This is a genomic window from Allofournierella sp. CML151 (assembly GCF_027853465.1).
Classification (GTDB): Bacteria; Bacillota; Clostridia; order Oscillospirales; family Ruminococcaceae; genus Allofournierella.
The window spans coordinates 1-56688 of sequence record NZ_JAPNNW010000006.1 but is presented as its reverse complement, the minus strand read 5'-3'; the positions used below and the strand labels follow the sequence as shown (position 1 = coordinate 56688).

Genomic DNA, 56688 nt, shown 5'->3' with positions numbered 1-56688 from the left:
CACCACCCGCCCCGCGGCGTTTTTCACGGTGAACAGCACCGAATACAGCACCGGATGCTCATGGTCCCAGGCCTGCACGCCGGGCAGGCGGATGTCCGTAGCTCCGCTGGGGTCCACCGGGCCCTCGAACAGCACCCGGCCCGCCGGGTCGGATACCCGGCATTCCACCGCCGCGCCCTCGCTCGCGCCGGAAAGGCGCAGCCGGGGGGCCAGGGTGCCGGTGGTGTTGTCCCCGGCAAGGCCCGCTCGCAGCCACAGGTCCTCCACGTGGACCTCCGGCTTTGCGTACAGGTACACCGGCCGGAAGATGCCGCTGAACCGGAAGAAATCCTGGTCCTCCAGCCAGCCCGCGCTGCTGCGCTTGTGCACCTCCACGCAGAGCAGGTTATCCTTCGGGCGGATGGCCTCGGTCAGATCAAAATGGGCCGGGGTGAAGGAGTCCTCGCTGTAGCCGATGAACTGGCCGTTCAGCCACAGGTAGAACGCCTGCTCCACCCCCTCCAGGCAGATACAGACCCGCTTGCCCGCCAGCGCCGGGTCCAGGTCAAACCGGCGCACATAGCTGCTCACCGGCGCGTCGTTCCAGTCGATCTGGGGCGGACGCAGACCGCTGCGGCCATCCCAGGGGTACATGGTGTTGATGTACTGGATCTGGCCGTAGCCCTGCAGCTCCACATGACCGGGCACCTGGATGCGGCCGAAGGCGGACCGGTCGGCCTCCTCCCGCCAGAAATCCGCAGGCCGGGCGTCGGGATTCGGGCTGTAGGCGAACTGCCATTCCCCGTCAAGGCTCTGGCGCAGGGTCATGGTCTTTTGGGCCAGCTCGGCCTCGGTCTGGTACCAGCGGTGGTCCGAGTGGGCGGGCAAGCGCCCCACCGCAAAGACCTCCGGGTCCACGAGCCAATTCAAATCAGGCTGCATCAATCTGCTCCTCTCCTTTTTCCTTGTTATTCCGCCACCTGGTTTTCCGCCCGGATGGCCGCGCACTCGCTGGCGGCCAGGTCCGCCCAGCTGCCGTTGTGGAACAAAAAGTCGTAGCGGTAAAGCACATAGCCGTCCGCTCCAACCTCCCGGCCGGTGGCGATCATATCCGCCAGGTTGCGTCCGCTCTGCCACTGGGTCACCGCGTTGTCGTAGTTGCCGCCGTCTCCGTCGCCGATGCGGTAGGCCCCCAGCCCGAAGTAGAGGGCAACGCCCTCGGCCCGCTCCAGCGCGGCCCACTCCTTGGTGATATTCTCGAAGGCAAAGCGGGTCTGCCCGCCGGAGGTGGTGTAGCCGTAGCCCCAGTACAGCTGAGGCAGTATGTAATCCACATAGCCCGGTGTACTCAGCCAGAGAGCCACGTCGCTATACTGTCCGTTATAATTGTTATCCATATTCCCTTGAGGACTGATCCCAAACCGAACCTCCGGTTTTACCGCCTTAATAGCGTCGTACACCGCCTTCACCAGCTGGTTCACGTTGTCCCGCCGCCAGTCCTCCAGGCTGAGGCTGGTGCCGGAGGCGGCGTATTCCGCCTCGTCGAAGGAGGCCTCGGTGGTGGGATAGAAATAGTCGTCAAAGTGGATGCCGTCCACATCGTAATTCGTTACGATCTCGGTCACGCCATCCACAATCAGCTGACGCACTGTTTCGCTGGAGGGGTCGAAGTACAGCCCTTCCCCCGCCTGCTTGACCAGCTCGGAACTGGTGACGGCGGGGTTATTTTCGGCCAGCTGGCCGGGCAGGCTGGCGTTCAGTTGTACCCGGTAGGGATTGAGCCAGCCCTCCAGCTCCAGGCCCTGGGCGTGGGCAGTTTCGATCAGAATGGCCAGCGGGTCAAAGCCCGGGTCCTGACCCTGGGTACCGGTGCACAGGTGGCTCCAGGGGAAATACTGGCTGGGGTACAGCGCGTCCGCGAAGGGGCGCACCTGGGCAATCACGGTGTTCAGGCCCAGGTCCGCGCAGTTGGCCATCATCTCCTCGGCCCCGGCCCGGAAGGCCTCGGCGCTGGAGAAGTCGAACTGCTGCCACTCCAGATAGCTCACCCACATGGCCCGGTATTCCCGCCCGGGCTGGGCAGGCTTTTCGGCCTCATCGCCAGTGTCGTTTGCAATGGGGCTGCCGGTCTGGCTCTGGCTGCCCGACTGGGACGCGGCAGGCGTGCCGCCGCAGGCCGCCAGACTCACAGCCAGGCAGGCGGCAGTGAGCAGGGCGAACATCTTCTTCCACATCATGGGTCAACTCCTTTTTCGAGGGGCGGTTTTTGCTCCCGCAGACGGGCGGCCCGCGCCCTGTTTCATTCCTATGCGGGGCGATTCGTGCTTATTATAGCACACAGCTCCCCGGCACGCAAAACGCCCCGCTGCAAAGCAGCGAGGCGCTTGTGGTGGGCCATCCAGGACTTGAACCCGGGACCAATCGGTTATGAGCCGACAGCTCTGACCAGCTGAGCTAATGGCCCTTACGGGCGGCGGACCGCTCGAATATTTTTATTATACCAGAACCGGACGCCATTGCAAAGCATTTTTTGCGGCGGTTCAGATCTTGCCGTAAACCTTGCACACCAGGCGCATACTCAGATCGCCGAAATGCCCGGCGTTACGGCGCACCACATCCACGGTGCTCAGCGGGCGGAAGTATTCCCCCTGCCGCTGCACCGCGGCCCGGGTGTATTCCAGATAGCTGCCCTCGTAGATGGCGAACCGTTCCAGCCGGTGCAGCAGCGACTGCACCTGGATAACCCGCAGCCCCAGGCAGCGGCTGACAAATTCCACGCAGGTGAAGGCCCCGGGCAGCGCCAGGTGAAAGCCCACCACGCTGGCCATGGCCCCGTATGTATTGTAGATGGTACGGCCCGGCTGTGCCCGGCAGACCATGAGCATGTTGCGGGCGGCGTCGAACTGGCGCTGAGTCACCGGCACCCGGCAGACCCGCACCCGGATATCGCCCTCGTCGCACAGGCGGCCCGCATCCTCGGCCACAAAGCCGCCCGCCAGAGCGTTGTGCTTGTTGCGGCGGGCAAAGGAATAGCAAACCGCCAGATCCGGCCGCAGGCTGATGGACACATGGTTATAGCTGCTTTTGGTCACCGCCCGGATCATCCGGCCCATCCCGGTGTTGGTGTGGGAAAACATCACATATAAATCCGGCAAATTCCTTCGCCTCCTTTTTTGATTATAACGCGCATTGTCATTCCAGCCCGGCCTGCCGGTTTGCCAGGTACCCCGCGCCCATCAGGCCCGCCTGGTTGCCCAGCTGCGCCGGAATCAGGCGGCAGCCCCGGAAGCTGGGCTTCAGCAAAGCCTGAAGCCGTCCGTTCAGCTGCTGCTGGATGTATTCCTGTTTCATCACGCCGCCGCCCAGCACCACCGCTTCGGGATCGAAGGCATGAATGAGCGACACCAGACCATAGCTGATTTCGCTGATCCAGCCGTCCACCTCGGCCCGCACATCCTGGTCCTCCAGCCGGGCGAAGATGGCGCGGCCGTCGGTAAGCTCCGGGAACCGGGCACTCACCCGTTTCACCAGGGCGGTTGTGCTGGCGTAGCGCTCATAGCTGCCCGTTCCCTGGCTGGCCGGGTCCACCGCTTCCGGGTGGGTAATAAGGCCGCCGAACTCTCCGGCGCTGCCCAAACCGCCCCGGTAGAGCTGGCCATTCAAAAAGGCCGCTCCGCCAATGCCGGTGCCAAAGGTGAGCATCAGAAAGTCCTTCATTCCTCTGGCCGCACCAAAGGCATATTCCCCCACAGCGGCGGCGTTCACGTCGTTTTCCACCACGGCAGGAAGGCCCAGCTGCTGCTCCAGCAACTGTTTCGGGTTCATGCCGGTATAACCGGGAATGTTGCAGGCAAACCGGATGCGGCCGGTCTGCGGCTCTACCTCACCGGCGGTGGAAATGCCCATACACTGCACGCCGGGCATTCCGCGCACAAGCCCCGCCACGGTTTCCAGCATTTTCTGCGCTCCGGCGGGCGCATTGGTGGGCGTTTCCTGCAAAGCGCTCAGCTGCCCGTTTTCCAGAACCGCCGTTTTAATATAAGTACCGCCGATGTCCACACACGCTGTTTTCATGGAAAAAGCCTCCATTCATGCTCGGGTGCAAAAAGGTCTGTTTGAGGGCTATTATAGCAAACTCGCACGGAATTTGGAAGAGAAACGCGGCCTGATATAAAAAATGCGCCGCAAGCATTTGCAGCATGCGGCACACCTTACTTTTTCACTATTCACTCTTCCCTTCCAAAAATCGACTCTGTCGGTTCAGTGAAGAGTGAATAAGGAAAAATCGACAAGCCTCTGTCGAAGCTTTCTGCCGGGGCCCCCGTGAAAGTTTGCAAAGCAAAGTTTCATGGGGAAGTGAGGAGCGACGCAGGGATGAAGAAAGCCCCGGTCCTTCGACCGGGGCTTTTGCACGGACCAAAGTCCATCGGGCAGGGCGCCACACCCTGCCGGGGCCCCCGCGAAAATTTGCAAAGCAAAGTTTCGTGGGGAGAAGGAGGAATGACACAGCGATATGAGAAAAGCCCGGTCTTTCGACCGGGCTTTTTGAATGGAGCGGAGTCCATTCCGACGTGGAGCTGGTGGACGGATTCGAACCCCCGACCTGCTGATTACAAATTGCACATTTTAGCTTTTGCGCTTTTGGGTGCCGTTCAATATATCGCTGTATAGAGCCATTCTTCTTGTTCTGCCGTTCCGTGCTGTACTGCATTGCTTTGCAGAATAGTTGACCAAAAGTTGACCATCGCCAACAAAAACCCCGGCGGGGCACACATATTCCCGCCGGGGCATTTTAGCCTATTTCTGCGTCTAGAATTCGGGTAAACGCTTCCCCCAGGGCATCCGCCGCCTTTGCATCAGAGGAGCGGATAAACCCGGCATATATGTTCGTGGTGGTGCTTACCTGTGCATGACCCAACCGCCCGGCCACAGTCGTGACCGGCACATGGGCCGCGATCAGCAAGGCAGCGTTTGAGTGGCGCAGGCTGTGAAAGCGCACCGGCTGCAAATCATGATCCCGCAGGAAGCGCGGGAACCAGCTTGTCACGCTGTTGGGGTCTATAGGCTGCCCGTCCCATTTGGTAAACAACAGGTCATTGTCCACCGTCTCACCCAAAATGCACACCTTTCGCGCCCACTTGGAGCCTATGCGCAACCGCTCCGACAACTGCCATTTTCTATAATCCCGCAAGAGCTGAACCGCGTTATCGTCTAGTTTTATAACGCGGCAGCTCTTTTTTGTTTTAGGCGTGGAGAACAATAGCCCTTTGCCGTCCACCGGCTCCAGCGTCCGATTCACGGCCAGCAATCCGGCGGATAGGTCAATATCAGACCACCGCAGGCCGCACAGTTCGCCCCGGCGGCAACCGGTAAACAAGGCAAGCTGCACAATCACGCTATACTGCGTGGGAGCATCGGGCAGAGCTGCCAACAGCTTTGCAATGCCGGATTCATCCAGATATTGCACATCTGGGGTCTCCACTTTGGGCGAATCTACGCGGGCGCAGGGGTTTTCTTGCATCAATTGCCACCGCACCGCCGTATTAAACACACTGGACAACAACCGGTGATAATGCCGCGCGCTGTTGCCTGACAGTTTTTCATCTTTCGAAACGTTTGTGAATGCTTTGGAGAACGGCACCCCGGCGGCCTGTGCAAGTTTTTGGGCCGTTTGCAGGTTGGTGCGCTCCCCTGCCCATATCCGCGTTGCGGTGCTTTCTGCGATGCCCGCAGCCTGCACAAGGGCCTTGCGCTTTCCCTTTGGATATAAGGCAATAAAGGCAGGATTCGCCTTGTATTTGCCATCCAATCGGATACCAGACTTTTGCAGCTGGGCGTAAAACTGCATAATATGGCCGGGCCGCAGTTTGTTTAGCTTGATATGTCCCAAAGCGGCAGAAATGCGCGGCACTAATTTTCGGTAGTCGCTGACCGTGTGGGGCTTTAGCTGCGGTTCCGCATACTCCTTGAACCACTTTTCAAACAGTTCGTCAACCGTCATCGAATCAGCCACAAGCCCGCCCTGCTGCACTTGGCGTTCAAATTCCATTGCCGCCTTCTGCACAGCCTTTTCAATCTGTCGGGCCGTCATGCCGTCCGCCGGGCAATAGGTCATGCTCTTCAGGATCTTTTTGCCGTCCTGAGCCTCTCCGGCATATACGCGGATTCTGTAAGTGGTCTTGCCATCTTTGGTTGTCCGTTTCTGAATGTTTGCCATTTAAAGCACCTTCTTTTGCTTATTTAAGCTACAAGAGCGCCTTTCGGCCTCGCCCATCACTTCTTCGTATTTCCGGGCACTTGCTATCAGGGCTTCAAAATATCGATCAAGTTCTATTCTTGCGTGGTATCTCTCCAGCTCCGCCTCCGTGTGCTTTTTATCGGCTTCCCCCATTGCGGCGTGAAGCTGTTCATCGGTTTTCGCCGATTCGATTTTTTCAATTCCTTCGGCATCTATGGATGCCGCCTTATACGTTGCGACCCAAATTTTTGCAAGTGTGTCTGTTTCAATTGCTCTTGACAGGTATGCGAGCACTGCCTTTGAATCCTTATCGTCTACATCAATCCAATTAAACGCGCTCTTGTACGTTATTCCGTTTACAATGTGCGGATTCATTGACGCTAGCTTAAAACCGTGTAGAACCTCGACGGCGCCCTCTGTTAGCCCTGTATAATGGCAAACTGCTGCTTTGTCTATATCAAGCGTTCTAACCGCGTTCTCCCTGCACAAAAGCCAATCAACAGTAACGCCGAATAAATCCGCCATCTTTAACAACTTCGATATAGGCGGCTCAGAATCGCCATTTCTATAATTGTCAATTGCCTGCCGCGAAATCCCCAATTTATTTGCCAGCTGTGCAGCCGTGAACCCATTTTTCTTCATTTCTTGATCTATGCGCAGGCCAACATTTAAAAGTACAGTCTTGCTTGATTTTGCCATTGTTTCACTTCCATCATTCAATTTATACTTGCTTATTTCCAATTCTTCGCAAAATATAATTGCTATTTCTCACACCGTGTGCTATTGTAAAGTTAAGGCAAGCAATTATAGCTTTAATCAAATAATACCAAGTAATAGTTGCATTGTCAATACAATATCTTGCACGCGAAAGGGGACAAAAGATGAGCAATACTATTCAATTTCCTCGAATGGCGACCATCAAGGAGGCGGCCGCCGTATCAGGTCTTGCAGTTTATCGTGTCCGGCAATTGGTAGCCGCCGGGCAGGTCAAACACATCAATGCGGGCCGCCGCATTTTGGTAAATCTGGACAGTCTGGCCCGCTATCTGGATACAGGCGATCAGCCGGAGCCGATAAATCCCGGCGGCATGCAGAGGATCATAGAATGAACACGCAAGAAAAAAGGCCGTCAGGATGCTGCAACATCCAGAACGGCCCGGCGGTGGAAAAATGCGATGCGGCACAATTTCACCGCCTCCAGTTTACCACACCAAATGGAGGTAATTCAATGGTAAGAATAGAAGATTATCTTAAACACGGTCAGGAAAACGCCACGTCTGCCGATGCTCTGTGTGGCATGATAAACACCACACCGCGAGGCCTGCGCCATTGTATCGCGATAGAACGCGCCGCCGGGGCCGAAATACTCTATATGCCCGGCGGGCGAGGCGGCTATTTCCTGCCCGGCCTTGATAAGGAGCAGGCCCAAAAGGAACGGGAAGCCTTTTACAATGTGATGCGGGCGCGGGCCATGTGTACGCTAAAGGCGCTGCAACCGGTAGCCCGTTCTTTGGGCGTTCCTATCGGGCAGATGGAAATGGAGCTTTTAAACGATGGGGAAAAAGAGGAAAGTTGACCCCCCGTTTTGGGTCACTGGCAAAAGCGTCGGGAAATCCCCCGGCGGACAGCCGCTCCCTTTTGTCCAGATATATGCAGACCTAGCCCAATCCCCCGAGTTCATTGCCCTGACTCCCGGTGCAAGGTGGTGCTACATATCCATGACAATAGAGGCAAAGGGCGGGCGCTGCTTTGAGTTCACACGAAAAACCGCCGAACGTTATGGAATCCCACAAAGAACGCTTGTAAGGAACGTTAAAGAGCTTGTGACCGCCGGTTTTATTTCCTGCAACAGCGGGCGCACTACCAGAACCGCAAGCGAGTATGAATTCACTATCGGCTGGAAGCTAAAAAGCGCAAAATAAAAAGCCCTGATATGGCTATATATAAGATACTGTGCCAAAATGGCATAAGGGCGCAACGGTGAAACGTTGAACGCTTATGCCAAAATGGCACAAGATACGCAGAAAAAAGCCGGTTTTTGGGGCAATCTTATGCCAAAATGGCACAAGGTTTATGCCAAAATGGCACAGCCAAAATGCTTGAACGCTGCATGGCAGCCTGTCCCCCCCCACCCGCGCACCGGCGGAAAAATCTAATTCCTACTGGCGTGGGTAGATTTTTCCATCTCTGAGCCTGAATTCAGCTAAAGGGGGTACTGACACCGGGCAAGCTCTGCGTTTTCCAAAAAGCCATTATATGCGCGGAGAAGAAAATTCCCCTTCACCCGCCGGTCTACATAAGCCCCGCCCCGCTTTTTGATAGAGGGGGCATAAAGCAAGCCGCCCAGCAATGGTTGAACGACCCGCCGGGCGGCTTTTTTATTCTTTCAGAGTTTTGCAACACGATAACGCGCGCGGAGTTTCTGGACACGATACGCGCGGGGGTTTGTGACATGCTGTGTGGCCTGCTATGCGCGCTGTGGGCGCTTTCCCCTCGTTTGAATATAGTTTGCCGCCTGCAATCAAAAAGCCGAAAACAGGGCATTTCTGCCGCTGCTACGGTGCATCGACTAAAGCGACATGCTGTCTATCTTGCACAGCTTCGCCAAACTGCCCGGCGGATCAGAAAAAACACCCCCACCAGAGCCACATAGGCAATGGAGGGGGCATTCCTGCTTTTTGTTACTTCTCGGGGCTGGAGCTATCCCGCTCCATAGCCTCGTTTATGGCGCGCCCAACAAAAGCGTTGAGACTTTCGCCCATAGCCTCTGCATGGGCCTGTATTTCGGCTTTGCGGCCCTTTGGCATTCTAACTTTGATTTCATCCTGCTTATCGATATACGCTTGATTTGCGCGCTTTCTGGCTTCACTTATCGACATTTTAAACACCGCCTTTCCAGCTCTATTATACCACATTTTCGTGTATGTGTACATGTAAAAGCATACAGATACATGGGTACATGTTTGTGTAATGCGTCAATTGATATACATGGGTACATGTAGTATAATATAATCACAGCAAGGGAGCCGGAAAGGAGGCCGGCATGACAAGCAAGCAGTTTGAACAGCTTCCCAGAAGCAAACAGCTTGAACGGTTCGACAGATACAAAAAAGCGGCTACCTGCGCCAACAGATAACCGCATAGCAGAAACCACCTAGCACCAACTAAATAGGTTCCCTTGCTGCTTTCATTGTATCAGAACCGCACACGAAATGCAAGTGAATACCCAGCCGCCGGGCAGCCGAAAGCGCCCGCAAGCGGCGGCCCATATCCCTGTGAACCTACGGGCAATAGTCAGGAAGATGACCGCCGGGCGGCTCCACAATGAAAGGAAGTTTCCGCATGAAAAAGACTGAACTGCGCAAAGCAATGAATGAGTACCAGCAAATCGCCGCCCAGATTGCCCAGCTGGAGAAGCAAAAGGCTGCTGTGGCCGACCGGATCAAGGCCCACATGGATGCCGCCGGGGTGGATGAAATGCAGGTTGACGATGCCACAGCCCGCTACAAGGAAGTGACCAGCAACCGCTTTGACAGCAAGGCATTTGCAGCGGCCCACAAGCGCCTGTATGCCATGTTCTGCAAGCCCCAGACCGTCCGCCGGTTCACGATTGCATAAAGGAGGGCATTATGAACAAAGAAGCCATCAAACAAGCCATCGAACTGCTGGCCCGCAGCGGTGCAGACCAGCGGCTCTTAGACCTTCTTTATATCCTGCGCCGGAACGACGTGACATTCGCAAGAATAGTCGCGGCGTTCGCGCAAGGGCTTGAAAAGTGAATCAAAGGAGAATTAACTATGACAAAAGAGGATGTTCGCCGGATCTTCGACCGGGAGGCAATGATCATAGGGCATTCCGATGCCGTACCAGCGGCCAAAGCAGCCAAACACTTCACCAAAGACGCGCTCCAATTCGCCGATCGGCTTGGGAAGTCAAAGGCTTCCGGCCTGTACGGCATTGGTGAACGCTACGACACATTCAAGTATTACACACTACACGGTTTGGAACTTGCCGCAACCTATGACAACATTTCGGCTCTGCTAACAAATTGAGCGATACAAAGAGAAGCCCGTCAGGATAAGTCCCGGCGGGCCTTTTTATTGGCATTACGACTTGCGATATTGTGAAGCGAATGCAACAGGCCCCAGCGGGCGCGTTTTGGGAAAAAGTTGACCAAAAGTTGACCATTCTCTAAAAAATACGCCTCTTCGGAGTGCAAAAGAAAACCGCAGTACACAGGATTTTCCTTGTAGTACTGCGGTTTTTCCCTTTGGAGCTGGTGGACGGATTCGAACCCCCGACCTGCTGATTACAAATCAGCTGCACTACCAGCTGTGCTACACCAGCATATTCAGCAAGAAATATTATACCAAAAAAACTTCCCGCACGCAAGACGATTTTTGCCGCCGGGCCTCTTTTCTTGCCGTTTCAGAGGTCCGGCGGCAATGTTCTTCCGTTTGAGTCTGCCGCTTATTTTGCCTCGGCCAGCGCCTTCTGCAGCGCGCAGAAGTCCTCCAGCGTCAGCTGTTCGGGGCGGGCGGTGGGGCTCAGTCCCGCCGCCTGGAGCGCAGCGGCCACCTTTGCCTTGGGCAGGCCCATGCCGTTGCTGATGGAGTTTGCCGCGGTCTTGCGCCGCTGGCCGAAGGCCGCCCGCACCAGCTTGAAGAAGCCCGCTTCGTCCTCCACCTGCACCGCAGGCTGCTCGCGCACCTGCAGCTGGATCACCGCACTGGTCACTTTCGGCGGCGGATAGAAGCTGCCGGGCTGCACCGCGAACAGCAGCCGGGGCTTCGCGTAATAATCCACCGCATAGCTGATGGCGCCCGCCTCACGGGTGCCCGGGGTGGCGGTAATGCGGTCCGCCGCCTCCTTCTGCACCATGACAGTGATGTGCTGGATGGGCAGTTTTTCCTCCAGCAGCCGCATCAGGATGGGGCTGGTGATGTAGTAGGGCAGGTTGGCGCACACAGCCACCGGCATTCCGGCAAATTTCTCCCGGATCAGCCCGGCCAGGTCCACCTTCAGCACATCCTGCAAAAGAATCTCCACGTTATCAAATTCGGCCAGCGTTTCCGCCAGCAGGGGCGGCAGGCGCTGGTCCACCTCAATGGCCACCACCTTGTTCGCCCGCAGGGCCAGCTCCTTGGTGAGCACGCCCACGCCGGGGCCCACCTCGATCACGCCCCAGCTCTTGTCGATGCCCGCGGCCTCCACAATCTTGGGGCAGATGCCGGGGTTCACGATGAAGTTCTGCCCGAACCCCTTGGACAGTGCGAAATCATACCGGGCGCACAGGTCCCGGATGGTGGAAATATCCGTTAAATTGGGCATAGGGTCCCGCCTTTCTGTTTGTGTTGCGCCCGCCCGGACCTTTGCCCGGGCAGACAGCAGCGCCCCGCGGCCCATCTACACGGGCCGCCGGAGCGCTGCGGGATCGTATTCGGGATTATTCGCCGTCGGTGCTTTCGCTGGCCGGGGCCGCGGAATCCGCACCCTTGCTGACAGCTTCACCGCCCTCGCTGGTGCTCTGGCTGGCAGAAGTGTCACCGCTGGCGGAGGCGTCGCCGCTGGCGGCGCTGCTGGAGGTGTCATCGGTGGTGGTACCGCCGTTCATGGTCTGCGCCACACCCAGTGCCTTCTGCACCTGGGTATCCTCCTCCACGCTCACCAGAGTGGTGTCGCTGCCGTCAGCCTTGGCTGCCACTTCCACATCCACGGTCAAACCGGTGCCGTCAAAGCTGGTCTTGTCCGAGATGAGCATCTTGGCGGTGGTGATGACCACAGCGCTGCCGTCGCTCATGCGGTAGGGCTCCGCCTGGATGGTGCCCTTGCCCGCGGTGGTGGTACCAACCAGCAGCGCGCCGGAAAGCTGGCGCAGGCTGGCGGCAAACAGCTCCGCGGTGCTGGCGGTGCCGCTGTTTACCAGCACAACCATGGGCAGATCCACATGACTCTCGTCGCTGGAGCCCAGCAGGGTCTGCTGGCCGTTCTTGTCCTCAGCGAACACGATGTCCGCCTCGGGCACCAGCTGGTCGATGCAGTTCACCGCCACGTCCATCTGGCCGCCCGCGTTGTCGCGCAGGTCGAAGGCCAGGGCCTTGGCGCCCTGGTTCTGCAGGTCCTCCACCGCCTTGCTGAAGGTGCTCTGGGTGGTGCCGTCGAACCGGTAGATCTTGATATAGCCGTAGCTCTCACCCAGCATCTGGTATTCCACGCTGGGGATGGTGTAGCGGCTGCGGTTGATGGTATGGTCGGCGGTGGTGCCGTCCGGCGCCATGTAGGTCACGGTGACCTCGGTGCCCGCCTCGCCCTGCAGCTGAGCGGTCACGTTGGCAGCGGTCAGGCCCTTCACCTCGCCGCCGTTGATGGCAGTGATGAAGCCGCCCACCTGCAGGCCCAGCTCAGAGGCGGGGCTGGAATCGTAGACCTTGGTGATGCGGGCGTAGCCCGAGGAATCCTTCACCACGTCCACGCCGATGCCCATGATGTTGCCGTTCTGCACCTCCACCAGCTCGGCGTACTGCTTCGCGGTGTAGTAGCTGGCGTTCTTGTCGCCGATGCCCAGCACATAGCCATAGGCCATCATGTCGTTCAGGGTAGCGTCCTGGATGTCGCCGTAGTAGTTGGCGCGCACGTACTTGTCCAGCTCGGCGATCTTGCTGTACATGCTCTCCTTTTCCTTAACGGAAGGGATGGTGGCGTCGAACATCTGGCGTGCCAGAATCATGGTGATGGAAAAGGTCACCGTCATGGCGATGATGGCGATGGTCAGCGCCATGCTGATGGAAATCTTTTTGTTCATGGTCTTGCGTTTCCTCCGTGGCGTTTGCCGGTCAGATCAGATAGGCGATCTGGATCGCCATGGAGCTGAAAATGGTGAGCACCATGAGCACGGCAAGCACCAGGCTCACGGTACGAACGAGTTTTTTATTGTCCTTCATGGGGCTCCTTTCCTGGTTGGGGCGGTGATCAGAACGCCACGTAGTTGCGGGGGTTCTGCTTCACGCCGTTGATGCGCACTTCAAAATGCAGATGGTTGCCGGTGGAGTTGCCGGTGGACCCCACATAGCCGATTACGTCGCCCTGCTTCACCGACTGGCCCACGCCCACGGCGATGCTGCTCATGTGGGCATACAGGGTGGTCACGCCGTCGCCGTTGTCCACCATGACCACGTTGCCGTAGCTCCAGTGGCCGGTGGTGGAGGAGATGACGCCGTCATGGGCGGCCTTGATGGGGGTACCGTAGGGAGCGGCGATGTCCATGCCGCTGTGGCCGGTCTGGATCACGCCGTTGATGTTCTGGGTGGCGCCGAACTCGGTGGTCACCCGGCCGGCAATGTCCAGCGGCCAGCGGAAGCCTTCGGCGCACACGCCGCTGCCGGTGGAGGCCTGGCTGGCCACCCAGGCCTGGAACTGTTTCTCGGCCTCATCGGCCTTCTTCTGCTTTTCGGCCACCACGGTCTCCTGGGCCTGGGCCGCGGCCTCCTTGTCGCTGATGGTCTGCTTCTGGGCCTGGATGTTGGCGGCCAGCTGGTTTTCCTTGCTGTCCAGGGCAGCTTTCGCGTCCTCCAGATCCGCCTTGGCTGCCTCCAGAGCGGCCTCCTCTTCCTCCAGCTTTGCCTTCTCGTCGTTCATCTCCTGCAGGATCTCGGTGTCCTTTTCGCTGATGCGCTGCAGGTTGTCGGAGTAGGTGAGCAGATCGTACAGGCTCTGGGCGCTGGCCAGCACCGCCACGGCGCCGGTATCCTGCATCACCTGCATGGCCTGCATGCGCTCCTTGAAGTCCGCCCAGCGCTCGTCGATCACTGCCTGCTGATCCGCGATGGCCTGCTGCTGGATGGCGATCTCGCTGTTCTTCTGGTTGATCTGGTCGATGGTATCGTTGATCTGGCTGATGATGATGGTCTGCTGGTTTTCCAGACTCTTCTTCTGCTGCTCGGCTTTGTTCTTCTCGTTCTGGATCTGCTGAAGGACCTGCTCTTCCTTTTTCAGCTCCTGCTCGGCCTTCTCCCAGTCGGATTTATAGTCGGCGTTTACCGCCGCGCCGCCGCATACGGCAGCCATGCACACAGCCAGCGCGCCGCACAGCGCCCGCCGCCAGGGTGCCCGAAGTTGCTTGCTCATGAGAATCGCTCCTTTTGCTGGCGCCCGCGGCCGGCCGGCCGCGGATCGCGGTTTATACGTGCAGGTATTTGCGGATGGAGGTGGCAGTGCCCACACTGCCGATCAGGCTGCCGAAGGCCAGGAAGGCAACCAGCACTTTCCACCAGATCTGGTTCATGCCCAGCAGCACATCGTTCAGAATACTGCCCCAGAAGGCGGGGAAATCCACGCTGTAGATGAGCAGCAGCTGGTAGCCGCCCAGCACGATGGCCGAGGAGATCAGCCCGGCGATCAGGCCCACGGCGATGCCCTCCACAAAGAAGGGCAGGCGGATGAAGCCGTTGGTGGCGCCCACGTACTTCATGATGTTGATCTCCTTGCGGCGGGCGAACACGGTGAGACGGATGGTGTTGCTGATAACCACGATGCTCACGAAGCCCAGCACCACCACAAGGCCCACGCTGACCACGGTAACCGCCTTGTGGATGTTCACCACCAGGTCGGACAGGCCGGTGGGCACGTTCACATCCACCACGCCGGAGATGCTCTCCAACTGGGGTACGATCTCATCCATCTGGCCCACGTCCTGCAGGACCACCTTGTAGTTGGCCAGGAAGGGGTTTTCCTCGCCCTCGAACACATCGAACAGGTCGGCCTTGTCGCCCATGGAATCCCGCATCAGGTCCAGCGCCTCGTCCTTGGAAACGTAGGTCACTTCCTTCAGGCCGCTGATGGCACGCAGGGCGCTGTCCACCGAGGCGAGGCCCGCGTCGTCCAGGTTTTCGTCCAGATAGACGACCACCTCGTTCTGGCTGCGCAGATAGAGCATCAGGCTGTTCATGTTGGCGGTGAACAGGCCCGCAACGCCGGTGATAATGAGGCAGACGGTGAGCACACCCACGCTGGCAAAGCTCATCAACCGGTTGTTGATCATGTTGTGAAGGCCCTGGCGGGCAAGGTATTTAAAGCTGGACCACTTCACAGGACCACCTCCCCTGCGTCTTCCCCGGCGTTCTGCCGGTTCTGGGAGTCGCCGATCACGTTGCCGTGGTCAATGGTGATGACCCGCTTGCTGAAGTGGCGGGCCAGCTCATGCTCGTGGGTAACCACCACAACGGTGATGCCCACGCTGTTGATGGCGCTGAGCAGCTCCATCATCTCGATGCTCAGCTCCGGGTCGATGTTGCCGGTGGGCTCGTCGGCGATGATCAACTGGGGGCTGTGCACCAGAGCCCGGGCCAGCGCCACGCGCTGCTGCTCGCCGCCGGAAAGCTCGTCCGGGTATTTATCCATTTTTTCGGAAAGGCCCACCAGGCTGAACACATAGGGCACCCGGCTGGCAATCTTCTTTTCGGGAATGTTGGTCACCCGCATGGCGAAGGCCACGTTCTCGTAAGCGGTCATGCTGGGAATGAGGCGGAAGTCCTGGAACACCACGCCCATGTTGCGGCGCAGGTAGGGCACATCCCTCTCCTTCATGCGGGTCAGGTCCTTGCCGTTCACGAACACCCGGCCGCTGGTGGCCTTTTCCTCCCGCAGGATCAGCTTGAGGAAGGTGGATTTGCCCGCGCCGGAATGGCCCAGAACAAACACGAACTCGCCTTTTTGGATGTGAAGGCTCACATTTTTCAGTGCGGTGTTGCCCCCGGGGTACACCTTGGAAACGCGGTCAAATACAATCATTTTTTCTCCCCATACGCCGCCCGGCTGCGGGCGGCATGGCCGCCGGTGTGCGGCCTGTTTTTCCTTTTTTTGCTTGCTGTTTCGCTGTTACAAAACGAGGGCCGGCGCAAACAACCGGCACCGCAGTGCGAAAACGGCACCGCGGCGCGGCATAGCGGCCGGCCCATGGGCAGACATCGCCGCCCGGCACAGGCACAGAGGCCTGCGCGCAATCAGTATTTTGCCGGGTTGGCGCTCAGATATTTCTTTACCATCAGTGCCACCTTGAACACGATGGCGTCGTCGAACTCCCGCAGGTCCAGGCCAGTGAGCTTCTTGATCTTCTCCAGGCGGTACACCAGGGTGTTGCGGTGTACGAACAGGCCGCGGCTGGTCTCGGAAACGTTCAGGTTGTTCTCGAAGAAGCGCTGGATGGTGAACAGGGTCTCGTTGTCCAGACTCTCGATGCTGCCCTGCTTGAACACCTCGCGCAGGAACATCTCGCACAGGGTGGTGGGCAGCTGGTAGATCAGGCGGGCGATGCCCAGGTTATCGTAGCTGATGATGGACTGCTCGGTGTCGAACACCTTGCCCACCTCCATGGCCACCTGAGCCTCCTTGAAGCTGGCGGCCAGGTCCTTCACGTTGGCAATGGGGGTACCGATGCCAACGGTGGCCTTGATGTAGTGCTCGCCGGACAGGGTGTCCACGATGCTGGAGGCCAGCTTTTCCAGATCCTTCTGGTCGATGCCCCGCTTGATCTCCTTCACCAGCACGGTGTCGGTCTCGCTGATGTTGAACACGAAGTCCTTCTGCTTGTCCGGGAACAGGCTGCTCACCACGTCGTAGGCGGAGATGTCGGTGCCGCTGGTCACGCGGATCAGGAACACCACGCGGGACACATCGGTGGCAAAGTGCAGCTCGCGGGCCTTGGCGTAGATGTCGCCGGGCAGGATGTTATCCAGCACCACGTTCTTGATGAAGTTGGCCTTGTCGAACTTCTCGTCGTGGTACTGCTTGATGCTCTGCAGGCTGATGGCGAGAAGGCTGGCAAACTGAGCGGCAGTCTCGTCGGTGCCTTCCACATACACGGCGTAGTCGTTGTGTTTGTTGGAGCTGAACTGATGATAGCTGCAGCCGTCCTTGACGAAGCAGTCCCCGGCCAGGCGCTCGGCCACAAAGCCGTCCCGCACCTCGCCGATCATGTTCAGATCGGAACAGGAAATCACGGTGCCGGTTTCATCCACCACACCGACCACCCGATTGATGGCGTCCTTCATCTGGTAGACAACACCCTGAAACACTCTGTTTGCCATAATACGCTCCCCTTTTATTTGAATGTTTTCCACAATAAGCTTTGTGATATTTGAACAATTGCACAGGCTCTCTGTGTATATTTTACACAAGGGAATATACTTTTGCAACATATTTCAACGATTTTTTCTGCCATTTATTGTGTAATTTTGAATACCGGCCAAAAATCCGGGGCTCAGGCACCCTTTTAGCCTACGACAAAATTGTGTAAGTTCTTTGAAAGAACTGCAAAAAAACGGCCTCACAAAGCCATTTTCAGGCATTTTCGCCGCCCGGGGCAAGGCCGGGCGCAAGCTGCTGCAGCTCTTCGGCGGAAAGCTGCCGCCACTGGCCCGGGGCCAGGGCCGGGTCCAGCGAAAGCCCCCCGATGGCCTGCCGGTGCAGCTCGTTGACCCCTGCATCCAGCACGCCGAACATCCGTTTGATCTGGTGATAGACGCCCTGACGCAGCACCACGGTGGCGGCAAGGGGGTTTTCCGGGTCCGGGATGAGGCCCGCGGGCTGCATCCGCTCCCCGTCCGCCAGGGTCACACCCTCCTCGAAGGCGGCCACCATGGCCGGGGTGACCGGGGTATCCAGCTCCACCCGGTAGGTCTTGGGCACGTGGCGGCGGGGCGAGAGGATGGCGTGAGCGAAGGCCCCGTCGTCGGTGAGCAGCACAAAGCCGGTGCTGGTTTTGTCCAGCCGGCCCGCCGGGAACAGCTCCCGCCGGGGGAAGGCTCCCTCCAGCAGGTCCACCACGGTGCGGTCCCGTTTGTCGGTGCTGGCGCTCACCACGCCCTTGGGCTTATTGAGCATAATGTACACGAACTGCTGGCAGCTGAGGGGCTTGCCCTCGGCGGCCACCGTTTCCGCGCCGGAAAGGGCGGTATCAGCCTTTTTGCAGACCTTGCCTTCCACCGTGACCCGGCCCTTTGTAATCAGGGTGCGGGCCGCGCTGCGGGGCAGCTGCAGGCTCTGGGCAACGAACTTGTCCAGCCGCATCTCAGTTATCCTCCAGCAGGCGGCCCTTGTTGGCCTTGCCCCGCAGCTGCTGGATATCCAGCGCGAACATGACCACCGCGGGCATGCCCTTCATAGTACGCTCATAGGCGGGGGTGTCCACATGGTCGGCGGAGTATTTTTCGCAGATGGCCCGCATGGCTGCCATCCGCTCGCTCTCCTCGGTGAGGATGCGCACCGGGCCCTGGGCGATGGCGCTGGCGTAGATCACCTCGAACCGCTCGGGTACGTTGTGGGCGTAAAGCACCGCCGTGAAGCTGGCCCGGCCGTCCCGGGTGATGTTCTCCAGCTTCTGGCCCCGCTTGGCCGAATGGAAGTACAGGGTGTCGCCCTCCAGGGCAAAGGCCATGGGCGCGGCGTAGGGCCAGCCGTCCTCGTTGATGGTGGCCAGCATGCCGAAGCTTGCCTTGCGCAGTACCTCCTTTGCATCCTCCTCACTCAGTTTTCGATCGACCCGGCACAGATCCCGCATCATTTTTCCCGCCTTTCTGTTTTGTTCGGGCCGCTTTGGGCCCGTTTGTTCTGTGTTTGCAGCACCGCATCCTTTTCGCCGGAAGGCCTCCGGCAGCCTGCCAGGCCGGAACGCTCCGGCGCTGCGCCACCTGGATAAATGCGGTATTGCCTCTCGTATTATAGCACATTCCGGCGAAAAGAGTCCGTTCCGGTTTTCTTTTTGAATTATTTCAATTTATTTCCACAAAACATTTGTTTTTCTGTGTATATTGTTCTATAATAGGTTCATGGTTTGCCGGCAAAGCGCCGGTATGCGTGTTTGCGCCAGAAAAGGAGGTCTCGCCCCATGCGGACAGCGGTCAAAAAGAACGCCCGCCGCCAGGAACTGCTGGAACAGATCTACCCCATGATCGATCAGGTGGGCTACGAAAACCTGACCGTGCGGGGCATCTGCACCAGTCTTGGCATATCCACCGGCACCTTTTATCACTATTTCCCGGAAAAAGCCGATCTGCTTTTGGCCTTTTTCGCGGGCATCGACGATTTTTACCAGCAGGAAGTGCTCCCCCGCTTCGGGCCGGATGAGGCGGCCAATCTGGACCGGTTCATCCACAGCTACGGCGTTTACTGCCAGCGGGTGGGCGCGGGGGTCTGCCGCTGCCTGACCAGCGCACCGGCCCACGACGCCAAGCGCAACTATCTTTCCGAGAGCCGGCCCATCAGCCGGATTCTGGAGGAGCTGATGATCCGGGGCGCGGCCAGCGGCCGGTTCACCTGCCCCTTCCCGCCGGAGCAGTGTGCCCGCATGGTGATGATCTCGGTGCGCGGCCACGGGTCCGACTGGGCCAAGCGGGGCGGCGAGTATGATCTGATCCGCTCGCTGGACGATTACGCCCTTCTGCTGCGCATCGCCCTGGGCTGCCGTCCCTGAGGCTGTATTCCCTTCCCTGTATGCAAAACGCCCTCTGCTTTCGAAAGAGCAGAGGGCGTTTTTTCGTTTTATGTCAGCCGGAGCCGCTGCGCCTGCAAGATCAGACGTTCAGCTCGGCATGCTGGCCGGCAGCCTCGGGGTGAGCGGCCAGAACGGGGCGGATGACCTCGTTGAGGAACTCCTCCACCTGCTGGGCGCTGCGGCCGGTGAAGTGCTCGGGCACCAGAACGCCGTCGATGTCGGCATGGGTCAGGCCGAAGCTGGCGTCGTTCACCACACGGTCGATCAGGTCGTTGGGCTTGCCCTCCTCCTTCACCTGCGCGGCGGCGGCGATGGAGTGCTGGCGCAGCTTCTCGTGCAGCTCCTGACGGTCGCCGCCCTTCTTCACGGCGCTCATCATGATGTTCTCGGCAGCCATGAAGGGCAGCTCGGCCATCACCCGGCTGCGGATGACCTTGGGGTAAACCACCAGGCCGTCGCAGACGTTGAGCAGGATGTTCAGGATGGAATCGGCGGCCAGGAAGGCCTCGGCCACGGCAATGCGCTTGTTGGCAGAGTCGTCCAGGGTGCGCTCGAACCACTGGGTACCGGCGGTGAAGGCCGGGTTCAGGATGTCCACCATCAGGTAGCGGGCCAGGGCGCAGACGCGCTCGCAGCGCATGGGATTGCGCTTGTAGGGCATGGCGGAGGAACCGATCTGGTTCTTCTCAAAGGGCTCCTCCATCTCCTTGAAGTTGGCCAGGATGCGGATGTCGGTGCACATCTTCATGGCGCTCTGGGCAAGGCCGGACAGTGCGCTCAGCACCTGGAAGTCCACCTTGCGGCTGTAGGTCTGGCCGGACACGGGAACCACCTTGTCGAAGCCCAGCTCGGCGGCGATGGAGGCCTCCACCGCCTTGATGCGGGCGGAGTCGCCCTCGAACAGCTCCACAAAGCTGGCCTGGGTGCCGGTGGTGCCCTTGCTGCCCAGCAGGGCCAGGGCGTTCATCCGGTTGGTGATCTCCTCATAGTCCATGTACAGCTCATTCAGCCACAGGCTGGCGCGCTTGCCCACGGTGGTGAGCTGAGCGGGCTGCAGGTGGGTGTAGGCCAGGGCGGGCATCTCCTTGTACTGGTCGGCAAACTTGGCCAGCAGAGCCATCACGCCCACCAGCTTCTTCTGCACCAGCTCCAGGCCTTCCTTCATCACCAGCACGTCGGTGTTGTCGCCCACGTAGCAGCTGGTGGCGCCCAGGTGGATGATGCCCTTGGCATGGGGGCACTGCAGGCCGTAGGCGTACACATGGCTCATCACGTCGTGACGGCATTCCTTCTCGCGGCGGATGGCGTCCTCGTAGTTGATGTCGTCCTTGTGGGCCTCCAGCTCGGCGATCTGCTCGTCGGTGATGTTCAGGCCATTGGCCTTCTCGGCCTTGGCCAGGGCGATCCACAGCCGGCGCCAGGTGCGGAACTTGTTGTCCTCCGAGAAGATGTACTGCATCTCGGGGGAGGCGTAACGGGTCTCGAAGGGAGAGATGTATTTATCGTGGGACATAGTGGTTCCCCTTTCTCTGGTTTCTCATAAAGGGCGGGCGGGGCGCATAAGGCCTCGCCCGCCCGACTTGTTTTTTGGGCTTACAGCTTGAAGTAATCCACGCCGCCCTCGAACAGGGGCTGGTACTTGTTGCCGGGCACGTTCTTGTACAGCTCGTCGCCGCTGCGCTCGGTGTGGCCCATCTTGCCCAGCACGCGGCCGTCCGGGCTGGTGATGCCCTCGATGGCCAGCACGCTGCCGTTGGGGTTGTAGCGCAGGTCCATGGTGGGCTGGCCCGCCGCGTCCACATACTGGGTGGCCACCTGACCGTTCTCGATCAGGCTCTTCACCACCTCATCGCTGGCCACGAAGCGGCCCTCGCCGTGGCTGATGGCGATGGTGTGAACTTCGTCCACGCTGCAGCGGCTCAGCCAGGGGCTCTTGCCCGAGGCGATGCGGGTGTTCACCAGCATGCTCTGGTGGCGGTTGATGGTGTTGAAGGTCAGGGTGGGGCATTCCGCGGTGATGGGGCGGATTTCGCCATAGGGCACCAGACCCAGCTTGATCAGGGCCTGGAAGCCGTTGCAGATGCCCAGCATCAGGCCGTCGCGCTTCTGCAGCAGCTCGTGGACCGCCTCGGTGACGGAAGGAGCCCGCAGGAAGGCGGTGATGAACTTGGCGCTGCCGTCCGGCTCGTCGCCGCCGGAGAAGCCGCCGGGCAGCATCACGATCTGGCTCTCCCGGATGGCCTGGGTCAGGGCGGCGCAGCTCTCGGCAACCGCCGAGGCGCTCAGGTTGTTGATGACCAGCACCTTCGGGTCCGCACCGGCGCGGGCAAAGGCGCGGGCGGTGTCGTACTCACAGTTGGTGCCGGGGAATACGGGAATGATGACCTTGGGCTTGGCGATGCCGATGGCCGGAGCCTTGCGCTCGGTGGCCTCGCAGCTGATCTTGTCCACGGTGGCGCCCGCCTTGCGATAGGGGAACACCGGCTCCAGCTTGCGCTCCCAGGCCTCCTGCAGAGCGGCCAGATCGATGGTCTCACCAGCGATCTTCAGCGCGTAGGTCTCGGTGACGGTGCCCAGAACAACGCCCTCGTCCAGCTCCAGCTCCGGCTCAACCTCCAGAATGAAGCTGCCGTAGGCGGGATGGAACAGGTTCTCCGGGTCACGGGCGGCATCCAGCGCGAAGCCCAGCCGGTTGCCCAGGCACATCTTGAACACTGCCTCGGCAGCGCAGCCGTAGCCGGGAGTGTAGGCGGCCTTCACCTTACCAGAGGCGATCAGCTCCTCCACCTTCTTGTACAGCTTCTTCAGGCTGTGGGGCTCGGGGCGCAGCTCCAGCTTATCCTGATACTCGGGATACAGCCAGACCACCTTGCTGCCCGCGGCCTTGAACTCGGGGCTGATCACATTCTTGGTATTGCCGATGGCGGTGGCGAAGCTCACCAGCGTGGGAGGCACATCCAGGTTCTCGAAGCTGCCGGACATGCTGTCCTTGCCGCCGATGGCGGCCACGCCCAGGTCCACCTGGGCCATCAGGGCGCCCAGCAGGGCGGCGAAGGGCTTGCCCCAGCGCTCGGGGGCGTCACCCAGACGCTCGAAGTATTCCTGGAAGGTCAGGTAGGCGTCCTCATAGCGGAAGCCGCTGGCCACCAGCTTGGAGACGCTCTCCACAACGGCCAGGTACGCGCCGCTGTACTGCTTTTTCTCCATCAGATAGGGGTTGTAGCCCCAGGCCATACCGCTGCAGGTGGTGGTCTCGCCGGGCACCGGCAGCTTGGCTGCCATGGCCTGGGCGGGGGTCAGCTGGTACTTGCCGCCGAAGGGCATGAGCACGGTGGCCGCGCCGATGGTGGAGTCGAACCGCTCGGACAGGCCCTTCTTGCTGCAGACGTTCAGGTCGGTGACCAGATTCTGCATCTTCTCGGCCCAGGTGTCGCCCTTCCAGTCCACCTTGTAGTCCTGGCAGTCGTAGACCAGAACCCGGGCGCGCTTTTCGGCGCCGTTGGAGTTCAGGAAGTTGCGGCTGATGTTTACGATGGTGTTGCCCTTCCAGGTCATGGTCAGGCGGGGGTCCTCGGTGACAGTGGCCACCACGGTGGCGTCCAGGTTTTCCTCATTGGCCAGCTTTACAAAAGCCTCCACGTCCTGGGGCGCCAGCACAACGGCCATACGCTCCTGGCTCTCGCTGATGGCCAGCTCGGTGCCGTCCAGGCCCTCGTACTTCTTGGGCACGGCATCCAGGTCGATGGCCAGGCCGTCGGCCAGCTCACCGATGGCAACGGACACGCCGCCCGCACCGAAGTCGTTGCAGCGCTTGATCAGACGGGTGGCCTCGGGACGGCGGAACAGACGCTGCAGCTTGCGCTCGATGGGGGCGTTGCCCTTCTGCACCTCAGCGCCGCAGGTCTCCAGGCTCTCCAGCTTGTGGGCCTTGGAGGAGCCGGTGGCGCCGCCGCAGCCGTCGCGGCCGGTGGCGCCGCCCAGCAGCACCACGATATCGCCGGCAGCGGGCACCTCACGGCGCACGTTGGAGGCGGGAGCCGCGCCAACCACAGCGCCGATCTCCAGGCGCTTGGCCACGTAGCCGGGGTGGTACAGCTCATCCACCTGACCGGTGGCCAGACCGATCTGGTTGCCGTAGCTGGAGTAACCGGCGGCGGCGGTGGTGACCAGCTTGCGCTGGGGCAGCTTGCCCGCCATGGTCTCGCTCACCGGAACCAGCGGGTCGCCCGCGCCGGTCACGCGCATGGCCTGGTAAACGTAGCTGCGGCCGGACAGGGGGTCACGGATGGCGCCGCCGATGCAGGTGGCCGCGCCGCCGAAGGGCTCGATCTCGGTGGGGTGGTTGTGGGTCTCGTTCTTGAACAGATACAGCCAGTCCTGCTCCTCGCCGTCCACATCGCACTTAATCTTCACGGTGCAGGCGTTGATCTCCTCGGACTCGTCCAGGTTCTTCAGCTTGCCGATGCTGGCCAGGTACTTGGCGCCGATGGTGGCAAGGTCCATCAGGCACATGTTCTTCTTGCGGCCCGCATACACCGCCTTGCGCATGGCCAGGTAGTGATCGAAGGCCTTCTTCACCTGCACGTCCCGGATCTCGATCTCGTCCAGGATGGTGCCGAAGGTGGTGTGGCGGCAGTGATCGGACCAGTAGGTGTCGATCATGCGGATCTCGGTGATGGTCGGGTCCCGCTTTTCAAACCGAAAGTAGTTCTGGCAGAAGGCGATGTCCGCCTCGTCCATGGCCAGGCCCTTCTCCTTCACGAAGTTGGCCAGGCCCTCCTCATCCAGCTCACAGAAGCCGGTGAGGGTCTCCACGGTGCTGGGAGTGGGGTACTCCATCTGCAGGGTGTCCTTGCGGGAGAGGCTGGCTTCGCGGGCCTCCACCGGGTTGATGACATACTTCTTGATCTGAGCCAGCTCCGTCTCGGTGGGGTTGCCGGTGATCAGATACACCCGGGCGGTGCGCACGGTGGGGCGCTCGCCCTGGCTGATCAGCTGGATGCACTCGCTGGCGGAAGCGGCCCGCTGGTCGAACTGACCGGGCAGGTATTCCACCGCGAACACCACGTCCGCCTCGGGGCAGTGGTCGCAGGTGTCGTCCACAGGGGGCTCGCTGAACACGGTGGGGATGCAGCTGCGGAACAGCTCCTCGCTCACGCCCTCCACGTCGTAACGGTTCAGAATGCGCAGGCCGGTCACCGACTGGATGCCCAGCAGGCCGTGCACTTCGCCCAGCAGGTTTTGGGCCTCGTGGTCAAAGCCCTTCTTCTTTTCCACATAGATGCGGTATACCATGGGTTCACTCTCCTTTTAAGGCGTTCAGGGCACGGCGGCCGATGTCGGCGCGCTTGTGCAGCTTGTCAAAATGAATCTGCTCGCTGGCGGCGTAGGCCTTTTCCAGCGCTTTTTCCAGGGTGGGAGCAGTGGCGCTCACACCCAGCACGCGGCCGCCGCTGGTCACCAGCTTACCGTCCTTCTCGGCGGTACCGGCATGGTAGACCACCACGTCGCTGCCGGGCACCTGGCCGTTTTCCAGGCCGGTGATCTCCTTGCCCTTTTCGTAGTGCTCGGGGTAGCCGCCGCTGGCCAGAATCACGCAGGCGGCACTCTCGTTTTTGAACTTCACCTGGGTGTCCGCCAGGGTGCCGCTCGTGCAGGCCAGCATGATCTGGAGCAGGTCGCTGTCCAGAAGGGGCAGCACCACCTGGGTCTCGGGGTCGCCGAAGCGGCAGTTATACTCGATCACCCGGGGTCCCTTGGGGGTGATCATCAGGCCGAAGTACAGGCAGCCCTTGAAGGGGCAGCCCTCGGCCTGCATGGCCTTCATGGTGGGCTCGAAGATCTGCTTGCGGCATTCCTCGGCCACCTCAGGGGTGTAGCAGGGGTTGGGGGCGATGGTGCCCATGCCGCCGGTATTCAGGCCCTCATCGCCGTCCAGCGCGCGCTTGTGGTCCATGCTGGAGACCATGGGCTTCAAGGTCTCGCCGTCGGCGAAGGCCAGCACGCTCACCTCGGGGCCGGTGAGGAACTCCTCCACCACCACCCGGGTACCGGATGCGCCGAACTTCTTCTCGTCGATCATCTCGTGCAGGGCGGTCTCGGCCTCGGCCTCATTCTGGCAGATCAGCACGCCCTTGCCCAGCGCCAGACCATCCGCCTTGATGACCACCGGATAGCTGCCCTCGGCCTTGATGTAGGCCATGGCGGCATCGGCCTCGGTGAACACCTCGTACTTCGCGGTGGGGATGCCGTACTTCTTCATCAGGTCCTTGCTGAACACCTTGCTGGCCTCGATGCGGGCCGCGGCGGCGCTGGGGCCAAAGGCCGGGATGCCCGCCTCGGCCAGCTTGTCCACCAGGCCCAGGGCCAGCGGATCGTCCGGCGCGACCACCACGTAGTCAAAGCCCTCCTCCTTGGCAAAGGCAACCTGGGCCTCGATGTCAGTGGCCGGAATGTTCTTGCATTTGGCGTCGCAGGCGATGCCGCCGTTGCCGGGGGCCGCCCACAGCTCGGTGCAAAGGGGGCTCTCCTTCAGTTTTTTCACGATGGCGTGCTCGCGGCCGCCGCCACCCACAACCAATATTTTCATGCGCTTGATTCCCTCTTTCGTTCCATGCAGGCAAGTGTGGAGCATTCAAAAAGCCAGACGGCCTTTTCATGCTCTCTTATGGTCGTCTGGCTTTATTATAGCAAAATCCAGTCAGGGCCAAAAGCCCAATGCACAAATTTGTGCGGCGCGCAGCCGGTGCTCCTTAGTGGTGGAACAGACGGATGCCGCAGAAGGCCATGGCGATGCCGTATTTGTTGCAGGTGTCGATGACCTGCTGGTCCCGGATGGAACCGCCGGGCTGCACAATGGCCTCCACGCCGCTGCGGCGGGCGCGCTCGATGTTGTCGCCGAAGGGGAAGAAGGCGTCGCTGCCCAGCACCACGCCCTTCACCTGGGCCAGCCAGGCCTTCTTTTCCTCAGTGGTGAGGGGGGCGGGCTGCTCGGTGAAGGTCTCGGCCCACACGTCGTCGCCGATCACATCCTCGTACTCGTCGCTGATGTAAACGTCGATGGCGTTGTCCCGGTTGGGGTGGGAAACGTCCTCCCGGAAGGGCAGGGCCAGCACCTTGGGATGATGGCGCAGCTGCCAGATGTCGGCCTTGTTGCCGGCCAGACGGGTGCAGTGGATGCGGCTCTGCTGGCCGGCGCCCACGCCGATCACCTGGCCGCCCTGGGCGTAGCACACGCTGTTGGACTGGGTGTACTTCAGGGTGATCAGGCAGAGCATCAGGTCCCGCTTCTGCTCGGCAGTCAGGGTCTTGTTATCGGTGACCAGGTTCTCCAGCATGCTCTCGTCGATCTTCAGCTCGTTGCGGCCCTGCTCGAACACGATGCCGTAAACCTGCTTGCGCTCGATGGGCTCGGGCTGATAGTCCGGGTCGATCTGCACGATGTTGTAATTGCCCTTGCGCTTTGCCTTCAGGATGGCCAGGGCCTCGTCGGTGTAGCCGGGGGCGATGATGCCGTCGGTCACCTCATGCTGGATGACCTTGGCGGTGCTCTCGTCGCACACGTCAGACAGGGCGATCCAGTCGCCGAAGCTGCTCATGCGGTCGGCGCCGCGGGCGCGGGCGTAGGCGCAGGCCAGGGGGCTCAGCTCCAGGCCCTCGCAGAAGTACATCTTCTTCAAAGTGTCGTCCAGGGGCAGGCCCAGGGCCGCGCCCGCCGGGGAAACATGCTTGAAGGAAGCAGCGGCGGGCAGGCCGGTGGCCTGCTTCAGCTCCTTGACCAGCTGCCAGGAGTTCAGCGCGTCCAGAAAGTTGATGTAGCCGGGCTTGCCGTTCAAAACGGTCACCGGCAGCTCGCCCTCCTTCATGAAGATGCGGGCAGGCTTCTGGTTGGGGTTACAGCCGTATTTCAGTTCCAGTTCGGTCATGGTATCGTTCTCCCCCTTATTCTTCGTCGCAAACAGCGTCGTACTTGTTGATGATCACGTCTTCGGTCTCGCCGGTGGCCAGGTCGATGGCACGCACGAACAGGCTGACCTTGTTGTCCTCGTTCAGGTTCTCCCACAGGCGGGTGGCCAGCTCCTCGGCCTCCTCGGGCAGGGCAACCTTCTCGGGCTCGCCCTCAAAGCTGGGGATGGGGTTGCCATCGCACTTATAGGTGTGGATGAAGTGGCCCTCGCCCGCCACCGGGATGGGGTACTCGAAGAAGTAGCGGCGGCAGCTTTCGCCGTTGCCATCGGCGCTCTTCAGGATGGACAGCTTGTAGCTGCATTTGCCGTCCTCCAGCTCCACCAGGCCGCTGATGCGGGGGGTCCAGTTGGGGCCGTCCGGCTCGAAGGTGCGGGTGCGCAGGGCATCCTCAAAGCGCTCGCCCCGGGCCATGAACTCATACACGGTGTCGGTCTGGTCGCCGTTGGTCACGATGTGGGCATTCGCCACGGTGCGCACCGGGTTGTAGATGATCAGGCTGGGGTCCTCCAGCTTGGCGGGGTCGGCCGCCAGGGTGCGGATGCCGCCGATCTCGGGCACCGGGTCAAACACACGGTTGCGGCTGTTGGCGCTGCGGCCCATGATAAAGTAGGCGATCAGCGCCTTCTTGCCGCTGGGGGCAAGGCCCAGCACGATGCCCCGACCGGGGTAGGCATTTTCGTTCACCAGTTTGTACAGATCCAGCTGTTCCATCTTGGCCTCCATATTCCAAATCGTATGATATAGACTAAATTTACTTATCGTATTCCTCACAGACCTCTGCGATAGCGGCGGGCAGGATGATCCATTCCGCCTGCTCCATCACCCGGCGCTGCAAAATCTCCGGGGTATCGCCGGGCTGCACCTCCACGGCCTTCTGCTTGAGGATGCGGCCGCCGTCGCAGATCTCGTTCACGAAATGCACGGTGGCGCCGGTCACCTTCACGCCCTTGGCAAGGGCCGCCTCATGCACCCGCAGGCCGTAGAAGCCCTCGCCGCAGAAGCTGGGGATCAGGCTGGGGTGCACATTCAGGATGCGCTCCGGGTAGGCGGCGATGACACTGGGCCCCAGAATGGACAGAAAGCCCGCCAGCACCACCAGGTCAATGTGGTTTTCCTTCAAAACGTTCAGCAGGGCCGCGTCGAAGGCCTCGCTGCTCTCGTAATCCTTGCGGCGTACCACCACGCCGGGCACGCCGGCCTTTTCGGCCCGCTCCAGCGCGTAAACGCCGGGCCTCGATGCAACCACCAGGCTCACCCGGCCGTGGGGGATGTCCCCCCGGGCCTGGCTGTCCAGGATGGCCTGCAGGTTGGTGCCGCCGCCGGAGACCAGAACCGCGATGTTCAGCATAACTCCACGCCCTCGCCTTCGCCGATCACGCCCAGGATGTAGGCGTCCTCGCCCTGCTTCTTCAGGATGGCCAGGGCCTTGTCCGCGTCTTCCTTGGCTACGGTCAGAATCATGCCAACGCCCATGTTGAAGGTGTTGAACATGTCACGCTCGGGGATGTTGCCCGCCTTCTGGATGAAGCCGAACAGAGCGGGAGTGCGTACGTCTTCCTTCTTGATGACGGCCTTGCAGCCCGCCTTCAGGCTGCGGGGGATGTTCTCGTAGAAGCCGCCGCCGGTGATGTGGGACACGCCCTTCACGGCGATCTGGTCCATCACGGCCAGAACCTGCTTCACGTAGATGCGGGTGGGCGCCAGCAGGGCCTCGCCCAGAGTGCAGCCCAGCTCCTCGTGGTACTCCTTGAGCACCTCGGGATGGTTCTCCAGATCAAAGACCCGGCGCACCAGAGAGAAGCCGTTGGAATGTACGCCGGAGGAGGGCAGAGCGATGATCACATCGCCGGGGACCATGGCCTCGTTGGACAGGATCTTGCTCTTGTCCACAGCACCCACGGTGAAGCCCGCCAGGTCGTACTCGTCCTCCGGGTAGAAGCCGGGCATCTCGGCGGTCTCGCCGCCCACCAGGGCGCAGCCTGCCTGTACGCAGCCCTCGGCCACACCGGCCACCATCTGGGCAATGCGCTCAGGCACGTTCTTGCCGCAGGCGATGTAATCCAGGAAGATCAGGGGCTTGGCGCCGGCACAGACCACGTCGTTCACGCACATGGCCACGCAGTCGATGCCCACGGTATCGTGCTTGTCCATCAGGAAGGCGATTTTCAGCTTGGTGCCCACGCCATCGGTGCCGGAAACCAGTACCGGGTGGGGCATGTTGGTGCAATCCAGCTCAAACAGACCGCCGAAGCCGCCCAGACCACCCATCACGCCGGGGATCACGGTGCGGGCCACATGCTGCTTCATCAGTTCCACGGCCTTGTAACCGGCGGTGATGTCCACACCGGCGGCAGCGTAGCTGGCAGAAAAGCTCTTTTCCATTTGTTCCTCCTTATACCGCCCATTTCACGGGCAAGGCCGGGGCCACGGAAAAATGGCCCCGGCGATTCATTCATTAGTCGTTGCTGTTCAGCTTCTGGGAGTATTTGTCCTCAAATTCCCGCTTGGGGGGCTCCACCGGGTATTCGCCGGTAAAGCAGCCCACGCAGAAGTCCAGCTTGCAGCCCTCGGCAATCTTCTTCACGCTCTCGATGCTCAGGAAGCCCAGGCTGTCCACCCCGATCTGCTGTGCGATCTCTTCGGTGGTGTAGTTGGCAGCAATCAGGTTTTTCTGGCTGTCCACATCGGTGCCGAAGTAGCAGGGGTAGAGGAACTTGGGGCTGGAGGCCCGGAAGTGTACCTCGGTGGCGCCCGCCTCACGCAGCAGCTGTACGATCTGCTTGGAGGTGGTACCGCGCACGATGGAGTCGTCCACCAGCACCACACGCTTGCCGGCCACGGTGTCCGCGATGGGGTTCAGCTTGATGCGCACGGTGTTCTCCCGCAGCTTCTGGCTGGGCTGGATGAAGGTGCGCCCGATGTATTTGTTCTTCAAAAAGCCGATGCCGTAGGGGATGCCGCTCTGCTGGGCGTAGCCCAGGGCAGCGTCCAGGCCGGAGTCCGGCGCACCGATGACCACGTCCGCCTGCACCGGATGCTCCAGCGCCAGGAAGGCGCCCGCACGGCGGCGGGCACGGTGGACGGAAGCGCCGTCGATCACGGAATCGGGCCGGGCGAAGTACACATACTCAAATACGCACAGGCCGGTCTTCTGGCCGCAGGCATGGGCGATGCTGTGCACGCCCTCCTCGTCGATGACCACAATCTCGCCGGGGGCGATGTCCCGCACGAACTCGCCGCCCGCCGCGTGGATGGCGCAGCTCTCGCTGGCGATCACATCGCTGTTGCCAATCTTGCCCAGGCACAGGGGGCGGATACCCTGCGGGTCGCGGGCCGCCACGATCTTGCGGGGGCTCATGACCACCAGGGAGTACGCACCGGTGAGCCGGTCCACCGCTTTTTCCACCGCCTCCTGGATGCTTCCGGCGTTCAGCCGGGCCCGGGTGATGGCGTAGGCGATGACCTCAATGTCACTGGTGGTGTGGAAGATGCCGCCCTTCAGCTCCAGCTCTTCCCGCAGCTCCACCGCGTTGGTGAGCTGGCCGTTGAAGGCCAGAGCCATGGTGCCCTTGATGTGGCGGACCAGCATGGGCTGGCTGCTGGAGCGGGTGCGGTCCTTGTAGGGGGCGTAGCGGCAGTGGCCCAGGGCCATCTGACCCTTGCCCAGGCGGCGGATCACCTCGGGGGTGAACACCTCGTTCACCAGCCCCAGGTCCTTGTGGCTGCGGATCACGCCGTCCTCATTCACGGCGATGCCGCAGCTCTCCTGGCCGCGGTGCTGCAGCGCGTACAGGCCGTAGTAGGTATCGGCTACCACGTCCATGTCCTCGTCGCGGCTGTAAACGGCGAACACGCCGCATTCATCGTGGATTTTGCTTTCCAGGTAATCGAACATCGGCCTTTCCTTTCTCTTGGGCAATACCGCAGCCTTTCCGGTGGCGGTAGCGGTGAATCGTGCGGTGCTGCCTTAGCCCAGCAGGCGCTTCATCACTTCCTGGTAGGCCTCTTCCTCACCGCCCAGATCGCGGCGGAACAGGTCCTTATCCAGGTGAGCGCCGGTGGTGGCGTCCCAGAAGCGGCAGGTGTCGGGGCTGATCTCGTCGGCCAGCACGATGGTGCCGTCGGCCAGACGGCCGAACTCCAACTTGAAGTCGATCAGGCGGATGTTGAACTGCAGCAGGTACTTGCTCAGGATCTCGTTCACCTTGAAGGCGTAGGCGGAGATGGTGTCGATCTCCTCCTGGGTGGCCAGCTCCAGAGCCAGAGCATGGTAGTGGTTGATCAGGGGATCGTGCAGATCGTCGTTCTTGTAGCTGAACTCCAGGGTGGGAGCCTTGAACACGGTGCCCTCGGCAACGCCGTAGCGCTTGGAGAAGCTGCCCGCGGCCACGTTGCGCACGATGACCTCCAGGGGAACGATGGAAACCTTCTTCACCAGGGTCTCACGGTCGCTCAGCTCCTCCACAAAGTGGGTGGGCACGCCCTGCTCGGCCAGCATCTTCATCAGGTTGTTGGACAGCTTGTTGTTCACAACGCCCTTGCCGCGGATGGTGCCCTTCTTGGCGCCGTCGCCTGCGGTGGCGTCATCCTTGTAATCCACGATGACCAGGTTGGGGTCCTCGGTGGCGAATACTTTCTTGGCTTTACCTTCGTACAACTGCTCCAGCTTGTTCATGATTCTCTGCTCCTTTTGATACAATCAATTAAAAATAAAATAATAAAAGCGTTTTGAAAAAGCTCCGCCTTACAGCGCGTCCAGCTCGGCCTGCAGCTTCTCTTCCTTGGCGGCGATCTGCTGGGCCATGGCGGCCCGGTCGGCGTCCAGCTTGGCGGCCAGGGCTTCGTCGGTGATGGCCAGCATCTGAGCGGCCAGGATGGCGGCGTTCTTGGCACCATTCAGGGCAACGGTGGCCACCGGGATGCCGCTGGGCATCTGTACCGTGGCCAGCAGGGCGTCCAGACCGTCCACTGCGCCGCCCTTCATGGGAATGCCGATCACCGGCAGGGTGGTGTTGGCGGCGATGGCGCCCGCCAGATGGGCGGCCATGCCTGCGGCGCAGATGATGGCGCCGAAGCCCGCGGCACGGGCGTTTTTGGCAAATTCAGCGGCAGCCGCCGGGGTGCGGTGGGCGCTGAGGATGTGCGCCTCGCAGGGGATGCCCAGGCGCTTGAGCTCGGCTGCGGCGGCCTTGACCACCGGCCAGTCGCTGTCGCTGCCCATCAGGATCGCTACTTTTTTCTGTTCCATGTTTTGAAACCCTCCCAGGTGAAACGCCAACGAAAAAGACCGCAGTGCGCATGCACTACGGCCCTTTATTCGGCAAGGATTGCGTTATGGGTGCTTTTCTCCCCAAACAGCGCTGCAAAACCGGCTTTGTAACCCTTCATCTCAATGAATCCGCGCTTCATGGGTGCACCCCCTAACAAGAATTTTACAATCCTAGTTTAGCAGGCCCGGCCGACAAAATGCAACCGCTTTGCACCCCGTGATTCCATTTTCAGAAGTTTCGCCGGGTTGTTGAATATTCCCCATTGTTTTTTGGCGTATTTACCAATTGTCAACCGTCGTAGTATTACTTATGCTGTATTATTTTCACGCAAATGTAATACTTTCAAAGCGAGCTTTGGTCACCCGGGCCAGATCGGCGGGGGCCAGCTCCACCTGGGCGCCAATGCGCCCGGCGCTCACCATCACGGTGGGCTTGTCCTGAGCGGAGGCGTCGATCACGGTGACAAACTGCTTTTTCATGCCCACCGGGCTGCAGCCGCCCCGGATATAACCGGTGGTCTTGAGCAGGTCCGCCACGTGCAGCATGGCCACGCTCTTCTCCCCCACCGCCTTCGCGGCCTTTTTCAGGTCCAGCTCGGCGGCCACCGGGATCACAAACACATAAAAATTCTTGCTCGCCCCCTGGGTGACCAGAGTCTTGAACACCCGGGCCGGGTCCTGCCCCAGCTTGCTTGCCACCGACACCCCGTCGATGGCGCCGTCCTCGTGGTCGTATTCATGGAAGGTGTAGGCCACCTTCTCGGTTTCCAGCTTGCGCATGGCGTTGGTTTTGGTCTGCTTGGCTGCCATGGCTCATGCCTCCTTTTGGCGTTTGGGCAGCACCGCCCGGAATGATGCGGAATCGCCCTTGTTTTTCACCTATTATAATGCGTTCGCTTTTTTCCCGCAACCGCCCCGCGCCGCTTTAGCCGGATAAATTTTTTCTTGACAACCGCTTTTCCCGGTGGTATGCTAGGCCTAACTTAACCAAATGCGAGGATATTTTCTTATGGCTCGACTGTTTACCGCAAACTATTATTATGGCTTTGCTTTTTATGGCAAGGTCTTGGTTTGCTGTGAACATTCCCGGGCGGTATAACGCGCCTCGCATCGGTTTTGCCGGTACGACCCAGCCGGGGGCTTGCAGCAAGCAGGCCCCCGGCTTTTTTCTTTTCGGGCCTGCCCCTTTCATCTTACATAGAGGAGTGTTTGACATGATCATCATTTTGAAAAAGGACGCAAACGAATCCGCGGTGCGCGCGCTCCGCGCCGAGCTGGAGGCCATGGGCCTTTCCATCCACGAAAGCCTGGGTGAGCAGGAGCACATTCTGGGCCTGGTGGGCGACACCAAGGCCGTGGCCGAGAGCTGGGTGCTGGCCAACCCGGCGGTGGACCAGGTTCGCCGCATCTCCGAGCCCTACAAAAAGGCCAACCGCAAGTTCCACCCCCAGGACACCGTGGTTCAGATCGGCGGCACCAAAATCGGCGGCGGACACTTCGCGGTGATCGCCGGCCCCTGCAGCGTGGAGAGCGAGGAGCAGATCTGCCTGGTGGCCAATGAGGTGAAGGCCAGCGGCGCGAGCCTGCTGCGCGGCGGCGCCTTCAAGCCCCGCACCTCCCCCTACTCCTTCCAGGGCATGCGGGCCGAGGGCCTGGAGCTGCTGCGTCACGCCCGGGCCAAGACCGGCATGCCCATCGTGACCGAGATCATGAACACCGAGCACATCCCTCTGTTCGAGGACGTGGACCTGATTCAGGTGGGCGCGCGGAACATGCAGAACTTCGAGCTGCTCAAGGCGGTGGGCCGCATGGGCAAGCCGGTGCTGCTCAAGCGGGGCCTTTCCGCCACGCTGGAGGAGTTCGTGATGAGCGCCGAGTACATCATGGCCGAGGGCTGTGAGCAGGTGATTTTGTGCGAGCGAGGCATCCGCACCTTCGAGAACAGCATGCGCAACACCCTGGACATCTCCGCCGTGCCCATGCTCAAGCACATGAGCCATCTGCCGGTGGTCATCGACCCCAGCCATGCGGCGGGCATCAACTGGATGGTGGAACCGCTGGCCAAGGCCGCAGTGGCCGCCGGTGCGGACGGTTTGATGATCGAGGTACACAACGACCCGGCCCGGGCCAAGTGCGACGGCGCCCAGAGCCTGACCTGCCCCCAGTTCGATGCCCTGATGCAGGACATCAGCCGTGAAGCCGCCTTCTTCGGCAAGGAAATGAACTGAGCGCCCCGCATAAACGCCCCGTAACCCACACAAACTATGTTTGAAGCCTCCCCGGAGGCGAAAGGAGCCTTTCATGAAAGCACGCATCCGTCCGCTGGCGCCCTGTGCGCTGGTTTGGAACTACCCCGACACCGAACCCGGCTTTGCCGCCCTGGCCGACGCCTGCCGGGCCGAGGGTCTGACCCTGACCCCGGTGACCCCCGCCGACACCGGCCGCACCATTGCAAGCCTGTGCGGCGGCCCCGGCCCCGCCAGCGCGCCCGCCCTGACCGGAGACTGGCCTGCCGCCCTCATCATGAACGGGCTGGACCGCTCCCGGCTGGATTCCTTTCTGACCCGGCTGCAGGCCGGGGGTGTTTCCATCCCTTTGAAGGCGATGGTTACCCCCACCAATCAGGGCTGGACCCTGGCGGCTCTGCTGGCCGAACTGGTTCGGGAACGGGAGGCCTTTGCCGCCCGCGCTGCCGCAGAAGTTGCACAAAAAGAGCAATAATCTTATATTTTATGCAAAATGCGCATGGTTTTATGCATTTTGCAACCAAACTGTCATTTTTTACAGTGCCCTTTTACATTGACAAACATCTATCAGGAAATTATAATAAAGCTGTTTCCCGCCACAGTACAGGCGGGGCGTGTTTGTGCGATTTTATTATCGAGAGGAGTAACAACATCATGAAAAAAGCTATTGCTTTGGTCATGGCTGCCTGCCTGGCTTTCAGCCTGGTAGCCTGCGGCGGCGCTTCTTCCAGCACCGCTACTTCCACTTCCACCGCTTCTTCCACTGCTGCTTCTTCCGAGGCCGCTTCCTCCGAGGCTGCTTCCTCTGAGGCTGCTGCCACCGAGGCTGGCGTGAAGACCGGTATGGCCATCGTTTCCAACACCACCGTGGCTGACGCTGACGCCGACGCTGCCGGCAACGCTCAGGTGGACAGCACCGCCGCCGCCGTTCTGGTTGGCGAGGACGGCAAGATCATCAGCTGCAAGCTGGATGTTGCCCAGAACAAGGTTCCCGTTAATGCTGACGGTTCCTTCGACACCACCGCTACCTTCAAGTCCAAGCAGGAGCTGAAGGAAGAGTACAACATGAAGGGCGCTTCCCCCATCGGTAAAGAGTGGTACGAGCAGGCCAACGCCTTCGCTGAGTACGTGGTTGGCATGACCGCTGAGGAAGTTCGCGCCATCGAGACCAATCCCGATGCTCACAACGGCCCTGTTGACGCCGACATCGCTGCTTCCTGCACCATGAGCGTGACCGACTTCATCGAGGCCATTGCTCAGGCTACCGAGAACGCTCAGGTTCTGGGCGCTTCCGCTGACGACACCCTGGCCCTGGGTCTGTCCACCAACATGGACTCCTCCAAGCTGCCCGCCGACAACGAGGGCGAGGGCCTGGTTCAGACCGATACCACCTACGCTGCCGTGACCACCGACGCTGACGGCAAGATCACCAGCAGCATCTGGGATTGCACTCAGGCCAAGTTCGACGTGACCGAGGCCGGCGAGGTTACTTCCAAGGGTGACATCGTTTCCAAGCAGGATCTGAAGGAAGAGTACAACATGAAGGGCGCTTCCGGCATCGGCAAGGAGTGGTACGAGCAGGCCAACGCCTACGCTGCCTGGCTGGTTGGCAAGACCGCTGCCGACGTGGCTGCTGTTGAGACCGACGCTGAGGGCCACAATGGTCCCACCGACGCCGACATCGCTGCTTCCTGCACCATGAACGTGCTGGACTTCAACGCTGCTGTGGAGAAGGCTCTGGCCTGATCAACAGCTTGCGCATCACGGCGTGATCTGCTAAAATGAAAAAACGGCCAGGCCCCGGCGGTCTGGCCGTTTTCTGTTTTTCTGCCCGGGCCCGCTTTTGGACGCACGGCCCGAATCTTCACACGGAGGATCTTTTGTTGCTATGGTAAAACGCCTTCTCTGCGCGGGATGCGCCGCCGTGCTGCTGGCTGCTTCGCTGGCCGGCTGCGGCAGCCCCGCTTCCACGTCCGCTTCCGCCTCCCAGGCTGCTTCGGCCAGCGCCGACCCGGCCATGGCCGGCTGGGAGAAATACACCGCCAGCTGGTATGATGTGTTCGACACCGTGACCACCGTGATCGGCTACGCCCCCAGCGAGGAGGAATGGGACCGGCAGATGAACGCTTTGCACCAGGATCTGGCCGAATACCACCAGCTGTACGACATCTACAACCACTACGAGGGCGTGACCAACCTGTACGACCTGAACCACAGCGCCGCCCAGGGCCCGGTGGAGGTGGATGACCGGATCATGGACCTGCTGGTGGAATCCAAGGAGATGTACAAGACCACCAGCGGCCAGATGAACGTGGCCTTCGGCGCGGTGCTGAGCATCTGGCACGACTACCGGGAGTCCGGCCTCAACGACCCGGACAGCGCCCAGCTGCCCCCTATGGACCAGCTGACCGCTGCCAACGAGCACTGCAGCATCGACGATCTGGTGCTGGACGAAGAGGCCGGTACCGTTTACTTTGCCGATGACCAGCTGCAGCTGGACGTGGGCAGCGTGGGCAAGGGCTACGCGGTGGAGATGGTAGCCCGGGCCGCCGAGGAGCGTGGCCTTTCCAGCGCCATTCTGAGCGTGGGCGGCAACGTGCGCACCATCGGCCACAAGCCGGATGGCTCCCGCTGGACCGCCGGTATCCAGGACCCCTGGGCCTCGGCGGAGCTGGCCGGTCAGGTGGTGAACGACGCACCCTACCTGGTGTCCGTTTACATGGAGGACATGGCCCTGGTGACCAGCGGCGACTACCAGCGCTTCTATGAGGTGGATGGCGAGCGCTACAACCACATCATCGACCCGGACACCCTGATGCCCGCGGACCACTTCTCCGCCGTGGCGGTGCTGGTGCCGGACTCCGGCCTGGGCGACTGTTTGTCCACCGGCCTGTTCTGCCTGACTCTGGAGGACGGCCAGGCCCTGGTGGAAAGCCTGGACGGCGTGGAGGCCATGTGGATGCTGAAGGACGGCTCGGTGGTCTACTCCTCCGGCTTCGGCGATTCCATCAAGGCCACCCTGGAGGGCTACGAGCCCTGATCGTTTCCAACAAAAATCCCCCTGGAACTTTTGGTTCCAGGGGGATTTTCTGTTATGCTTATTCGCCGGAAAGCAGGATGCGGTCGTCGTCCAGCTGCTTTCCCGCGTTCTCCCGGAACAGACGCAGCAGGTCCTCCACCGACAGCCCGGCCCGCTGCTCTCCCTTCAGGTCCAGCACGATGCGGCCAGAATCCATCATCAGGGTGCGGTTGCCCAGCTCCAGGGCGCTTTGCATGTTGTGGGTGATCATCAGGCAGGTGATCTTGTTTTCCGCCACAATGCGCCGGGTCAGCTCCAGCACCTTGTCGGCGGTGGCCGGGTCCAGCGCGGCGGTGTGCTCGTCCAGCAGCAGAAGCTTCGGGGTGACCAGCGTTGCCATGAGCAGGGTCAGCGCCTGGCGCTGGCCGCCGCTGAGTAAGCCCACCGGCTGGCTCATCCGGTCCTCGAGACCCAGGCCCAGACCGGCCAGCTTTTCCCGGAACAGGGCCCGCTCGGCCTTGCCGATGCGGCCGAAGCTGGCCCCCTTGCCGCTGGCCCGCAGATAGGCCAGAGCCAGATTTTCCTCGATGGTCATGCGGGGCGCGGTGCCCCGCAGCGGGTCCTGAAACAGGCGGCCGATCTGTCGGCTGCGCCGGTGCTCCTTTTCAAAGGTGATGTCCTGGCCGTCCAGCACAATGCGGCCGCTGTCGGTGAAGAAGCTGCCCGCGATGGCGCCAAACAGGGTGCTCTTGCCCGCGCCGTTGGACCCCACAATGGCGGCAAAGTCCCCCGGCTCCAGATGCAGGCTCAGCCCGTTCAGCGCATGCTTTTCATTCACGGTGCCGGGCGCAAAGGTTTTGCTCAGATTTTCCAGATACAGCATCTCAACGGCCCCCTTTCTGTTTTGCGGCGGCTTTGCGCTTTTCCAGCCGCAGCCGGTCCGCCAGGGCGGGCCAGCCGATGGCCACCGCCACGATCACCGCGCTGATCAGCTTCAGGTTGGCGGGATTGGCGCTGGCGCGCAGCGCGAACACCATCAGCACCCGGTAGATCACCGAGCCCACGATGGCCCCGGCGATGCAGCGGCCCACGCCGCCCCGGCGCACCACCACCTCGCCGATGATCAGGCTGGCCAGACCGATAACCACCACGCCGGTGCCTAGGCTCAGGTTGCTGGACATCTGGTACTGGGCCAGCACGCCGCCCGCCAGGGCGGTGAGGCCGTTGGCCAGGCACAGACCCACAGTAATGGTAAAGGAGGGGTCAATGGAGGAGGCGGAGACCATGTCCCGGTTGTCGCCGGTGGCACGGATGGAAAGGCCCAGCTGAGTCTTCAAAAACAGCGCCAGCAGCACACCCACCACACAGGTGATGAGGGCCACGGTGATCAGCTTGCCGTAGCTTTCGCCCAGAAGGCTCTGGGTGTAGGTAAAGATGGTATCCACCTTCAACAAAGGCAGATCCGCCCGGCCGCCCATGACCCACAGGTTCACGGTGTACAGGCCGGTCATGGTGATGATGCCCGCCAGAATCGCCTGGATCTTGAGCCGGGTATGCAGAAATGCGGTGACAAAGCCCGCCAGAAGGCCTGCGCCGAAGCCGCCCACCAGGCCCAGCACCGGCTGGCCCAGGCTGGCCAGCGAAGCGCTCACCGCGCAGCCCAGCACGAAGGTACCGTCGGTGGTCAGGTCCGCGATGTCCAGCGTCCGGTAGGACAGATACAGCGCCAGGGCGACCAGCGCATAGATAAAGCCCTGTTCCACCGCCCCCTGCAGCAACATGATGCTCATAATGATTTCTCCTTTTCAACACACGGATGGCCCGCCGCGGACTGCGGCGGGCACAGATCATTCCGGTTTTATTCCACGCTCACGTAACCCTCGCCGGACAGATCGAACACATCGGGGTCGATGCCCAGGGCGGCGGCGGTGGTGGTGTTCACGGTCACGATGCCGTCGTTCAGCACCTGCACCGGCATGGTGGCCGGGTCTTCGCCCTGCAGCACCTGCACGGCCATCTGGGCAGTCAGCTCGCCCAGCTTGGTGTAGTTCACACCGGTGGTGGCAAGGCCGCCGTCCCGCACCATGCTGTCCGCTGCGGTGTAAACCGGCACGCTGCCCTTGATGGCCTCATCCGCCAGCACGCTCATGGCGCTGGCCACCGTGTTGTCGATGGGCACGAAGATGGCGTCCACGCCCTGGCTGATCAGATTCTGGGCGGCCATCTGTACCTCGCCGGGAGTGGTGACGGTGCTCTCCACTGCCTGGATGCCCTTCTCCTCCAGCACCGGGCGCAGGTCCTCGATGGTGGTGGCGCTGTTGGTCTCGCCCAGGTTATAGATAAGGCCCAGGGTCTTGGTGTCCGGGTTGTTGGCCAGCACCAGGTCCAGAATCTTGGCGGTGTCGATGTAATCGGAGGTGCCGGTCATGTTCTCGCCGGGGGCCTCCATGCTCTGGGCCAGCTGGGCCTCCACCGGATCGGTGACCGCGCTGTAGACCAGAGGAATGTCGGTGCCCTGTACCGCCGCGGCGGCAGCGGTGGCGGCCGGGGTGGCGATGGGAATGATCAGATCCACCCCGTCGGACACGAACATCTTGCAGATATCATTGATGGTGGCCGCGTCGCCCTGGCCGTTTTTCAGCTCCACGCTGATGGTGACTCCGGCGGCCTGCGCCTGCTGCTCCAGCTCGGACTGGATGGCCGCCGCAATCTCGTCCAGACTGGAATGGCTGGTGTACTGCAGAATGCCCACGGTGTAGTCCGCCTGCTGGCCGCTGCCGGAGGCTGCGGCGGAAGCGGAGGCGGTGGAGGAAGCGGCGGAGCCGCAGCCCGCAAGGCTCAGGGCCATGGCAGCGGCGGCAAACAGGGCGGTCAGTCTGGTTTTCATATGTTTCATCATCGGTCTTCCTTTCGTTGTGTGGTCATGGGTGGATCGGCGTACTCTTTTCAACATCCTGCCCGCCATCGTGTGGAAAACCGGTTGTTTTCGGCATAGCGTTTCATGCGTGTGCCCTCCTTTGGTGCATCGTTTGGTGTACTCGCCGGGCAAAAACAAAAGGACCCGCCTTTGCCCATGGCGATGCCATGAGCAAGGACAGGTCCTGAATTTCTTCAAAACTTGCGGTGCCACCTTGCTTGCTTCCCCAAAAAATGGAAGCCACCTCACCGGGCGCCAACACGCCCTGCCTCTGTAACGGGAGGTACCCGGCTCAGGCTACTGAAAGCTTTTTGCTTTGTTCGCCCTGCCCTCGGCGGTCCATTTCAGGCCTTTTGGCCCCCTGCCCCGCTCTCTGCCCGGTTCCCAGCAACCCGGACTCTCTGGAAGTGCGCTGTGCAGTTTTATCTCCGCCTCATCGGTTTAGGCTCATTAAACCACAGGGCGGCCGGTTTGTCAAGAGCATTTTAACAATTTACTGCAAAAAAGTGTTTTCTGTTTTTTCTTTCCGTAATATTACAAATCGTATAATAATACAGATGTGTAAATTTTGACGCAACCACTGGCCCTGGGGCCTTGGGTGGTGTATAATAGAATCATTCTGTGGCAAAACACAAACAAAGGGGAGGCCTTTCTCCCCTTCAGAATTAGGAGGAAATCCCTTTGAAACATGCAATGATCCGTTTGGCCGCGCTGGCCCTGGCCATTTCCATGGCCGCCGGTCTTGTCGCCTGCGGCGGCACCGCTTCTTCCGGCAGCACCAGCACTTCCGCTGCGTCCGATTCTTCTTCCACCAGCGCCGCTTCTCAGGCGGAAATCGACTTTTCCAAGAACCTGACCGAGGACGGCAAGTGGGTGGACGTGAACCTGACCGACTACGTGACCCTGCCCGACTACAAGAACATCACCATCCCCACCGACGAGATCACCCCCACCGAGGAGGACCTGGAGAGCCAGCGTCAGGCCTTTGTGGAGCAGTACGCCACTGCCACCGAGATCACCGACCGTGCCGTTGAGGACGGCGACCAGGTGAACATCGACTACGTGGGCAGCGTGGACGGCGTGGAGTTCACCGGCGGCAACACCAATGGCGCCGGCACCACCGTGACCGCCGGTTCCACCGCTTACGTGGATGATTTCCTGACCCAGATCATCGGCCACATGCCCGGCGAGACCTTCGACGTGGTGGTCACCTTCCCCGATGACTACAACGACTCCACCGACGCCGACGGCAACACCATCGTGCTGGCCGGCAAGGAAGCCGTGTTCAAGACCACCATCAACTACATCGAGGGCGATCCCATCTACCCCGAGTTCAACGACGCCTTTGTGGCTGAGAACCTGCAGAGCCAGTACGGCTGGACCACCGCCGACCAGGCCAACGAGGAGATCAAGAGCACCCTGACCGAGTACAACAAGGCCCAGTACCTGCAGAACTATCTGCTGGAGAACGCCGAGGTGAAGGAAGTTCCCGAGGTCATCATGAACACCCTGCTGGAGCAGGAGGAGGCCAACCTGAACAACACCGCCGCCACCAACGGCCTGCCCGTGGACTACCTGCTGATGATGTACGGCTACGAGAGCCTGGACGCCTTCCGTGAGGACTTCAAGACCCAGTACACCGATCAGATCAAGCTGCAGATGATCTACGAGGCCATCGCGGATGCCGAGGGCCTGCAGCCCACCGATCAGGACCTGAAGGACGTGTTCGGCGACAACTACGACACCGCCCTGGAGACCTACGGCGGCACTGCCTATCCCCTGCATCAGCTACGCATCGACAACGGCTACAACTTCGTGATGGAGAACGCCACCGTGGCCTGATTTCCCTCTGATTGTTTCACACAACAACAAGACCGCCCGCCGGAAGCGTTCCGGCGGGCGGTTTTTTGTTTTTTAAGGCGAGGCCTCAATGCTCCTCCACCCGGGCCAGCTGGGTCAGGTCGTAGGGGGTATCCTGATAGACGTAGTAGTTCAGCCAGTTGGTGTAGAGCAGAAACGCGTGGGCACGCCAGCGGTAAACCGGCTCCTTGGTGGGATCGTCGTCCGGGTAGTAGTTTTTGGGCGGCTGGATGGGCAGGCCCTTGTCCACATCCCGGCGGTACTCCGCGTCCAGGGTGTACTTCTCGTACTCCGGGTGGCCGGTCACAAAGATCTGACGGCCGGACTCGGTGCTCATCAGGTATACGCCCGCCTCGTCGCTCTCCGCCAGCACCCGCAGCGCACCGCAGGCCTCAATCTGGTCCCGCCGCACCCCGGTGTGCCGGGAATGGGGGGCGTAGAACACCTCGTCGAAGCCCCGCACCAGCGGATTGGAGGGCCGGGTCACCCGATGGGGGAACACGCCGAACATCTTCTGAGGCAAAAGCTCCTTCTGGATACCGAAGTGGTAATACAGCGCCGCCTGTGCACCCCAGCACACATGCAGGGTGGAGTACACATTGGTTTTGGAAAATTCCATGATGCGGCACAGCTCGGGCCAGTAGTCCACCTCTTCAAAGGGCAGCTTCTCCACCGGCGCGCCGGTGATGATCATGCCGTCGAACCGCTGGTCCTTCACCTCGTCGAAGGTCTTGTAAAAGGCGGAAAGATGCTCGCCCGCCACATGGGTGGCCGCGTGGCTGGCGGTGTGCAGCAGGGTCAGCTCCACCTGAATGGGGCTGTTGGCCAGCAGCCGGGCCAGCTGGGTCTCGGTGGCGATTTTGGTGGGCATCAGGTTCAGCGCCAGAATCCGCAGCGGGCGGATCTGCTGGCTCTCGGCCCGCTGGCAGTGCATCACAAATACGTTTTCCTGCCCCAGCGCGGTATAGGCGGGCAGGTTCTGCGGGATGATCAGCGGCATGGCTCGCTCACTCCTTTGGTTTGATGGTCTGCCCCGCCGGCCTCCAGCGCAAAGAACAGCGCACAGGGCACAGCCAGCAAAAAGGTGGGCAGCAGATAACGGATCTCATTGGTGGAGGCGGCAACAATCACCGAGGCAATGTTGCACGCCAGCGGCAGCAGCGCGGGCCAGCGGCGCAGCATGCCCCGCCCGCTGCCGCAGAAAAAGGCCAGTGCCACCGCCGCCAGATAAAACACATGGCTGAAGGGACCGAGACCCCGGTCCAGCCGCCACACATTGGTGTTGTTGCGCAGAAGCTCGGTGGTGCACAGCCAGGGATTTTGCAAAAACAGCTCCAGATACAGCCGCAGCAGCTCCGCTTTGTTCTGCCCCGTGGCCAGGATAAACAGGTTGTTGAACACGTCGTTCACGCCCGCGCTGTCCTCCAGCAGGGGCACAAACTGCTGCTCCCGCTCGCTGGGGGTATAGCTGCCCAGGTCCCGGGTCCAGCACAGGCGCTGGGCGCGGGTGAAGTGGGCGGTGTCCGGGTTTTCCAGGCACTGGGCCACATAGTCCATGGGCAGCAGCTCTTCCATGCGGCGGCGCTGCTCGTCGGTGATCTCGCCGCCCCGCTGGTCCACCGCCACGATGCCGGTGGCGTACACCTGCACCGCAAAGCCGTTGGCCGGGTGCTGCACGTTTAAAAGAGGCGCGGCCACACCGTCCACCAGAAGGATGCAGACGGCGCACACCGCCACAGCGGCCAGCAGGCACTTCCGACGGCGGTAAATGCCCCGGGCCAGCAGCCACAGCCCCGCCGCCAGCACCAGCACCAAACCGTTGTGGCGGAAAAGGCCGGTGAAGGCCAGCGCCGCGCCAAAGGCAATTCGATGGGGCCAGGTCAGGCGCAGGTCTTCTGCCAGCAGCCGCATGATGTAATAGAGCACCACACCGGTGCAGAGGGCGGCGGGCATGTCCTTGATGGGGCTTGCCGCCGCCTGCCCCACCACCGGGCCCAGGCTGCCGCCGCACAGGCAGGCCGCCAGAGCAAACAGCCCCATGCCCCGCCGGTAAAACCAGGCGGCAAAGGCGGTGAGCAGCCCGGCCAGCGCCAGCAGCTGCACCGCCACCAGCAGCCCCGGCTGCCCGCCCAGCACGCCCAGCAGCAGGGTGTGGGCCAGGGTGTGCACGTCGTTCAGCGGAATCTCGCCCCGCAGCATCTCCAGCTGATATTCCAGGTCAAAGCTGCTCTCGTAGGGGAACACCCGTGCCCAGTACACTGCCAGTGGCAGCAAAACCGCCAGAAAGAACCACAGCCCCGGGAAGGGCGGGCATTCCTCGCTGCGGGCGGCCCTGGCCTTTTGGGCCATTCGGCGCAGCGCGCAAACCAGCGGCGGACCGGCCAGCACCCCCAGCACAAGACCGAGGGCAAGGCCCTTGTATACCGGCCAGTACCAGGCGGCGTACCAGGTATCCGCGATGGGCTCCAGCAGCATCACCGCTGCCAGAATCACGCCCAAGCACAGGGAGGGCAGCACCCAGCCCCGGCCCCGCCAGCTCTCGGCCCAGAAGGAGGGCTTCCACCAGCCTCCGGCCACCGCGGCCGCCGCCAGAGCCAGCGCTCCGGCCAGCCAGGGGTGGCCCAGCGCCAGCAGCCCGGCGCAGCCCCAACCGCACAAAACGCCCGGCACCATCGCCCGGAGAGTTCCGGGCGACGGCGGGGCGCAGTGCGCTGCCATTCTTTGCAGCATTTGTTTCATCTTATACCTGTTCCAGGGCCTGGGCGATGTCATCGATCAGGTCCTGAGCGTCCTCCAGACCGCAGGACATGCGCACCAGATCGGCGCCCACACCGGCAGCGGCCAGCTCGGCGTCGTTCATCTGGCGGTGGGTGCTGCTGGCGGGATGCAGGATGCAGGTGCGGGCATCGGCCACATGGGTCTCGATGGCGCCCACCTTCAGGTGCTTCATGAACACCTCAGCGGCGGCGCGGCCGCCCTTGATGCCGAAGCTCACCACGCCGCAGCTGCCGTTCGGCAGGTACTTCTGGGCCAGGTCATAATACTTGTTGCCGGGCAGGCTGCAGTAGTTCACCCAGCTGATCTTGGGGTGCTTCTCCAGATAGGAGGCCACGGCCAGCGCGTTCTCGCAGTGGCGCTTCATGCGCACATGCAGGCTCTCCAGGCCCAGGTTCAGAATGAAGGCGCTCTGGGGGCTCTGCACGCTGCCCAGGTCACGCATCAGCTGAGCGGTGGCCTTGGTGATGTAGGCACCGGCCAGGCCGAAGCGCTCGGTGTAGGTCACGCCGTGGTAGCTCTCGTCCGGGGTGCACAGGCAGGCAAACTTCTCGGGATAGGCAGTCCAGTCGAACTTGCCGCTGTCCACGATGCAGCCGCCCACGGCAGCGCCGTGGCCGTCCATGTACTTGGTGGTGGAATGGGTCACGATGTCCGCGCCCCACTCGAAGGGCCGGCAGTTCACCGGGGTGGCAAAGGTGTTGTCCACGATCAGGGGCACGCCGTGGGCGTGGGCCGCCTTGGCGAACTTCTCAATGTCCAGCACGGTCAGCGCGGGGTTGGCGATGGTCTCGCCGAACACAGCCTTGGTGTTGGGCCGGAAGGCAGCATTCAGCTCCTCCTCGGTGCAGTCCGGGTCCACGAAGGTGACCTCGACGCCCATCCGCTTCATGGTCACCGCGAACAGGTTGTAGGTGCCGCCGTAAATGCTGGCGCTGCTCACCACATGGTCGCCGCAGCCCGCGATGTTGAACACCGCATAGAAGTTAGCAGCCTGGCCGCTGCCGGTGAGCATGGCGGCGGTGCCGCCCTCCAGCTCGCAGATCTTGGCCGCCACATGATCGCAGGTGGGATTCTGCAGGCGGCTGTAGAAATAGCCGGAGGCCTCCAGGTCAAACAGCTTGCCCATATCCTCGCTGGTGTCGTATTTAAAGGTCGTGCTCTGGATGATGGGAATCTGGCGAGGCTCGCCGTTGCCGGGGGTGTAGCCGCCCTGGACGCATTTGGTATTGAAACGAAGATCCATGATCGTTTTCCTCTCTTTTTCTTGGAATTGCGGCGCCGAAAAACAGACCGTATATTCAGTATTTTACTGGATTAAAGCACATCTTGCAAGAGCCTCGCCCCCTGCCGGGCAAAAAACCTTTGGCCGAATGGGAATCGCCTTTCTGAACAATGTTCACAATCGTGCATTCCTTGTGTCTTTTCCCCTTCTATGCCTTGACAATGGCCTGCCGCCCGGCTATAATGAACATCGTTCAGAAACAAATCCGGGCCGTTCCGACCGGTCCCCTGAAGTTCAGAGAGGAGCATCTTTTATGACCACTCAGCTGATCGCTGCGATCATCACCATTACCCTGGCGCTGTGCTTTTACACCGTGGGCGTGTTTTCCGAGCGCCGGGCTCACACCCTGCAAAAGCGCCATGTAATCCTGTTCTGGTGCGGCCTGGTGTTCGATACTACCGGCACCACCATCATGTCCACCATGGCCCACGGCTCCGGCCTGCTGAGCCCTCACGGCATCACCGGCGCGCTGGCCATCGTGCTCATGCTGTTCCATGCGGTGTGGGCCACCCTGGTCTACACCCGGGGCAACGCGGAAAAGCAGCAGAGCTTCCACCGGTTCAGCATCGTTGTGTGGCTGATCTGGCTGATCCCCTACGTGCTGGGCATGTTCCTGGGCATGCAGGGCTGATATCGAAGCACCCCAAGGCAAAGCAAAAAGCAGCCGTGCGGATTTTCCGCACGGCTGCTTTTGTTTTATCCGCTTGCTTTGCTCTCCAGCAGCTCGTTCATCTGGCGCAGAGTTTGCAGGCAATTCACCGCCAGGGTGTTGAAGTAAAGGCTCTCCTCCAGGCGGCCGAAGGCCTGGGGGCTGCGGCCGGTGTCGAAGAAGGGCACCAGCTCGTTTTTGGTGTAGCTCAGCTTGATGCGCAGGATTGCGTCCTCCAGGTTGTCCAGCACTTCGGCGGCCATCCGGCTGTGGCCGGTGCCCAGCAGCTGGGGGCGGCTGCGCAGATACGCGTTGATCTGCTCCAGCTCGCTGACCAGCTGCCGGTTCATGGGCAGCATCTGGCTGTAGAATTCCTGCTCGGCCTTGCTCATCCCCTTCAGGCTGCTCTTGATCTCGTTTTCCACAAGATGCGAGCGCACCAGCCGGTCCCGCATCTGGTTCAGGTCCTGGCTGCCGGTGCGGCAGTATTCCCGCACCTGGCCCAGCAGGCTCAGGTCCAGCTCAAACAGCTCCTCCACGCTTTTGCGGAATTCCCGTCCGGCAGTGTTGGGCAGCAAAAACCGGTTGGCCAGCGCGGCGGTCAGGGCCGCCAGTGCCACATAGGCCAGGCGCAGCTCCACCGATTCCATCAGCCCAAGCCGCAGCTGGGCCAGGGTCATGCCGTAACAGGTGGAGTAGACCGTCATGGTCCAGGATGTGACCGGCACATAGTACATAAAGCAGGTCATCACCGCCATGATGACAATGTATTCCGGCATGGTATGGAACAGCGACATCAGCAGAATGGACACCACCGCCCCGCCCAGCGTGCCCAGAATACGGTTGCCGATCTTCATCCGGCTCTCCTCCGCGTAGGGCATCAGCATCAGAAAGGCGGTCATCGGGTACCAGTAGGCATGCTCCAGCCCGGTGAGCCAGACAAAGCCGAAGCCCAGGCAGAGCACCGCCGAAAGCCGCACCGCAAACCGGGTGGTGAACTGGTCCAGCCCGAAGGCGTACCGCACCCCCTTTACCTTGTTCTGGTCGCCGGGCAGCTTCCAGTCCTTCAGGGGGCGGGCCGGGTGTACCTGCTCCAGGGTCTCCAGCGCCGCGCCGAACACCCGCAGAATCTCGCCCATGGCCTCGTTCTGCTGCCCGTCGCTTAACCCCGGACCGGTCCGCAGCTGGTTCAGACGGCGGCGCAGCTCCGGATGCTCCGGCCCATTCAGCTCCCGCTCGGCCCGGCGGAACAGCTCCGCCAGCTGCAGCAGCCAGGCGGCATCCTCTTCACCGGGCTGCCAGCCCCGGGGCACAAAGTGGTCGGTGAAGTAGTAAAACCGCTGGAACAGCAGCATGAACAGATAATTCACCTTGCCGTAGCCGTTGGCCAGGTAGGTATATCCCCGGCTGCCGTAGATGACCTGGGTCATGTGAATCATCATGGGCGGCAGCGCGGCGTGCTCGGCGCTCACATCTTCGCCCCGGGCCAGCTTTTCCAGCTGGATACACAGGTTGTCCATGCCCTTGCGCACGGTGCCGAAATGCCTGCGCCGGTGAATGATCTTTGCGTGAATCCACAGCGCCGCCGTGACCACCACCAGACCATAGGCCAGCACCGCCAGCTGCACCGGCAGCTGGGCGGGCGTGATGGGCATCAGCTGCAAAAAGACAAACTCCATGCCATAAACGAAATAGGCCTTGGGGCTGAATTTGGAGCTGAGCAGATAGACCAGCACAAAGGGTACCACCAGATTCAGTGCCAGCGCCCACCAGAGCCCCCGCCCGGCCGCAAAAGCCGCCAGGCACACCGCCGCCATCATCACCGCCGTGCGCACCAGCTCCCGGGGGCGAAAATCCTGCCGGTGGCGGGTGCGGAACACCAGCGTCAAAAAGGAGGTCATGACCACGTACCGCACCCCGAAGATGCCCCAGATGCTGAACAGCAGGGTCAGCGATACCAATATGGTGGGCAGCGCCGCCGCCCACTTACCCCGTACCGACGGCAACTTTTTCTGGGTAAACTCGGCCCAGGCGGCCGACCATCTGCCCACGCTCATCGCATCAGGCGGCGCACCATGCGCTCGCTGGCCTCGCTGAAAGGCGGGAAGGCGGTGCGCATGGGGAAAAGGCCCCGCTGCAGCACACTGCGCCGGTGGGAGAAGGTGAGGAAGCCCTCATGGCCGTGGTAGGCCCCCATACCGGACTGTCCCACCCCGCCGAAGGGCAGATCCGGGTCCAGAATATGGCCGATGGTATCGTTCACGCTCACGCCGCCGCTGGCGGTGGAGTCCAGCACCCGGCGCACCAGGGCCTTGTTCCGGCTGAACACATACAGCGCCAGCGGCTTCTCGCCCTTGTTGATGATCTCCAGCGCCTCGTTCAGGTCATCGTAGGCAAATACCGGCAGCAGCGGGCCGAACAGCTCCTCCTGCATGCAGGCCGCGTCCATATTCTCCGGGCAGAGGATGGTGGGCTCGATGTACCGGTCCGCCGCATCCACCCGGCCGCCGCACCGGATAAACGCCCGGTCCTCCTCCAGAATACGGCTCAGCCGCCGGATGTGGCCCTCGTTCACAATGCGGCCGTAGTCCGGGCTCTTCTGTGCGTCCTCGCCGTAAAAGCGCCGGATGGCCCCTTCCAGCCCCTGCAAAAATTCCTCCTGGATGCTCCGGTCCACCAGCACATAGTCCGGGGCCACGCAGGTCTGGCCCGCGTTCATCAGCTTGCCCCAGACAATGCGCTCGCAGGCGGTGGGCAGATGAGCGTCCTTTGCCACGATCACCGGGCTTTTGCCGCCCAGCTCCAGCGTCACCGGCACCAGGTTTTCCGCCGCGGCCTGCATCACAATGCGGCCCACCCGGGGGCTGCCGGTAAAGAAGATGTAATCAAAGCGGCTGTGCAGCATCAGGGTATTGTTCTCGATGCCAGCGGGCACACAGCACACGTATTCCGGCGGGAAGACCTCGGCCAGCATGGTGCTGACCGCCTGGGCCACATGGGGGGTGAGCTCAGAGGGGCTGACCACCGCACAGTTGCCCGCAGCCAGCGCCTCGGCCAACGGCTCCAGCAGCAGCTGCACCGGGTAGTTGTAGGGTCCCAGGATGTACACACAGCCATAGGGCACCAGCTCCACCCGGCCACGGCCGGGAAACAGCTGCATGGGCGCAAGCTTGGTGCGGGGCTTCATCCAGCGGGCCAGGTGGCGGCGGATGTGGGAAATGCCCGCCAGCACCATGCCGATCTCGCTGGCGTAGCTCTCAAACCGGCTCTTGCCCAGGTCCTGTGCGAGGGCCGCTTCCAGCGCCGGGGTATGCCGCTCCAGCGCCTTGTACAGGGCTTCCAGCTGCCCCAGCCGAAACTGCAGCGACCGGGTTGCCCCGGTGGCAAAGTATTCCTTCTGAGCGGCCAGCAAAGCGCGGGCGAATGTTTCGTTCAATCGTTCGGTTTTCATGAATATCTCCTGATTCCTGTCTGTTTTGTATGGTTATTGTCCTCTTTACTATACCATAAACATCCGGTTAAGACAAAACCTCCTGCCTTTCCCGCCCCGTACGCGGCAAAAAGTCGTTCTTTTCGTTATTTCTCTTGTGAAACAACGCTCACTGTGCTAAAATCAGAGCAGAGTCAATTGGCGGCCTCGCGCCGCCTCGGGCAAAGGAGGGCAAGCGACGGCATTCGGTGCACTGATCCCCGCCGCCGGGCTTTCCTCCCGGATGGGCCGGTTCAAGCCGCTGCTGCCTCTGGGCGGCAGCACCTTTCTGGACCAGCTGCTGCACACCATGCGCGCCGCCGGTGTGGGGCCGGTGGTGATTGTGACCGGCTGGCACGCAGAGGAGATCGAGGCGCATCTGGCAGGCCAGCCGGAGGTTTTTCTGGTTCACAACCCGGAGTACGCCCGCACCCAGATGTTCGATTCCATCCGGCAGGGCCTGCCTCTGCTGCAGGGCCGGTGCAGCCGGTTTCTGGTTGCTCCGGCGGACGTGCCCCTTCCCCTGCCTGACACACTGCGCCGCCTGCTGGAGCATCCGGCCCTCTTTGCCCGGCCGGTTTACGGGGGCCGCCGGGGCCATCCCGCCGCGCTGGATGCGCATCTGATCGAACCCCTGCTGGCCGCACCGCCGGGTCTCAGCCTGAAAACCGCGCTGGCCCGGGCCGGGGTGCTGCCCGCGGATCTGCCGGTGGAGGACGAGGCCGTGCTGCTGGATGCCGACACCCCGGAGGACTACGGCCTGCTGCTGAGCTACCTTGCCCGCCGGGAGCACACTGCCCGCCCTCTCTGGCCGCAGCTGCGGCTGCAGCTGTGGGGCGAGCAGCCGTTGTTCGACGAGGAGATGGTCCGCTTTCTGGAGCTGGTGGAGGCCTGCGGTTCGATGCAGCACGCCTGCAAGGGAATGCACATCTCCTACACCACCGCCTGGCGGCGGATCGCCGCGGCGGAGCGCACGCTGGGCTTTGCCTTGCTGGAGCGGGAGAGCGGCGGCGCACAGGGCGGCGGTTCCCGGCTCACCGAAGAGGGCCGGACGCTGCTGCATCGGTGCAGCGCCATGCAGCGGGAGCTGCAGGCTTGCTGCGACCGGATTTTTGAAAAACATTTTTCCGATTACACCCTGCCTGTGCAGGACTGAGGAACGTTATTAATGGGAGGAACCGTTATGAAACTGATGAAGACCGAGGATGCGGTGGGCCAGGTACTCTGCCACGACATCACCCAGATCATTCCCGGCGTAAAGAAGGGCCCCGTGTTCAAAAAGGGGCACGTGATCCAGGCCGAGGACGTGCCGGTGCTGCTGAGCGTGGGCAAGGACCACATCTACATCTGGGAAAACGATGAAAACCATCTGCACGAGAACGACGCGGCCGAGATCCTGCGCCAGCTGTGCCAGAACGAATATATGAGCGCAAGCGAGCCCAGCGAGGGCAAGATCAAACTGACGGCCGAGGTGGACGGCCTGTTCCTGGCCGACACCGAGCGCCTGTTCCGGCTGAACCGGCTGGGCGAGGTAATGGTGGCCTGCCGTCACAGCGGCTTTGCGGTGAAAAAGGGTGACAAGCTGGCCGGCATGCGGGTGATCCCGCTGGTGATCGAGGCCGCCAAAATGGAGGCCGCCCGCGCCGCTGTGGGCGAGGAGCCTCTGTTCCGTCTGGTACCCTTCCGGGAGCTGAAGGTGGGCGTGGTGACCACCGGCAACGAAGTGTTCTACGGCCGCATTCAGGATTCTTTTACTCCGGTGATTGAGAAGAAGCTGGCGGAGTACGGCTGCCGGATGGCCTGGCACACCGTGCTGAACGACGACCACGAGAAGATCACCGCCGCTGCCAACGAGATGCTGGCACAGGGTGCGGACATGGTGCTGTGCACCGGCGGCATGAGCGTGGACCCGGACGACAAGACCCCTCTGGCCATCAAAAACACCGGCGCCAGCGTGGTAAGCTACGGCGCACCGGTTCTGCCGGGGGCCATGTTCCTGCTGGCTTACGCCGAGGGAAACCGCCCGGTGTGCGGTCTGCCCGGCTGCGTGATGTACGCCAAGCGCACCATCTTTGATCTGGTGCTGCCCTATCTGGTTGCCGGGGTTCCGGTCACCGCCGACCAGCTGGCCGCCTACGGCAACGGTGGGCTCTGCCTGAACTGTTCGGTGTGCACCTTCCCCAACTGCGGCTTCGGCAAGGCCTGACCGCCAATCAAAAACAAAGGAGCATTCTTATGCCGTTTACTCATCTGAATGAAAAAGGCGAGGCCATCATGGTGGACGTGACCGAAAAGGCCGTGACCCACCGCACCGCCATCGCCTCCGGGCGCATCTCCATGAGCGCCGCGTGCTACCAGGCCGTGAAGGAAGGCAGCGCCAAAAAAGGCGACGTGCTGGGCGTGGCCCGGGTGGCGGGCATCATGGCCACCAAGCGCACCGCCGACCTGATCCCTTTGTGCCACGTGCTGGCGCTGACCAAGTGCGCCGTGGATTTTACACTGGAGGACGAAAGCCACTCCATCACCGCCCGCTGCACCGTGCAGTGCGAGGGCAAAACCGGCGTGGAGATGGAGGCCCTCACCGGCGTTTCCACTGCGCTGCTGACTGTGTACGACATGTGCAAGGCCATGGATAAGCGCATGGTCATCTCTGACATCCACCTCTGCGAAAAGCAGGGCGGCAAAAGTGGCGACTTCGTGTTCTGAGCCGCGCAGCTTCCCCCGCGATTGTTCCTTTTGCTTCAACTCCGTGTAAATCCACGGAGATTGAAAACAAATGTCCCTGAAATACGGGAAAAGGAGTTTTATCCATGAAAAAGGCATTCGCACTGGCCGCAATCTTCGCGCTGGCGTTCTCGCTGGCAGGCTGCGGCGGCGCATCTTCCGCCGTTTCCCCCTCCTCTGCCGCGTCCGCCGGTTCCGGCGCGGCGTCCGCATCCGCTTCCCAGACCGAAACGGAAGCCGAACCGGTGGAGCTGACGGTGTTTGCTGCCGCCAGTCTGACCGAGACCCTGAACCAGATCGCCGAGGACTACAAAGCCGTGGCCCCCAATGTGACCCTGACCTTCAACTTTGATTCCTCCGGCACCCTGAAGACCCAGATCCAGGAGGGCGCAGTCTGTGACCTGTTCCTCTCGGCCGGGCAGAAGCAGATGGACCAGCTGGACAAGACCGCCGACGCCAGCGTAAACACCGAGGGCCTGGACTTTGTGGCCGAGGGCACCCGGGTGAACCTGCTGGAAAACAAGGTGGCTCTGTGTGTGGCCGAGGGCAGCGACGCCTCCATCGCCAGCTTTGACGACCTGGCCAAGGCTCTGGAGAGCAGCGACATCCTGATGGCCATGGGCAACAGCGACGTGCCGGTGGGCCAGTACACCCAGCAGATCCTGGCCTACTACGGTCTGGACGAGGAGGCCCTGGCAAACGCAGGCAAGATCACCTACGGCTCCAACGTGAAGGAGGTCACCACCCAGATTACCGAGGGCAGCGTGGACTGCGGTGTGGTCTACTGCACCGACGCCTACAGCGCCGGAATCACCCCGGTGGATTATGCCACCGAGGAGATGTGCGGCCAGGTGATCTCCCCCGCCGCCGTGCTGAACATTTCCCAGCACAGCGAGGAGGCGCAGGCCTTCCTGGACTATCTGCAGACCGACGCGGCCATGCAGGTATTTGAGGAAGTGGGCTTCTCTCCCGTCGAATAATCACAAAGAACGGGGCAAGGCAGGCTGCCTTGCCCCGCTTTTCGGATTGGAGTTTTCCACATGGACTGGTATCCCCTGTTGAATTCCCTGCGCATCGCCGCCATCAGCAGCGTGCTGGTGTTCTTTTCCGGCATCTTTGCCGCCTATTATGTGGCCCGGCTGCCCCGGGCGGTGAAGGGCCTGCTGGACGTAGTGCTCACCCTGCCGCTGGTGCTGCCGCCCACCGTGGTGGGCTATTTTCTGCTGCTGGTGTTCGGGGCCAAACGGCCGCTGGGCATCTTTCTGGCAAACTTCGGCATCAAGTTCGTGATGACCTGGTACGGCGGCATCCTCACCGCCTCGGTGGTGGCCTTTCCGCTGATGTACCGCACCGCCCGGGGCGCGTTTGAGAGCTTCGACGAGCGGCTGGCGGACGCGGGCCGCACGCTGGGGCTTTCCAACACCTACATCTTCTGGCGGGTGCGCATGCCCGCCTGCCGCCAGGGCATTCTGGCTGGCGCGGTGCTGGCCTTCGCCCGGGCGCTGGGCGAATACGGCGCCACCAGCATGCTCATCGGCTACACCCCCGGGCGCACCGCCACCATCTCCACCACCGTGTACCAGCTCTGGCGCACCGGCGATGACGCGGGCGCCTTCGCCTGGGTACTGGTGAACCTGGCCATCAGCGCCGCGGTGCTGCTCACCGTGAATCTGCTGGAGCAAAAGCAAAGGAGGCGCGCCCCATGAGCCTGTTTGTGGACATTGAAAAGGACCTGGGCTCCTTTCAATTAAAGGTAAAACTGGAGACAAACGGCGGCATTACCGGCCTGCTGGGCGCCTCCGGCTGTGGCAAGAGCATGACCCTGCGCTGCATCGCCGGAGTGGAAACGCCGGACCGGGGCCGCATCCTGCTGGACGGCCGCACGCTCTTTGACTCCCAGCAGCGCATCAACCTGCCCCCTCAGCAGCGAGGGGTGGGGTATCTGTTCCAGAGCTACGCCCTCTTCCCCACCATGACCGTGCGTCAGAATCTGCTGGCGGGCCTGCACCGGGAAAAGGACAAGGCAAAAAAGCAGGCCCTCTACCGCCAGGCGGTGGAGCTGCTGGGCCTCGCCGGGCTGGAGCAGCGTCGCCCGGCTGAATTGTCCGGTGGGCAGCAGCAGCGGGTGGCGCTGGGACGGATTCTGGTGAACCGGCCCCAGGTGCTGCTGCTGGACGAGCCCTTCTCCGCGCTGGACAGCCATTTGAGAGAACAATTGCAGCTGGACATGCTGCGGGTGCTGAAGGAATTCTCGGGCGATGTGCTGCTGGTGACCCACAGCCGGGACGAGGCCTACCACATGTGCGGCCGTCTGGCCGTTCTGGACGAGGGCCAGGTGCTGCGCTGGGGAGCCACCAAGGAGGTATTTGCCGACCCGGGCAGCCGGGCGGCAGCCCGCCTCACCGGCTGTAAGAACATTGCGGCGGCCCGGCGCACCGGCCCCAACACCGTTCTGGTGGAGGACTGGGGCGGCCTGGAATTCACCACCGCCCGCCCTGTGCCGGAGGAGCTGTGCGCCATCGGCATTCGGGCCCACTACTTCCACCCCAAGGCCCCGGCCAACCGCTTTGACGTGGAATACACCGGCCAGATCGAGGAGCCCTTTGAGTGGATCATCCAGATGCGCGCCGTGAACCAGACCCCCGGCACGCCGGACATCTGGTGGCGCATGACGAAAGACAAGCGCCCCAATCCCCTGCCCGGTCAGCTAGGCATCGCGCCGGAAAATATTTTGTTGCTCACCCGCTGAGCGATTGCATCAGGCTTTGCCCGGCCATCCTGTTGTGAAACAGGATGGCCGGGCT

At 61.5% G+C, this 56688-nt stretch carries 53 protein-coding genes and 2 tRNA genes (1 of these 55 only partly in view); 19 read left to right on the top strand and 36 right to left on the bottom strand.

All coding sequences use genetic code 11. The annotated features are described in order from the left end of the window. From PH256_RS06185 to PH256_RS06155, 7 genes are all read right to left on the bottom strand, one after another. A protein-coding gene (locus PH256_RS06185) for a glycoside hydrolase family 2 TIM barrel-domain containing protein (RefSeq protein ID WP_333766293.1) crosses the window boundary here: on the bottom strand, positions 1-909 show its 5' portion. 1884 nt of this gene lie to the left of the window's left edge; only the first 909 of its 2793 coding nucleotides appear in the window; its start codon is at positions 907-909; the stop codon falls past the left edge of the window. Between the two features lie 38 nt (positions 910-947). Next, positions 948-2216: a glycoside hydrolase family 10 protein gene (locus PH256_RS06180; protein ID WP_270913414.1), complete on the bottom strand. Its 1269-nt coding sequence runs from the start codon at positions 2214-2216 to the stop codon at positions 948-950. A 150-nt stretch (positions 2217-2366) separates the two neighbouring features. Then, positions 2367-2443: transfer RNA gene (locus PH256_RS06175), tRNA-Ile, on the bottom strand. Positions 2444-2519: 76 nt separating this feature from the next. Further along, the gene (locus PH256_RS06170) at positions 2520-3134 is read right to left on the bottom strand and encodes a hypothetical protein (RefSeq protein WP_087183166.1); all 615 of its coding nucleotides are present in this window, start codon (positions 3132-3134) and stop codon (positions 2520-2522) included. Between the two features lie 37 nt (positions 3135-3171). Next, on the bottom strand, positions 3172-4053 hold the full coding sequence (locus tag PH256_RS06165; protein ID WP_270913413.1) for an ROK family protein: 882 nt from the start codon (positions 4051-4053) through the stop codon (positions 3172-3174). A 718-nt stretch (positions 4054-4771) separates the two neighbouring features. After that, on the bottom strand, positions 4772-6196 hold the full coding sequence (locus PH256_RS06160; protein ID WP_270913412.1) for a site-specific integrase: 1425 nt from the start codon (positions 6194-6196) through the stop codon (positions 4772-4774). Next, on the bottom strand, positions 6197-6916 hold the full coding sequence (locus PH256_RS06155) for a helix-turn-helix domain-containing protein (protein ID WP_270913411.1): 720 nt from the start codon (positions 6914-6916) through the stop codon (positions 6197-6199). It abuts the gene before it with no gap. A 209-nt stretch (positions 6917-7125) separates the two neighbouring features. On the opposite strand from PH256_RS06155, the gene PH256_RS06150 reads away from it, so the two are divergent. The 3 genes from PH256_RS06150 (at position 7126) to PH256_RS06140 (ending at position 8373) form a co-directional block, all read left to right on the top strand. Beyond that, on the top strand, positions 7126-7326 hold the full coding sequence (locus tag PH256_RS06150; protein ID WP_270913410.1) for a helix-turn-helix domain-containing protein: 201 nt from the start codon (positions 7126-7128) through the stop codon (positions 7324-7326). Beyond that, positions 7323-7793, top strand: a complete 471-nt coding sequence (locus PH256_RS06145) for a hypothetical protein (protein ID WP_270913409.1) — start codon at positions 7323-7325, stop codon at positions 7791-7793. Before PH256_RS06150 ends, PH256_RS06145 begins: the two co-directional genes overlap by 4 nt. A gap of 412 nt (positions 7794-8205) precedes the next feature. Next, entirely contained in the window at positions 8206-8373 is a 168-nt protein-coding gene (locus PH256_RS06140) for a hypothetical protein (protein WP_270913408.1), read from the top strand. A gap of 525 nt (positions 8374-8898) precedes the next feature. On the opposite strand, the gene PH256_RS06135 is transcribed toward PH256_RS06140, so the two are convergent. Further along, positions 8899-9096, bottom strand: coding sequence for a hypothetical protein (locus PH256_RS06135; protein WP_270913407.1), 198 nt, complete (start codon positions 9094-9096; stop codon positions 8899-8901). Between the two features lie 463 nt (positions 9097-9559). Between PH256_RS06135 and PH256_RS06130 the strand changes: the two genes are divergently transcribed. Genes PH256_RS06130 through PH256_RS06120 form a run of 3 tightly spaced genes read left to right on the top strand, consistent with a single transcriptional unit; the run spans position 9560 to position 10269 of the window. Continuing rightward, positions 9560-9835 carry a hypothetical protein gene (locus PH256_RS06130; RefSeq protein WP_087293226.1) on the top strand — a complete coding sequence of 92 codons (276 nt, stop codon included), beginning with the start codon at positions 9560-9562 and terminating at the stop codon, positions 9833-9835. A gap of 11 nt (positions 9836-9846) precedes the next feature. Then, the gene (locus PH256_RS06125; protein ID WP_270913406.1) at positions 9847-9996 is read left to right on the top strand and encodes a hypothetical protein; all 150 of its coding nucleotides are present in this window, start codon (positions 9847-9849) and stop codon (positions 9994-9996) included. Positions 9997-10014: 18 nt separating this feature from the next. Next, positions 10015-10269: a hypothetical protein gene (locus tag PH256_RS06120; protein WP_270913405.1), complete on the top strand. Its 255-nt coding sequence runs from the start codon at positions 10015-10017 to the stop codon at positions 10267-10269. Between the two features lie 219 nt (positions 10270-10488). On the opposite strand, the gene PH256_RS06115 is transcribed toward PH256_RS06120, so the two are convergent. The 9 genes from PH256_RS06115 to PH256_RS06075 all read right to left on the bottom strand — a co-directional run bounded on the left by PH256_RS06115 (position 10489) and on the right by PH256_RS06075 (position 18773). After that, positions 10489-10564 (bottom strand) — tRNA-Thr (locus PH256_RS06115). A gap of 123 nt (positions 10565-10687) precedes the next feature. Next, positions 10688-11548, bottom strand: a complete 861-nt coding sequence (gene rsmA, locus PH256_RS06110) for a 16S rRNA (adenine(1518)-N(6)/adenine(1519)-N(6))-dimethyltransferase RsmA (protein ID WP_270913404.1) — start codon at positions 11546-11548, stop codon at positions 10688-10690. Between the two features lie 115 nt (positions 11549-11663). Further along, positions 11664-13019: a S41 family peptidase gene (locus PH256_RS06105; RefSeq protein ID WP_270913403.1), complete on the bottom strand. Its 1356-nt coding sequence runs from the start codon at positions 13017-13019 to the stop codon at positions 11664-11666. A 167-nt stretch (positions 13020-13186) separates the two neighbouring features. Then, the gene (locus PH256_RS06100; protein WP_270913402.1) at positions 13187-14341 is read right to left on the bottom strand and encodes a murein hydrolase activator EnvC family protein; all 1155 of its coding nucleotides are present in this window, start codon (positions 14339-14341) and stop codon (positions 13187-13189) included. Positions 14342-14393: 52 nt separating this feature from the next. Continuing rightward, positions 14394-15302, bottom strand: coding sequence for a permease-like cell division protein FtsX (ftsX, locus tag PH256_RS06095; protein ID WP_270913401.1), 909 nt, complete (start codon positions 15300-15302; stop codon positions 14394-14396). Next, a complete protein-coding gene (gene ftsE, locus PH256_RS06090) occupies positions 15299-16003 on the bottom strand; it encodes a cell division ATP-binding protein FtsE (protein ID WP_087183160.1) in 705 nt (234 codons plus the stop codon). Before ftsE ends, ftsX begins: the two co-directional genes overlap by 4 nt. A gap of 212 nt (positions 16004-16215) precedes the next feature. Next, on the bottom strand, positions 16216-17298 hold the full coding sequence (locus tag PH256_RS06085; RefSeq protein ID WP_087183159.1) for a PucR family transcriptional regulator: 1083 nt from the start codon (positions 17296-17298) through the stop codon (positions 16216-16218). A 253-nt stretch (positions 17299-17551) separates the two neighbouring features. Further along, positions 17552-18280, bottom strand: coding sequence for a pseudouridine synthase (locus PH256_RS06080; RefSeq protein ID WP_270913400.1), 729 nt, complete (start codon positions 18278-18280; stop codon positions 17552-17554). Between the two features lies 1 nt (position 18281). After that, a complete protein-coding gene (locus tag PH256_RS06075; protein WP_087183157.1) occupies positions 18282-18773 on the bottom strand; it encodes a pyridoxamine 5'-phosphate oxidase family protein in 492 nt (163 codons plus the stop codon). A gap of 324 nt (positions 18774-19097) precedes the next feature. Here PH256_RS06075 and PH256_RS06070 point away from each other — a divergent pair, with 324 nt between their 5' ends. Next, positions 19098-19682 carry a TetR/AcrR family transcriptional regulator gene (locus PH256_RS06070; protein WP_058962830.1) on the top strand — a complete coding sequence of 195 codons (585 nt, stop codon included), beginning with the start codon at positions 19098-19100 and terminating at the stop codon, positions 19680-19682. A gap of 100 nt (positions 19683-19782) precedes the next feature. Here PH256_RS06070 and purB read toward each other — a convergent pair whose 3' ends face one another. From purB to ybaK, 11 genes are all read right to left on the bottom strand, one after another. After that, complete coding sequence (gene purB, locus PH256_RS06065) at positions 19783-21216, bottom strand: adenylosuccinate lyase (RefSeq protein WP_270913399.1); 1434 nt, start codon at positions 21214-21216, stop codon at positions 19783-19785. Positions 21217-21296: 80 nt separating this feature from the next. Continuing rightward, complete coding sequence (locus tag PH256_RS06060; RefSeq protein ID WP_270913398.1) at positions 21297-24998, bottom strand: phosphoribosylformylglycinamidine synthase; 3702 nt, start codon at positions 24996-24998, stop codon at positions 21297-21299. A 4-nt stretch (positions 24999-25002) separates the two neighbouring features. After that, positions 25003-26292, bottom strand: coding sequence for a phosphoribosylamine--glycine ligase (gene purD / locus PH256_RS06055; RefSeq protein WP_087183154.1), 1290 nt, complete (start codon positions 26290-26292; stop codon positions 25003-25005). A gap of 163 nt (positions 26293-26455) precedes the next feature. Next, positions 26456-27628 (bottom strand): phosphoribosylaminoimidazolecarboxamide formyltransferase, encoded by a 1173-nt coding sequence (locus PH256_RS06050; RefSeq protein ID WP_270913397.1) that lies wholly within the window; start codon positions 27626-27628, stop codon positions 26456-26458. Between the two features lie 16 nt (positions 27629-27644). Then, the gene (locus PH256_RS06045) at positions 27645-28382 is read right to left on the bottom strand and encodes an IMP cyclohydrolase (RefSeq protein WP_270913396.1); all 738 of its coding nucleotides are present in this window, start codon (positions 28380-28382) and stop codon (positions 27645-27647) included. Between the two features lie 40 nt (positions 28383-28422). Then, positions 28423-29019 (bottom strand): phosphoribosylglycinamide formyltransferase, encoded by a 597-nt coding sequence (gene purN, locus PH256_RS06040; RefSeq protein ID WP_087183151.1) that lies wholly within the window; start codon positions 29017-29019, stop codon positions 28423-28425. Beyond that, the gene (gene purM / locus PH256_RS06035; protein ID WP_087183150.1) at positions 29013-30053 is read right to left on the bottom strand and encodes a phosphoribosylformylglycinamidine cyclo-ligase; all 1041 of its coding nucleotides are present in this window, start codon (positions 30051-30053) and stop codon (positions 29013-29015) included. The genes purN and purM overlap by 7 nt, the downstream gene beginning before the upstream one ends. 73 nt (positions 30054-30126) lie before the next feature. Next, the gene (purF, locus tag PH256_RS06030) at positions 30127-31566 is read right to left on the bottom strand and encodes an amidophosphoribosyltransferase (RefSeq protein ID WP_270913395.1); all 1440 of its coding nucleotides are present in this window, start codon (positions 31564-31566) and stop codon (positions 30127-30129) included. Between the two features lie 72 nt (positions 31567-31638). Next, positions 31639-32346 carry a phosphoribosylaminoimidazolesuccinocarboxamide synthase gene (gene purC / locus PH256_RS06025; RefSeq protein WP_270913394.1) on the bottom strand — a complete coding sequence of 236 codons (708 nt, stop codon included), beginning with the start codon at positions 32344-32346 and terminating at the stop codon, positions 31639-31641. A gap of 69 nt (positions 32347-32415) precedes the next feature. Further along, positions 32416-32919, bottom strand: coding sequence for a 5-(carboxyamino)imidazole ribonucleotide mutase (gene purE / locus PH256_RS06020; RefSeq protein WP_270913393.1), 504 nt, complete (start codon positions 32917-32919; stop codon positions 32416-32418). Positions 32920-33264: 345 nt separating this feature from the next. Then, positions 33265-33750, bottom strand: coding sequence for a Cys-tRNA(Pro) deacylase (gene ybaK, locus PH256_RS06015; protein WP_087183147.1), 486 nt, complete (start codon positions 33748-33750; stop codon positions 33265-33267). Positions 33751-34154: 404 nt separating this feature from the next. Here ybaK and aroF point away from each other — a divergent pair, with 404 nt between their 5' ends. The 4 genes from aroF (at position 34155) to PH256_RS05995 (ending at position 38226) form a co-directional block, all read left to right on the top strand. Further along, positions 34155-35168, top strand: a complete 1014-nt coding sequence (gene aroF, locus PH256_RS06010) for a 3-deoxy-7-phosphoheptulonate synthase (RefSeq protein ID WP_270913392.1) — start codon at positions 34155-34157, stop codon at positions 35166-35168. 73 nt (positions 35169-35241) lie between these two features. Beyond that, a complete protein-coding gene (locus PH256_RS06005) occupies positions 35242-35661 on the top strand; it encodes a DUF3783 domain-containing protein (protein ID WP_270913391.1) in 420 nt (139 codons plus the stop codon). Positions 35662-35840: 179 nt separating this feature from the next. Further along, positions 35841-36932: a hypothetical protein gene (locus tag PH256_RS06000; RefSeq protein WP_270913390.1), complete on the top strand. Its 1092-nt coding sequence runs from the start codon at positions 35841-35843 to the stop codon at positions 36930-36932. A 142-nt stretch (positions 36933-37074) separates the two neighbouring features. After that, positions 37075-38226 carry an FAD:protein FMN transferase gene (locus tag PH256_RS05995; RefSeq protein ID WP_270913389.1) on the top strand — a complete coding sequence of 384 codons (1152 nt, stop codon included), beginning with the start codon at positions 37075-37077 and terminating at the stop codon, positions 38224-38226. Positions 38227-38284: 58 nt separating this feature from the next. Here PH256_RS05995 and PH256_RS05990 read toward each other — a convergent pair whose 3' ends face one another. From PH256_RS05990 to PH256_RS05980, 3 genes are all read right to left on the bottom strand, one after another. Further along, the gene (locus tag PH256_RS05990) at positions 38285-39088 is read right to left on the bottom strand and encodes an ABC transporter ATP-binding protein (RefSeq protein ID WP_270913388.1); all 804 of its coding nucleotides are present in this window, start codon (positions 39086-39088) and stop codon (positions 38285-38287) included. Position 39089: 1 nt separating this feature from the next. Further along, positions 39090-39995 (bottom strand): ABC transporter permease, encoded by a 906-nt coding sequence (locus PH256_RS05985; protein ID WP_087183142.1) that lies wholly within the window; start codon positions 39993-39995, stop codon positions 39090-39092. 68 nt (positions 39996-40063) lie between these two features. Then, positions 40064-41092 (bottom strand): ABC transporter substrate-binding protein, encoded by a 1029-nt coding sequence (locus tag PH256_RS05980; RefSeq protein WP_270913387.1) that lies wholly within the window; start codon positions 41090-41092, stop codon positions 40064-40066. 711 nt (positions 41093-41803) lie between these two features. On the opposite strand from PH256_RS05980, the gene PH256_RS05975 reads away from it, so the two are divergent. Next, positions 41804-42964 carry a trigger factor gene (locus PH256_RS05975; RefSeq protein WP_270913386.1) on the top strand — a complete coding sequence of 387 codons (1161 nt, stop codon included), beginning with the start codon at positions 41804-41806 and terminating at the stop codon, positions 42962-42964. An 85-nt stretch (positions 42965-43049) separates the two neighbouring features. Here PH256_RS05975 and metA read toward each other — a convergent pair whose 3' ends face one another. From metA to PH256_RS05960, 3 genes are read right to left on the bottom strand one after another with little or no spacing between them, the layout of a single operon-like run. Next, positions 43050-43982, bottom strand: a complete 933-nt coding sequence (gene metA / locus PH256_RS05970) for a homoserine O-acetyltransferase MetA (RefSeq protein WP_087183140.1) — start codon at positions 43980-43982, stop codon at positions 43050-43052. Beyond that, positions 43973-45700 (bottom strand): hypothetical protein, encoded by a 1728-nt coding sequence (locus tag PH256_RS05965; protein WP_270913385.1) that lies wholly within the window; start codon positions 45698-45700, stop codon positions 43973-43975. The genes metA and PH256_RS05965 overlap by 10 nt, the downstream gene beginning before the upstream one ends. 22 nt (positions 45701-45722) lie before the next feature. After that, positions 45723-47003, bottom strand: coding sequence for an O-acetylhomoserine aminocarboxypropyltransferase/cysteine synthase family protein (locus PH256_RS05960; RefSeq protein ID WP_270913384.1), 1281 nt, complete (start codon positions 47001-47003; stop codon positions 45723-45725). A gap of 292 nt (positions 47004-47295) precedes the next feature. Between PH256_RS05960 and PH256_RS05955 the strand changes: the two genes are divergently transcribed. Continuing rightward, positions 47296-47673, top strand: a complete 378-nt coding sequence (locus PH256_RS05955; protein WP_087183137.1) for an HsmA family protein — start codon at positions 47296-47298, stop codon at positions 47671-47673. Positions 47674-47738: 65 nt separating this feature from the next. On the opposite strand, the gene PH256_RS05950 is transcribed toward PH256_RS05955, so the two are convergent. Both PH256_RS05950 and PH256_RS05945 read right to left on the bottom strand, forming a co-directional pair. Continuing rightward, positions 47739-49748: an FUSC family protein gene (locus PH256_RS05950; protein ID WP_270913383.1), complete on the bottom strand. Its 2010-nt coding sequence runs from the start codon at positions 49746-49748 to the stop codon at positions 47739-47741. Further along, the gene (locus PH256_RS05945; RefSeq protein ID WP_333766301.1) at positions 49745-51148 is read right to left on the bottom strand and encodes an aldehyde dehydrogenase family protein; all 1404 of its coding nucleotides are present in this window, start codon (positions 51146-51148) and stop codon (positions 49745-49747) included. The genes PH256_RS05950 and PH256_RS05945 overlap by 4 nt, the downstream gene beginning before the upstream one ends. A gap of 226 nt (positions 51149-51374) precedes the next feature. Here PH256_RS05945 and PH256_RS05940 point away from each other — a divergent pair, with 226 nt between their 5' ends. The 6 genes from PH256_RS05940 to PH256_RS05915 all read left to right on the top strand — a co-directional run bounded on the left by PH256_RS05940 (position 51375) and on the right by PH256_RS05915 (position 56633). Further along, on the top strand, positions 51375-52316 hold the full coding sequence (locus PH256_RS05940) for an NTP transferase domain-containing protein (protein WP_333766300.1): 942 nt from the start codon (positions 51375-51377) through the stop codon (positions 52314-52316). A gap of 27 nt (positions 52317-52343) precedes the next feature. Beyond that, a complete protein-coding gene (locus PH256_RS05935; protein WP_270913381.1) occupies positions 52344-53366 on the top strand; it encodes a molybdopterin-binding protein in 1023 nt (340 codons plus the stop codon). 29 nt (positions 53367-53395) lie between these two features. Beyond that, positions 53396-53866: a cyclic pyranopterin monophosphate synthase MoaC gene (gene moaC, locus PH256_RS05930; protein ID WP_087183132.1), complete on the top strand. Its 471-nt coding sequence runs from the start codon at positions 53396-53398 to the stop codon at positions 53864-53866. A gap of 104 nt (positions 53867-53970) precedes the next feature. After that, positions 53971-54864 carry a molybdate ABC transporter substrate-binding protein gene (modA, locus tag PH256_RS05925; RefSeq protein WP_270913380.1) on the top strand — a complete coding sequence of 298 codons (894 nt, stop codon included), beginning with the start codon at positions 53971-53973 and terminating at the stop codon, positions 54862-54864. A 60-nt stretch (positions 54865-54924) separates the two neighbouring features. Beyond that, entirely contained in the window at positions 54925-55590 is a 666-nt protein-coding gene (modB, locus tag PH256_RS05920; protein WP_270913379.1) for a molybdate ABC transporter permease subunit, read from the top strand. Next, positions 55587-56633, top strand: a complete 1047-nt coding sequence (locus PH256_RS05915) for a sulfate/molybdate ABC transporter ATP-binding protein (protein WP_270913378.1) — start codon at positions 55587-55589, stop codon at positions 56631-56633. The genes modB and PH256_RS05915 overlap by 4 nt, the downstream gene beginning before the upstream one ends. Positions 56634-56688: the final 55 nt, after the last annotated feature.

Bases quoted from the DNA above. Each gene is read 5' to 3' on its own strand.
- purF (WP_270913395.1), bottom strand. From the start codon at position 31,566: ATGTTCGATTACCTGGAAAGCAAAATCCACGATGAATGCGGCGTGTTC.
- PH256_RS06120 (WP_270913405.1), top strand. From the start codon at position 10,015: ATGACAAAAGAGGATGTTCGCCGGATCTTCGACCGGGAGGCAATGATC.
- purM (WP_087183150.1), bottom strand. From the start codon at position 30,053: ATGGAAAAGAGCTTTTCTGCCAGCTACGCTGCCGCCGGTGTGGACATC.
- PH256_RS06045 (WP_270913396.1), bottom strand. From the start codon at position 28,382: ATGGAACAGCTGGATCTGTACAAACTGGTGAACGAAAATGCCTACCCC.
- PH256_RS05950 (WP_270913383.1), bottom strand. From the start codon at position 49,748: ATGAGCGTGGGCAGATGGTCGGCCGCCTGGGCCGAGTTTACCCAGAAA.
- PH256_RS05955 (WP_087183137.1), top strand. From the start codon at position 47,296: ATGACCACTCAGCTGATCGCTGCGATCATCACCATTACCCTGGCGCTG.
- PH256_RS05960 (WP_270913384.1), bottom strand. From the start codon at position 47,003: ATGGATCTTCGTTTCAATACCAAATGCGTCCAGGGCGGCTACACCCCC.
- modB (WP_270913379.1), top strand. From the start codon at position 54,925: ATGGACTGGTATCCCCTGTTGAATTCCCTGCGCATCGCCGCCATCAGC.
- purD (WP_087183154.1), bottom strand. From the start codon at position 26,292: ATGAAAATATTGGTTGTGGGTGGCGGCGGCCGCGAGCACGCCATCGTG.
- metA (WP_087183140.1), bottom strand. From the start codon at position 43,982: ATGCCGCTGATCATCCCGCAGAACCTGCCCGCCTATACCGCGCTGGGG.
- PH256_RS05985 (WP_087183142.1), bottom strand. From the start codon at position 39,995: ATGAGCATCATGTTGCTGCAGGGGGCGGTGGAACAGGGCTTTATCTAT.
- PH256_RS06050 (WP_270913397.1), bottom strand. From the start codon at position 27,628: ATGACCGAACTGGAACTGAAATACGGCTGTAACCCCAACCAGAAGCCT.
- PH256_RS06070 (WP_058962830.1), top strand. From the start codon at position 19,098: ATGCGGACAGCGGTCAAAAAGAACGCCCGCCGCCAGGAACTGCTGGAA.
- PH256_RS05990 (WP_270913388.1), bottom strand. From the start codon at position 39,088: ATGCTGTATCTGGAAAATCTGAGCAAAACCTTTGCGCCCGGCACCGTG.
- purN (WP_087183151.1), bottom strand. From the start codon at position 29,019: ATGCTGAACATCGCGGTTCTGGTCTCCGGCGGCGGCACCAACCTGCAG.
- PH256_RS05995 (WP_270913389.1), top strand. From the start codon at position 37,075: ATGGTAAAACGCCTTCTCTGCGCGGGATGCGCCGCCGTGCTGCTGGCT.
- PH256_RS06165 (WP_270913413.1), bottom strand. From the start codon at position 4,053: ATGAAAACAGCGTGTGTGGACATCGGCGGTACTTATATTAAAACGGCG.
- PH256_RS06075 (WP_087183157.1), bottom strand. From the start codon at position 18,773: ATGATGCGGGATCTGTGCCGGGTCGATCGAAAACTGAGTGAGGAGGAT.
- PH256_RS06080 (WP_270913400.1), bottom strand. From the start codon at position 18,280: ATGCGGCTGGACAAGTTCGTTGCCCAGAGCCTGCAGCTGCCCCGCAGC.
- PH256_RS06005 (WP_270913391.1), top strand. From the start codon at position 35,242: ATGAAAGCACGCATCCGTCCGCTGGCGCCCTGTGCGCTGGTTTGGAAC.
- PH256_RS06160 (WP_270913412.1), bottom strand. From the start codon at position 6,196: ATGGCAAACATTCAGAAACGGACAACCAAAGATGGCAAGACCACTTAC.
- purB (WP_270913399.1), bottom strand. From the start codon at position 21,216: ATGTCCCACGATAAATACATCTCTCCCTTCGAGACCCGTTACGCCTCC.
- moaC (WP_087183132.1), top strand. From the start codon at position 53,396: ATGCCGTTTACTCATCTGAATGAAAAAGGCGAGGCCATCATGGTGGAC.
- PH256_RS06145 (WP_270913409.1), top strand. From the start codon at position 7,323: ATGAACACGCAAGAAAAAAGGCCGTCAGGATGCTGCAACATCCAGAAC.
- PH256_RS06085 (WP_087183159.1), bottom strand. From the start codon at position 17,298: ATGGCAAACAGAGTGTTTCAGGGTGTTGTCTACCAGATGAAGGACGCC.
- PH256_RS05915 (WP_270913378.1), top strand. From the start codon at position 55,587: ATGAGCCTGTTTGTGGACATTGAAAAGGACCTGGGCTCCTTTCAATTA.
- PH256_RS06100 (WP_270913402.1), bottom strand. From the start codon at position 14,341: ATGAGCAAGCAACTTCGGGCACCCTGGCGGCGGGCGCTGTGCGGCGCG.
- PH256_RS05935 (WP_270913381.1), top strand. From the start codon at position 52,344: ATGAAACTGATGAAGACCGAGGATGCGGTGGGCCAGGTACTCTGCCAC.
- PH256_RS06155 (WP_270913411.1), bottom strand. From the start codon at position 6,916: ATGGCAAAATCAAGCAAGACTGTACTTTTAAATGTTGGCCTGCGCATA.
- PH256_RS06135 (WP_270913407.1), bottom strand. From the start codon at position 9,096: ATGTCGATAAGTGAAGCCAGAAAGCGCGCAAATCAAGCGTATATCGAT.
- PH256_RS06060 (WP_270913398.1), bottom strand. From the start codon at position 24,998: ATGGTATACCGCATCTATGTGGAAAAGAAGAAGGGCTTTGACCACGAG.
- PH256_RS06180 (WP_270913414.1), bottom strand. From the start codon at position 2,216: ATGATGTGGAAGAAGATGTTCGCCCTGCTCACTGCCGCCTGCCTGGCT.
- ftsE (WP_087183160.1), bottom strand. From the start codon at position 16,003: ATGATTGTATTTGACCGCGTTTCCAAGGTGTACCCCGGGGGCAACACC.
- PH256_RS06130 (WP_087293226.1), top strand. From the start codon at position 9,560: ATGAAAAAGACTGAACTGCGCAAAGCAATGAATGAGTACCAGCAAATC.
- aroF (WP_270913392.1), top strand. From the start codon at position 34,155: ATGATCATCATTTTGAAAAAGGACGCAAACGAATCCGCGGTGCGCGCG.
- modA (WP_270913380.1), top strand. From the start codon at position 53,971: ATGAAAAAGGCATTCGCACTGGCCGCAATCTTCGCGCTGGCGTTCTCG.
- purE (WP_270913393.1), bottom strand. From the start codon at position 32,919: ATGGAACAGAAAAAAGTAGCGATCCTGATGGGCAGCGACAGCGACTGG.
- PH256_RS06105 (WP_270913403.1), bottom strand. From the start codon at position 13,019: ATGAACAAAAAGATTTCCATCAGCATGGCGCTGACCATCGCCATCATC.
- purC (WP_270913394.1), bottom strand. From the start codon at position 32,346: ATGAACAAGCTGGAGCAGTTGTACGAAGGTAAAGCCAAGAAAGTATTC.
- PH256_RS06000 (WP_270913390.1), top strand. From the start codon at position 35,841: ATGAAAAAAGCTATTGCTTTGGTCATGGCTGCCTGCCTGGCTTTCAGC.
- PH256_RS05965 (WP_270913385.1), bottom strand. From the start codon at position 45,700: ATGGCAGCGCACTGCGCCCCGCCGTCGCCCGGAACTCTCCGGGCGATG.
- rsmA (WP_270913404.1), bottom strand. From the start codon at position 11,548: ATGCCCAATTTAACGGATATTTCCACCATCCGGGACCTGTGCGCCCGG.
- PH256_RS06125 (WP_270913406.1), top strand. From the start codon at position 9,847: ATGAACAAAGAAGCCATCAAACAAGCCATCGAACTGCTGGCCCGCAGC.
- PH256_RS05980 (WP_270913387.1), bottom strand. From the start codon at position 41,092: ATGAAAACCAGACTGACCGCCCTGTTTGCCGCCGCTGCCATGGCCCTG.
- PH256_RS06150 (WP_270913410.1), top strand. From the start codon at position 7,126: ATGGCGACCATCAAGGAGGCGGCCGCCGTATCAGGTCTTGCAGTTTAT.
- ybaK (WP_087183147.1), bottom strand. From the start codon at position 33,750: ATGGCAGCCAAGCAGACCAAAACCAACGCCATGCGCAAGCTGGAAACC.